Source organism: Pseudomonas fluorescens, from assembly GCF_000802965.1.
Taxonomy (GTDB): domain Bacteria; phylum Pseudomonadota; class Gammaproteobacteria; order Pseudomonadales; family Pseudomonadaceae; genus Aquipseudomonas; species Aquipseudomonas fluorescens_A.
Genome location: NZ_JSAK01000035.1, coordinates 1 through 50,657 on the forward strand (window position 1 = coordinate 1; position 50,657 = coordinate 50,657).

Sequence of the window (50,657 nt, forward strand, 5' to 3'; positions counted from 1 at the left end):
CTACGGATTGTAGTGGTGTTCGGAATTAGAGGATGACCTTGAGCCTGTCAGCTCACATCACATGCGCCCGCTGCAATTCGGTCAACGACAACGCCTTGAGCTGCGCCAGCAACGGGTCGCGTCTATCACGCGGGTGTGCCAGCTGCACTGCCAGTTCCTGACGAATGCTGCTCGGGCGATTGTCCATCACAAGCACGCGATCGCTGAGGTACAGCGCTTCGTCGACATCGTGAGTCACCAATAGCAGGGCAATGGCGTGACGTTCGGCCAGTTGCAGCAGCAGGTCTTGCAGTTTCATGCGGGTGAACGCGTCTACCGCACTGAACGGTTCGTCGAGCAGCAACACTTGCGGTCGGGAGTAGAGGCCGCGGGCGATGGCCACCCGTTGCGCCATGCCGCCGGATAGCGCCTTGGGCAACGCCTGGGCGAAACCGCCGAGGCCGACTTCCTCGATCAACTGCGCGACCCAGGCCTTGTCGTAGTGGTTGTCGGCACTGAAACCGATGTTTTGCTCGACCGTCAGCCACGGCATCAGGCGCGGTTCCTGGAACACGAAATCAACTTCACCGGCGTTGCTGCGTAGTTCACCCTGAAAATCTTTTTCCAGCCCGGCGACGATCCGCAGCAAGGTACTTTTGCCGCAGCCGCTGGGGCCGAGCAGGCTGACGGTTTCCTGAGGCTGCAACTGCAAGTGGACGTTGTGGAGGACCGTTGTCGCGGCAAAGGTTTTGCGCTCGACGTGGATGTCCAGCAGGTGTTCGGTCATGGCTCAATCTCCCGCGCTTTGGCCGTTGAAGGTGTCGCGCCAGGCCAGGAAGCGTTTCTCCAGGCTGGCGAGAATGCCGTCGCTGAGTTTGCCCAGCAGCGCCAGCACGATGATTGCCGCCAGCACGATGTCCGGGCGCGAGGTTTCGCGACCGTCACTGAGCAGATAACCCAGTCCTTTGGTGGCAGCGATCAGTTCGGCGGCCACCAGAAACATCCATGCCAGGCTCATGCCGCTGCGTAATCCGGTGAACAGGCCGGGCAGGGCGGCGGGCAACAGGATCCGTCGCACCAGGCGACGGCGACTGAAACCGTATATCTGCCCGACTTCTATCAGTTTGCGGTCGATGTTGCGGATTGCGGCGACGCCGTTCAGGTACATCGGGAAGAACGCGCCGATGGCGATCAGGACGATTTTCGAAGTCTCGTCGATGCCCAGCCACAGCATCAACAACGGTACCCAGGCCAGGCTCGGAATCGAGCGCAGGCCGGCGAATGTCGGCTCCAGCCAGGCTTCGGCCTCGCGGCTCAAACCGACCCACGCGGCGAACACCAAGGCCAGACTGGCGCCGATGGCGAAGCCCAAGAGTACGCGCAACAGGCTGACGCCGATGTGCTTCCACAACGCACCTTCGGCAAGGTCACGCAGGGTCAGGGCGATTTCGCTGGGGGCGGGCATTTGGTAGGAGGGCAGCCAGCCGATGCGTACGACGAATTCCAATACGAGGATGATCAGCAGTGGTAGCGCCAAGCCCTTGAGGCGCAGGCGCCAGGCGTTGTTCAGGCGTTGCGGTGCAGGTAATGCCACGAGGGCGGGGAGGGTTTTGCTTTTGCTGGTCATGGGGTTTTCTCCAGACATGACAAGAACAAAAGATCGCAGCCTGCGGCAGCTCCGACATTGGGATATGCATTTCCCTGTAGGAGCTGCCGCAGGCTCGGGCCGCGTTCGGACGATCTTTTGCTTTTACTGACGAGCGACGGTTTCCTTGAAGCCTGTGTCGATCAATTGATCGATCACCTGATCGACATTCACCCCACGCCGTACCAGTTCTTCAGAAACCAGAATCGGCGCGGCGGCCTTGGATGCGATGACATCCTTGGCGGTCAATTGCGGACTGCTCAGGTCGGTGCGCGACAGTTGCAGCTTGGCCACTTCCAGTGGCAGGCCGGATTCCGTGGCGAGCAGTTTCGCCAGTTCTTCAGGATTTTTTACCGACCATTCCCGGGCCTGCTCGTAGGCTTTGAGAACGGTGTCGATGGTCTGTGGATGTTCTTTGGCATAGGTGTCGGTGACGCTGACCACGCCATAACTGTTGAAGTTGGTGTTGCGATACAACAGGCGCGAACCGGCCTGGACCTGGCTGGCGGCCATGTGCGGATCGAGTCCGGCCCAGGCGTCGACATCTCCTTTCTCCAGCGCGGTGCGGCCGTCCGGATGTTGCAAGTGCACCAGTTCAACATCGTCTTTGCTCAGGCCGGCCTGTTGCAGGCTGCGCAAGGTGAACAAGTACGGGTCGGTGCCTTTGGTGGCGGCGATTTTCTTGCCCTTGAGGTCGGCGACGGTTTTGATCGGTGAATCCTTGCGCACCACCAGCGCGGTCCATTCGGCGCGGCTATATACGTAAACCGATTTGATCGGGCTGCCGTTGGCGCGACTTAGCACGGCGGCGAGGCTGGCGGAGGAGGCGAAGTCGACGCCACCGCTATTGAGGTATTCCAGCGAGCGGTTGCTGCCCTGGCTCAGCACCCAGCTGACCTTGGTTTGTGGCAAGGCCTTTTCCAGGAAGCCGGAGTGCTTGAGCACCAGGCTGACGGGCGAGTAATAGGCGTAATCCAGATGCAATTCGGCCGGAGGCGCTTCCGCAGCCTGGGCCAAGGGCTGCAGGCTCAGGGCCAGGGCGCAGGCGCTGAGCAGGTACCTGAAATTCGCAAAACGGAAGGTGGGTTTCATGGAACGGGCTCCGGGCAAGGCGGCGAGATTCTTATGTCCAAAAAATTATTTTGTTCGGATGCTTCCTGCATAAAAGGAATATTGCAGGCTCTGTGCCATGTTCTCGAAATCGCGCTGTATCGGGGCTTTCAGGCTCATGAACGCACCGTGGGATGTACCGCATGACGCACTCTGTTGAATGGCTGTTGCTGGGCCAACACTGCGCGTCACGGGACATTAGCTTATGCAGAAATCGAATTTAAAAAGCTTCTTGTAAGAGCGTTATGGTCTATCGCACTCGCCTTCAAGGAGCCCCCCGATGAACCTGTCCCGATTCGTACGCGGTCTGTTGACCAGCGCCCTGTTTGCCGCGCCATTGGCTAACGCCGCCGAGCCCGTCGTCCTGCACGTCGGCGACCAGAATTACTACAACGTGCGTGCTTCGGTGGAGGCGTCGGGCGTGCTGGAAGGGGCGCCGTACACCGTCGACTGGAAGCACTTCCAGGCCGCCGCGCCGCTGGCCGAAGCCTTGAACACCGGTGCGCTGGACCTCGGCTTTCTCGGCGATTCGGGTTTTCTGTTCCTCGCCGCCAAGCAGGCGCCGGTCAAACTGATCGGTGTCTCACGGCAGAACCCGGACACCATCGCCCTGCTGGTGCCCAAGGATTCGCCGGTGAAAACCATCGCTGATCTCAAAGGCAAGAAAGTCGCGTATTGGCCCGGCGCCTGGAGTCAGCAACTGACCTTGCGTGCCCTGGAGAAAGCCGACCTGCCGGAAGACTACGTCGACTTCATCAAGTTGATGCCGATAGATGCCGCTGCCGCGTTGCCTCAAGGCAGCATTGACGCGTTCCCGGTCTGGGAACCGTACATTTCCCAACAGATCCTGTTCTCCGGCGCGCGGCCGATTCTTACCGCGAAAAACCTGATGCCCGGCCTGAGCGCGATTGCCGCGTCGACTCCTTCGATCGACAGCAAGCGCGAGGCCATCGCCGACTTTCTGGGGCGCCTGAAAAAGGCTCGGGCCTGGGTGGATAACCACACCGACGAATACGCCGACCTCTGGGCGAAGAAGGCCAACCTCGATCAGAACGTTTCCCGCCACTGGTTGCGCCAGGCCCACATGTCCGTCGGCCCGGTGGATGCGCAGGCCGCCAAGGATTTGCAAAGCACCGCGGACTTCCTGTTCAAGGTCAAGGCGCTGCCGGCCGAACTGGCCACGGCACCGATCATCGACAACTCCTTTCAGCAGTCTTTTACCCAGTAATCCATAGCGCTGGGCGGCACCGGAACCAAACACTGTCTACCCTGATCCAACCTCGGCCCGCAGCCATCTGCGGGCCGACGATGGATTTACGGGCAAAGGATTTTTGCCATTCGACGTGTTGACCGAATCGGTCTGACTCAAGGCAAAAACATGAAACAGTGGGTCAAGGTTCTAACGGCGTTTGCCATGGCAGCCAGTCTGCTGGGCTGCATCGCTGCGCCCATCGAAATGACGACGCAGACCGAACAGCGTCTGCGCGAGCAACCCCCTATCCGTTTTTTACTGACTTATGACGATGGCCCCAGCGCATCGAGCTTCTGGAACCCCACCGAAACCGTGCTCGACAGCCTGGCACGCAATCCACTGCAACCCGACATCAAAGCCGTGTTCTTCGTGCAGACCCGGGCCTCACGGGCCGGGGGCAGCGAGATAGGGCGGCGGATCATGTACCGCGAACGGGATGCCGGACACATCCTGGGTTTCCATACCGCCACGCCTTCGCACACCAACCATCGTTCCCTCGACCCGCAAGCGCTCGAACAAGCCCTCACCGATGGCAGCGCTGACATCGCCGCGATCACCGGTGCGGCACCGACGCTGCTGCGTCCGCCATTCTGGAACTACGACAAACGCACCTTCGCTGCCTATCAACAGCATGGCCTGCACGTGCTGCTGACTGACCTGAGTGCCAATGACGGCAAGATCTGGGGCTTCAACGCCAGCCCCCGGCGACGGGCGCATTTCCTGCGTTCAATGTCTGAAGTGCGCGAGCGCATTGCGTTGGGCGAGTTGCCGGTGGTGGACGGGGTGATTCCGGTGGTGGTGACCTTCCACGACCTCAATCGCTACACCGCCCGGCATACCCGTGAGTACCTGCAAATCCTTCTCGACAGCGCTCGCGAGACGGGGGTGAAGGTCGCAGAGCAAGCGTTTTACATCGACACCGACGCCCTGCAACGTGCGGCGATGGCGCGTACCGTGCGCGACAGTTCGCAACCGGTGAAATTGCCGGGGTTCTGGAACTGGATATGGAACAGCGACTCACACTGACCCCGTGGCGAGGGAGCTTGCTCCCGCTCGGCTGCGCAGCAGTCGCAATACGGTATTCCTGAATGATCGCGGTGGCAGATGATGGGGCCGCTTCGCAGCCCAGCCGGAGCAAGCTCACTCGCCACAGGGTTTTACTTAACTTCTTGGCAACAGCTCATCAATCATCCGCAAGCAATGATTCAACCCCGGTGACACATCGCCCACCCGTCGGCTGAGGATGATCGGCGAGGTCGCGTTGTCTTCCAGCAACGGGGTGAAGCCGATGTCGTCGCGGTGCAGCAATTGCACCGAGGCCGGCACCAACGTGACCCCGATACCGGCACCCACCAGACCGATCGCCGTTTGCAATTCGTTGGTCCATTGCGCCACATGGATGCTCACGCCATAGGATTCGAACAGCGCGATCACATGGTCGGCGTAGCTCGGGCGCGGGTTGCCGGGGTACAGCACAAAGGGTTCTTTCGCCAGGTCACGCAGGCTGATGGGACCGGCGAGCAACGGGTGACCGGCGGGCAGGGCGGCGACCAGGCGATCTTCGGTCAACACGGTCTGGACGATGGCCGGGTCATCGATGCGGATACGGCCGAAGCCGATGTCGATGCGTCCCGCCTTCAACGCTTGCACCTGTTGCAGCGTGGTCATTTCCGAAAGCCCCAACTCCAGCTCCAAAGGCTCGCCGCTGCGCAAGCGCCGAATCAGTTCCGGTAGCACGCCATATAAAGTCGACGGCGCAAAACCGATGCCCAGCCAGGTCTTTTCGCCTAATCCAATGCGTCGGGTGTTGTCGCAGACCTTGTTCAGTTGTTCGAGCAGGGCGGTGGAGTGTTCATGGAAAAACCGCCCGGCGTCGGTCAGCTTCAGCGGTCGCCCGCGCTCCAGCAGCATCACGCCCAATTCGTCTTCCAGTTGCTGGATCTGCCGGCTCAGGGGCGGTTGGGCGATGTGCAGCAATTCGGCGGCACGGGTGAAGTTGAGGGTTTGAGCCAAAACCTGAAAATAACGCAGGTGACGTAGTTCCATGAGGCCTCCAGTCGCCGATCAGTTGCATACCTTTAAGGTATCAAGTTAGACCAATTCTATATTGGCATCCAGAAAAAAGCCGTACGAGAATCGATTCCAGAACTTCAAGAACCTGACGGGTATCGAAATGCTTGCAACAGCCATTGAGTCGATCGAGACGATCATTGTCGATCTGCCGACCATCCGCCCGCATAAACTGGCCATGCACACCATGCAGAACCAGACCCTGGTGATCATTCGCGTGCGTTGCGCCGATGGCATTGAGGGCATCGGTGAGTCCACCACCATCGGTGGCCTGGCTTACGGCAACGAAAGCCCTGACAGCATCAAGACCAACATCGACACGCACTTCGCGCCACTGTTGATCGGCCAGGACGGCGGCAACGTCAATGCCGCCATGCTGCGCCTGGAGCGCAGCATTCGCGGTAACACTTTCGCCAAGTCCGGCATCGAAACCGCGTTGCTCGACGCCCAGGGCAAACGCCTCGGCCTGCCGGTCAGTGAATTGCTCGGCGGTCGCGTTCGCGATGCGCTGCCAGTAGCCTGGACCCTGGCCAGCGGCGATACCGAGAAAGACATCGCCGAAGCAGAAAAAATGCTCGACCTGCGCCGCCATCGCATCTTCAAGTTGAAAATCGGTGCCGGCGAAGTGAACCGTGACCTGGCCCACGTGATTGCGATCAAGAAAGCCCTGGGTGACCGCGCCAGTGTGCGGGTCGACGTCAATCAGGCCTGGGACGAAGCAGTCGCGCTGCGTGCCTGCCGGATTCTCGGGACCAACGGCATCGACCTGATCGAGCAGCCAATCTCGCGCAACAACCGCGCTGGCATGGCTCGTCTGAACGCGATGAGCCCGGCGCCGATCATGGCCGACGAATCCATCGAATGTGTGGAAGACGCGTTCAACCTGGCTCGCGAAGGCGCGGCTTCGGTGTTCGCCCTGAAGATCGCCAAGAACGGCGGCCCACGCGCCGTGTTGCGCACCGCCTCGATCGCCGAAGCGGCCGGCATCGCCCTGTACGGCGGCACCATGCTCGAAGGTGGCCTGGGCACCATGGCCTCGGCGCATGCCTTCGTTACCCTGAACAAACTGGCGTGGGACACTGAGCTGTTCGGCCCGCTGCTGTTGACCGAAGACATTCTCAGCGAACCGCTGGTGTATCGCGATTTCGAACTGCACGTGCCGAAGACCCCGGGTCTTGGCCTGAGCCTGGATGAAGAACGCCTGGCGTTTTTCCGCCGCGACAAAACATCCACTGCCATTCATCAAGCCTGAGGAGAGCATTATGCTGTTCCACGTAAAGATGACCGTGAATTTGCCGGTCGATATGAATCCTGAAGCGGCCGCAAAGCTCAAGGCTGACGAGAAAGCCCTGGCTTTGCGCCTGCAAGATCAAGGCAAGTGGCGTCACCTGTGGCGCATCGCCGGGCACTACGCCAACTACAGCGTGTTCGACGTCGACAGCGTTCAGGAACTGCACGACCTGCTGATGCAATTGCCGCTGTTTCCGTACATGGCCATCGAGATCGATGCGATGTGCCGGCATCCTTCTTCGATTCGTGACGATGACCGCTGAGCCCAGCCTGCTCAGATCGCTACGCTAATAATTACAAGATGAGGAACCCAACAAAATGAACGTCAAGATTTCCCACACTGCCGAAGTCCAGAAGTTTCTCGAAGAAGCCAGCGGCCTGCACAACGATGCTGGCGATGCGCGGACCAAGGCCCTGATCTACCGCATCCTGCGTGACTCGGTGAACATCATCGAAGACCTCGCCGTGACCCCGGAAGAGTTCTGGAAAGCGGTCAACTACTTGAACGTGCTGGGCGCGCGCCAAGAGGCCGGGCTGGTGGTGGCCGGGCTCGGTCTGGAGCATTACCTTGACTTGCTGATGGATGCCGAAGACGAACAGGCCGGCAAATCCGGCGGCACGCCGCGCACCATCGAAGGCCCGCTGTACGTCGCCGGTGCGCCGCTGTCGCAAGGCGAAGCGCGTCTGGATGACGGCGTCGATCCGGGTGTGACCCTGTTCATGCAAGGTCGTGTGTTCAACACCGCAGGCGAACCTCTGGCCGGTGCCGTGGTGGATGTCTGGCACGCCAATACCGGCGGTACTTACTCGTACTTCGACCCGACCCAATCGGAATTCAACCTGCGTCGCCGCATCGTCACCGACGCCGATGGCCGCTACCGTTTCCGCAGCATCGTGCCGTCGGGCTACGGCTGCCCGCCGGACGGTCCGACCCAGCAACTGCTCGATCAACTGGGCCGTCATGGCCAGCGTCCGGCGCACGTGCACTTCTTCATTTCCGCACAGGATCATCGCCACCTGACGACGCAGATCAACCTCGATGGCGAAAAGTACCTGCATGACGACTTCGCCTACGCCACCCGTGACGAACTGATCGCCAAGATCACCTTCAGCGACGATCAGCAGCGCGCCGCTGCCCATGGTGTGAGCGGTCGTTTTGCCGAAATCGAGTTCGATTTCACCCTGCAATCGTCTGCCCAGCCTGAAGAGCAGCAGCGTCACGAGCGTGTGCGCGCCCTCGAGGACTGATCGCAAAACCCTGTAGGAGCTGCCGAAGGCTGCGATCTTTTGATCTTGTTTTTTGAAGCAAGATCAAAAGATCGCAGCCTTCGGCAGCTCCTACAGGGGATTTGTGTTGTTCGCTGAAGCGCCCACAGGTCAGTGCATTGATACACCGCTGCAAGGACTGCCCTAGAATGTCCCGACGCAACTTATAACAACAATGAGAGTGACCCGATGATGCAAGCGCAACTGTTGAGTCAGCGCAGCAGAGTATTCGACCATGCCGACCCCTACGCGGTGTCTGGCTACGTCAATCAGCACGTCGGCAACCATTGCATCCTGATGCCCCGGGCCGGCCGACCGCTGGCCAGCCTCGATCATCGAAAATTCGCCAGCCTCGACCTGTGTCGTATCAGCTACGGCGCCAGTGTGCGGGTGACCTCCGGCGCGTTGGAGAACATCTACCACCTGCAAGTGCTGCTGCGCGGCAACTGCCTGTGGCGCGGGCATGGCCAGGAACACTACTTCGCCCCCGGCGAACTCCTTCTGATCAATCCCGACGATCCGGTGGACCTGACGTACTCCGCCGATTGCGAAAAATTCATCTTGAAAGTGCCCACCCATTTGCTCCAATCCGTTTGCGACGAACAACGCTGGCATTATCCGGGGCAGGGCGTGCGGTTTCTGGAAAACCGTTATCAACTCGATGAGCTGGAAGGTTTCGTCAACCTGCTGGCGATGATCTGCCAGGAGGCCGAGTCCACCGAACAGATCCCCAGGGTGCAGGAGCATTACACGCAGATCATCGTCAGCAAGATGCTCAGCCTGATGAAGACCAACGTCTGCCGCCTCGAACTGAGCTCGCAGACGGCCACCTTCGAGGCGATTGCCGATTACATCGCCAATAACCTCAAGCAGGACATCGACAGCGAAGAACTCGCGCGCCAGGCGCACATGAGCTTGCGTTCGCTGTATGGCCTGTTCGAGCGCAATGCCGGACTCACGCCAAAAAACTACCTGCGCCAGAAACGCCTGGAACGCATCAACGCCTGCCTCAGCGACCCGACCTGCAACGTGCGCAACGTCACGGAAGTGGCGATGGATTACGGCTTCCTGCACCTGGGGCGGTTCTCCGACAGCTATCGCAAGCAGTTCGGTGAGTTGCCGTCCGATACCCTCAAGCGCCGGCACTGAATCACCACAACCCCTGTAGGAGCCGGCTTGCTGGCGAAGGCGTCAGCCCAGACACATCGCATCGCCTGAATCGCCAGCAAGCCGGCTCCTGCCGTTAGCGGTGTCGCAACGTTCACTTGCACAAAACGGATACAGGTCTGCACCCCGCGGATAGTCCACCCCATTGCCCCGTCCTAGCATGACCCTGCCTGAACAATAACAATGGAGGCGGCGGCCATGACCCTGCGACCCGAATATTTGCATTCCCTGCTTGAAGACGATCCCGAACAAGGCGTCTATCGCTGCAAGCGCGAGATGTTCACCGACCCCCGGTTGTTCGATCTGGAGATGGAACACATCTTCGAAGGCAACTGGTTGTACCTGGCGCACGAAAGCCAGATCCCCAACATCAACGATTTCTACACCACGACCATGGGGCGCCAGTCGATCTTCATCGCGCGCAACAAGGACGGTGTGCTCAACGCCTTCATCAACGCCTGCAGTCATCGCGGCGCGACCCTGTGCCGACACAAGTCCGGCAACAAGAGCTCCTACACCTGCCCGTTCCACGGCTGGACCTTCAACAACTCCGGCAAGCTGCTCAAAGTCAAAGACCCGGCCAATGCCGGCTACCCGGCGAGCTTCAATTGCGAAGGCTCCCACGACCTGACCAAGGTGGCGCGTTTCGAGTCTTATCGCGGTTTCCTGTTTGGCAGTCTCAAGGCTGACGTGGTGCCGTTGGTGGAGCATCTGGGCGAGTCGGCGAAGATCATCGACATGATCGTCGATCAATCGGCTGATGGTCTGGAAGTACTGCGCGGTTCTTCGAGTTACATCTACGAAGGCAACTGGAAACTCACCGCCGAAAACGGCGCGGACGGCTATCACGTCAGCTCGGTGCACTGGAACTACGCGGCCACCCAGAATCAGCGCAAACAGCGCGAAGCCGGTGAAGAAAACCCGACCATGAGCGCCGGCAGTTGGGCCAAGCAGGGCGGTGGTTTCTATTCCTTCGACAAGGGCCACATGCTGCTCTGGACCCGTTGGGCCAATCCCGAGGATCGTCCGCTGTACGAACGTCGCGACGAGCTGGCGCAAGACTTCGGCAAGGCCCGCGCTGACTGGATGATCGAGAATTCGCGCAACCTGTGCCTGTACCCGAACGTGTACCTGATGGACCAGTTCAGCTCGCAGATTCGTATCGCCCGGCCGATCTCGGTCAACCGTACGGAAATCACCATTTACTGCATCGCGCCGAAGGGCGAGAGCGACCACGCCCGGTCGAGCCGGATTCGTCAGTACGAAGACTTCTTCAACGTCAGCGGCATGGCCACGCCGGACGATCTGGAAGAATTCCGCTCGTGCCAGACCAGCTACCAGGGCAGTGTCACCACCTGGAACGACATGTCCCGTGGCGCCGAGCACTGGATCGAAGGCGCCGATGACGCGGCGAAGGAAATCGATCTGCATCCGCTGCTCAGCGGCGTGCGTACCGAAGATGAAGGTTTGTTCGTGCTGCAACACAAGTATTGGCAGCAGACCATGCTCAAAGCCCTGGCGGCCGAGCAGTCGAAACTGATCGCCGTGGAGGACGTGCAATGACCATTTCCTATGAAGCGGTGCGCGATTTCCTCTATCGCGAAGCACGCTACCTCGACGACCGCCAGTGGGACGACTGGCTGGAAATGTATGCCGCCGACGCGACGTACTGGATGCCGTCCTGGGACGACAACGATGAACTGACCGAAGACCCGCAGCGGGAAATCTCGTTGATCTGGTACGGCAACCGCACCGGGCTTGAGGACCGCGTCTTCCGCATCAAGACCGAGCGCTCCAGCGCCAGCGTGCCGGACACCCGCACGTCCCACAACATCAGCAACATCGAGCTACTGGAACAAGCAGACGGACTGTGCAAGGTGCGCTTCAACTGGCACACCCTGAGCTTTCGCTACAAAACCGTCGACAGCTATTTCGGCAGCAGTTTCTACACCCTCGACGTGCGCGGTGAAAACCCGCTGATCAAGGCCAAGAAAGTGATCCTGAAGAACGATTACGTTCGCCAGGTCATCGATGTTTACCATTTGTGAGACTGCCGTCATGACCCATTCCATCGCGTTCAATTTTGAAGACGGCGTCACTCGATTCATCGACGCCAACGTCGGCGAAACCGTGGCCGATGCCGCGTACCGCCAAGGCATCAACATTCCGCTGGACTGCCGCGACGGCGCCTGCGGCACCTGTAAGTGCTTTGCCGAAGCCGGGCAATACGATTTGGGCGAGGAATACATTGAAGACGCCCTCAGCCCTGAAGAGGCCGAACAAGGGTTTGTCCTGACCTGCCAGATGCGCGCCCAGAGCGATTGCGTGGTGCGGGTGCCGACGTCCTCCGAGGTCTGCCGCACCCGTCAGGCCAGCTACGACGCGACCATCAGCGCCGTGCGCCAGTTGTCCGACAGCACCATCGCGCTATCGATCAAGGGTGAGGCGTTGAGCAAACTGGCATTCTTGCCGGGGCAGTACGTGAACCTGGGGATTCCCGGCAGCGAGCAGACCCGCGCCTATTCGTTCAGCTCTTTACAGCGTGACGGCGAAGTCAGTTTTCTGATTCGCAACGTGCCCGGCGGCTTGATGAGCAGCTTCCTCACCGGCATGGCCAAGGCCGGCGACCGCATGAGCCTGGCCGGGCCGTTGGGCAGTTTCTACTTGCGTGATATCCGTAGACCGTTGTTGCTGCTGGCCGGTGGCACGGGACTGGCGCCATTCACGGCGATGCTGGAGAAAATCGCCGAGCAGGGCAGCGAACATCCGCTGCATTTGATCTACGGCGTGACCCACGATTTCGATCTGGTTGAACTCGATCGTCTGGAGGCCTTGGCCGCGCGCATTCCGAACTTCAGCTACAGCGCTTGCGTGGCCAGTCCTGACAGTCAGCACCCACTCAAGGGCTACGTGACCCAGCACATCGAGCCGAAGCATTTGAACGATGGCGACGTCGACGTCTACCTGTGCGGCCCGCCGCCAATGGTCGAGGCGGTCAGCCAGTTCATCCGCGAGCAAGGCATTGCCCCGGCGAATTTCTACTACGAAAAATTTGCCGCCAGCGCGGCCTGACCCTTATTCGCGGTCCCCTGTAGGAGCTGCCGCGGTGTGAGTACGAGGATGACCATGAACAGATTTCACGAAAAAGTCGCGCTGATTACCGGAGCCGCCCAAGGCATCGGGCGGCGCGTTGCCGAGCGCATGGCGGCGGAAGGGGCGAAGCTGATCCTGGTTGATCGCTCCGAACTGGTATTCGAGGTCCAGCAGCAATTGGGGCAGGGCAGTCAGGTCCTGGCGCTGACCGCCGACCTTGAGCAATACGAAGAATGCAGCCGGGTGATGCAAACCGCGGTCGAGCGCTTTGGTCGTCTTGATGTGCTGATCAACAACGTCGGCGGCACGATCTGGACCAAACCGTTTGAGCATTACGAAGCGTCGCAGATCGAATCGGAAGTCCGTCGTTCGCTGTTCCCGACGTTGTGGTGTTGCCATGCCGCGTTGCCGTTCATGCTGGAGCAGGGCAGTGGTGCGATTGTCAACGTATCGTCCATCGCTACCCGCAGCATCAACCGTGTGCCGTATGGCGCGGCGAAGGGCGGGGTCAACGCGTTGACGGCGTGCCTGGCGTTTGAAACTGCCGGACGCGGAGTGCGAGTCAATGCCACAGCGCCCGGTGGCACCGAAGCGCCGCCGCGGGTGATTCCACGCAACAGCACCGAACAGAGCGCGCAGGAGAAGATCTGGTATCAGCAGATCGTCGACCAGACCCTCGACAGCAGCTTGATGAAACGCTACGGCACGCTGGATGAGCAGGCCGGCGCGATTCTGTTTCTGGCCAGCGACGAAGCTTCGTACATCACCGGGATGGTCATGCCGGTGGGCGGTGGCGATCTGGGCTGAAGAGCGATGAATTACAAGCGACGCTGAAACGCTCTGGCGATCCTGAGCGTGGCGTCGCTGGTACTCAGGTTTTGCACGGCATCGAGTGGAAACCAGATGCAGTCGAAGATTTCATTTTGTGGTCGGACTGCATCCAGATTCACGACTGACGCCTCGTAGGCGTGATGGCGAGTCCCGCCCGTTTCCAGTTCCATCAGGTAGAGCATGTCGTCGGCAATGAGTCCGGTTTCTTCCTGGAGCTCGCGGATGGCAGCCTCCGCCGCCGTTTCACCGAGCTCGATCTTTCCGCCGGGCAATGCCCAGCGGCACCTTGGCTTACGCACCAGGAGAATATGGCGGTCTTGTTCGCAAATAACGGTTGCGCGTACTTTCATCGGTGACTTGATTACCGGTTGTCATTAAACAGTCATAAAAATGCAATATTTGCGCCGCACTCATTTTGCCAGTCTTCGGAAGTTGGAGGGCTGGAAGAGTGTAAAAGTGCATTTAAGTGGCGAAATCACGAGACGACGTCTGGTCGGCAACTTGCTGGCAGGTGGGTGTAAGGTAGGCGCGTTGACTCTGGATATCACTGCCTAAATGGAGGGTGACTATGAGCGTTCCGATGTTGAACAGGATGCACATGAATGGTTACGACGTACTCAGCGTGAACAACGGCCCATGGCGTGTCTGCACCAAAGGTGACCGACTCGGGTCATTTGGCAGTCGAGAAGAAGCACTGGCTTTTGCAGCGTCTCTTCCCGGCTACAAATCGCGCTCGAGCGGGCAAACACGCAGCCAGTAAGCAAACTTGCGTAATGTCAAAGCCCCGGCATGCCGGGGCTTTTTATTGTGTCTGGCGGGCTAGTGAGCTTTGTCGCGGCTGATGATCTTTGCTTTCACTTCGTCAGCGTAGCCAGACAGTCGCTGTTCATCGCCCTGGAATAAATCGCACAGTTTCTGGACGGCTTGAGCATCGATATCGTTCCCGGCCAGGCGTAACTGCTCTGCTACGCGCAACAGTTCCACCGCCGACCACCGCAGGTCTGATGCAAGTACTTGCAGATCCCGGCGAAGTTCTTGTTCCGATTCGTTAAGCCACATAACGACCTCCTGAAAGTCTGCGCTAATCAATTTTAGACCCGTTTCTGCGGCGGGGCGTTGAGTTCGTCTGATCGTGCACTGCGTCCTTTGGTCGGGAAGTTTCGTCAATCGACCAAATCCGCTGTCGTACTGAGGAATCGATTTTTCGCCAGGGCGGGATATTTCAAATGACGGCTACCGATGACTTCAGGGCGCAGGCTCATGACTTGAACGCTGATCTGGATGCGGCTACCAGTGAAATGATGAAACTGATCTGCGCGCATCAGCTCAGCGGTCCGGATTGGGATCGGGTCATGCAATGGCAGCATGAGGCTTATGAGCGATGGACGGCGTATCTGAATACGCGGTCCTATCCCGGCCCGGGCGATAACAACACTCACCGCTGATGCATCCATTGGAAGTCAGAGCGGCAGCCAGCTACATTTCACGTTTTCAGGATTAAGGGCGCTTCATGCAGAGTCGGATGTTGTTGGGCGGAATAGGGTTTTTGGCGTTGCTGGCGGGTTGTTCATTGCCCGCGTCAGTGGTGCCAGGCGAGCCGAATGTCAACAAGTACAGCGAAAAGCCACCCAAGGAATTGGCTGAGTGCGTGTTTCCTGCATGGAAAAACGAGATTTCCAACACGACTCAAACGTCGATTTCCAACGGCTACAGAATCACCGCTCCGAGCATCATTACCTCTGACGAGATTCTGGATATCGTGAAGTCGAAGGACGGCAGCCGGGTATCGCTGTATCAAGGGCCGCCCTGGGCGAAATCCGCAGCATTGCGCAAGTCGGTGCGAGACTGCCTGTAGGTTTCAGTCGGAAATCTCGCTCAACGGGATGAGTTGATCATCGCTTGATTGCGCGCTCGCGGTGCCTTTCTTTTCCCTGCGATCATTTAACCAGTTGTCGACCTGAGCATTGAATTGCGCCGGTGCTTTGCGTCCGACCTTGCGGGCGATGTCCAGAATAGTCTGCTGGGCGAGGGCCTCTTCCATGCGTTTCTGCGCAGTCAGCATGGCCGCATGGATCGAGCAGTGTCCCTCCAGCGCCCAAGCAGGCGCCTCACCTTCAAACAACGCGCAACGCCCACGAATGTCCCGGCATTCGAAAATGGACTTGCGCCCGTCGATTGCGTTGACGACATCCAGCAGCGTGACTTCGTCAGCCGGTCGGGCCAGCTTGAACCCTCCGCGCACGCCCTCAGTGGCGACCACCAGTTTGGCCTTGGCCAGTTTGGTGAAGATTTTCGCCAGATAGTCCAGCGGCACGCCTTGCAGCTCAGCCAGGTCACGCACGCTCGCTTCACGCGAATCGCCGCAATTGCCCACCAGGTAAATCAGGCAGTGGAGGCCGTACTCGACGCCTGCGCTGTAAAGTGCCATTTCTATCTCCGACTAATATTGTCGCAAATGTTATCAGCTGACTGTGAGTTAGGCAACGCATGTGGCTGTCCCGTTCATACCGGTTTACATCCAGTCGAAATGCGCTAATCAGCGGGTTAATGGAGACTATCAAAACCATCGATGGCAACCATCGCAAAATACAGGTTGCGGGTTTTAACTCGGATCAATAGAGTCGCCGTTGTCAGGTCGGCAGCAGAATTCTTCATCAGCGTTGACCCATAACAAAATTCACCACTGGTTATCCCCGGAGATAAAAATGAAACAGCACATTCTGGTTATCGGCGCAGGTTTCGGTGGCATGTGGACAGCGTTGAGTGCGACGCGCCTGTTCGACATTCACGATCACAACGGCGTTGAAGTGACTGTTCTGGCGCCTCAGGCGGAACTGCGTGTCCGTCCGCGTTTCTACGAGCCGAACGCCCACCAACTGGCCGCGCCGCTTGGGGATCTGTTCGATGCAGTGGGCGTGAAGTTCATCAAGGGCGCTGCCGAGACCATCGACGTTGAGCGCAAGACCGTCGGTTACATCGATGCTTCGGGTGCCAAACAAGTATGCAGCTACGACAAACTCGTTCTGGCTACCGGCAGCCGCGTCGCACTCCCTGCCACTCCCGGTGTGGCTGAGCATGCCTTTGACGTCGACCAGATCGAACAAGCCGTGCGCCTGGAAAACCACCTGAAGAACCTGGTCAACCAGCCAGAAAGCGCAGCCCGCAACACCGTGGTGGTCGCCGGCGGCGGTTTCACCGGTATCGAAACCGCGACTGAAATGCCAACCCGTCTGCGCGCCATCCTGGGTGATCGTGCGGACATCAATGTGATCATCGTTGATCGCGGCGACAAAATCGGCGGGTCAATGGGCCCTCAGATCGCTGAGAAGATTGTTGAAGCCAGTATCGAAACCGGCGTGAAATGGCACCTGAAGGCATCGGTTGTCGGTGTTGATGAAAACGGTGTGACCCTGTCCGACGGCCAGCGCATCGATGCAAAAACCGTGGTCTGGACCACCGGCGTGCGCGCCAGCTCGCTGACCGAGCAGATCCCCGCAGAACGCGATCACCTTGGCCGCCTGCACGTCGACGCTCATCTGAAAGTGATTGGCCAGGAAGACATCTTCGCCACTGGCGACGTTGCCTACGCCGCTTGCGATGACATCGGTAACCACGCGCTGATGACCTGCCAGCACGCCATCTCGTTGGGCCGTCATGCCGGCAACAACGTGGCCGCGCAGATTCTGGGAGTGGAACCGACGCCGTACAGCCAGCCCAAATACGTGACTTGTCTGGACCTTGGTGCCTGGGGTGCGGTTTACACCGAAGGGTGGGATCGCCAGGTCAAACTGATTGGACAGGAAGGCAAGTCGCTCAAGACCCAAATCAATACCGTCTGGATTTACCCGCCAGCGGCGGATCGTGCAGTTGCATTGGCTGCAGCGGACCCGATGATTCCGGTTGCTTGAGTGGTTGATCGCGCTGTCTGATTGATTGAGTCCCACCCGGGGTTTCCTGGGTGGGATTTTTTTTGGCTTGTACCCAGTCCCTGTAGGAGCCGGCTTGCTGGCGATGGCGGTGGGTCAGGCGCTGCGATGTTGACCGAACTACCGTCATCGCCAGCAAGCCGGCTCCTACAGGTGATAACTCCCAATCCCAAGAACGCATCAAAACATTGCCTGTATGAAATTAATCGTGTAATTTTTCATGAAATTAAAACTATAAAATTTCACGAGTCCTCAATGTTTCAGCAATCCACTCAGCATGTCGCCAGCTATTACGCCCACACCTGTGCCGATCGCCTCGTCAATCGAGCGGCATTGCATGGGGAGCAGGACACCGAAATACTGATCATCGGTGCCGGTTTCAGCGGTTTGCACACGGCATTGCGCCTGGCGCTCGCCGGCAAACGCGTGACGTTGCTGGAAGCCAGTCGGGTGGCCTGGGCCGCTTCCGGGCGCAATGGCGGTCAAGCGATTCTTGGCTGGTCTTGCGATATGCCGCCGTTGGAGGCGGCGCTGGGTTATGAGCGCGCGCGGCGTCTGTGGGACGGCATGCGCTGGGCAGCGCGGGAGCTGCGAGAATTGCCGGCACGCCATGGTTTCGATTGCGACTACCGGGCCGGCCACCTCTGGACGTCGGTGATGCCGCGTCGGGTCAGCCTGTTGACGGAATGGCAACACGAGGCCAGCCACAAATGGGGGCACGATGGATTGCAATTCATCGAGCGCGAGCAACTGCCGGATTGGGTCGCCAGCGATCGCTATCAGGCCGGGTTGTTCGATCCTGAAGGCGGGCACTTGAACCCGCTGAAACTGGCGTTGGGCCTGGCCGCCGCGATTGAGCGGGCCGGCGGGGTGATTCACGAACAAAGCAAAGCGCTGGATTATCGCGAGGACGGTGACGGGTATGTGGTAACCACTGAACACGGTCGCATTCGCGCGGACGTGTTGGTGCTGGCGTGCAACGCTTATCTGGATCGTCTCGACCCTCAATTATCGAGCTGCGTGTTGCCCGTCGGCACCTATCAAGTGGCCACCGCGCCACTTTCGGCAGCGCAGGCGAAAGCGCTGCTGCCGAGCAACGCGTGCGTCACCGACAACCAGTTTGTGCTCGATTATTTCCGCCGCACCCCCGACAACCGGTTGCTGTTTGGCGGTGGCTGCACTTACCTGGGCGGCATGCCGAAAGATATCGCGGGCGCCACCCGGCCATGCCTGGAGCGAGTGTTCCCGCAACTCAAAGGGATCGAGCTGGAGTTCGCCTGGGGTGGTCATATCGACCTGACCCTCAAGCGTACGCCGGACATCGGTCGGCGCGGCGACTTGTACTGGCTGCAGGGCTATTCCGGACACGGCGTACTGCCGACACTGGCCGGGGCGCGGGCGGTTTCCGATGCGATAATGGGCCGGCCGGATGAGTTGGCGTTGTACCAGGGTTTGAACAACGGCAGTTTTCCCGGCGGCAAGTACATGGCAGCGCCGCTGGAAGCGATCGGCAAGGCCTGGTACCGACTGCGCGATAGCATTTGAAAGCGGTAATTTCTGGAAGCCTTTCGATGGACATGCAAGAAGAGATTTCGGCGCTGGCGATCCTGATCCAGGACCTGCGCAAACACAAAAAATACACCCTCAAGGATCTGGCGGACAAAATCGGTCGTTCCGTGGGTTTTCTGTCCCAGGTCGAGCGCGGCTTGTCCCGGCCGACGGTGGCGGACTTGACCGCCATCAGTGAAACCCTGGGCGTGCCGACCACCTATTTCTACAGCCTGCCCAAACCGATGGCCTTGCCCTGGGTGACCCGGCCGGACGAGCGTCGCACGTTGTATTACGCCGACGGCATCACCGACATCCTGGTCTCGCCAAAAATGCGCGCGTCCTTCTCGATGCTGGAAAGCCAACTCGAACCCGGTGCCAGCAGCGGCGACCGCCACATGAAAGACAGCTCGGAGCAGGGCGGCTACGTCCTGGAAGGGGAATTGACGCTGTGGCTGGATAACGACGAGCCAGTGACGTTACACGCCGGCGACAGTTTTCAGTTGGCCAGTCACGCCCATTGCCGCTACGGCAATCTCTCGGACCGACTCACCCGGGTCCTTTGGGTTTACACCTGATAAAACAACAAGGAACAAAATGATGGATGCTGTGTGCTCTGATCTGCTGGCTGAAGTGCGTACGTTTCGTCACCGCCACCCTGATGTGCGTTACGTCGACCTGATTTCCCTGGACATCCCGGGGCATTTCTACGGCAAGCGCTACCCGGTCGAGATGCTCGAAAAAGTGGCCGCCGGCAGCGTGCTCAAACTGCCGCAAAACTGCGTATTGCTCGGCACTCAGGGCGGACTGTTCAAGATCGGCGACTACTGCTTCAACGACGGCGACCCGGATGCGCAACGGCGCCTGGTGCCCGGCACACTGAAGTTGGTCAGCTGGGAAAATCAACCGCTGGGGCAGATGCTGATCACCTCCGACGGCACGGAAAAACCGATCGTTTTCGAACCTCGCGAAGTGTTGGCGCAGGTACTGGAGCGACTCAAACGCAAAGGCATTTCCCCGGTGGTGGCGTTCGAGCTGGAGTTCTATCTGTTCGATCGTCAATTGCGCGATGGCTTGCCGCAGTTCGCCCGCGATCCATTGACCGACGATGCCGATGATCAGCCGAACATGCACATTGAACGACTGTCGCGATTTGCTCCGGTACTCGATGACATGGTCGAGACCGCGCGAGCACAAGGCATCGACGCCACGGTGATTACCGCCGAGCTGGGCCCGGGCCAGTTCGAAATCAATTTCGGTCATCTCGATGACGGCTTGCGCGCGGCCGACTGGGCGGCGCTGTTTTGCCGTAGCACTCGCGGCGTGGCGCTCAAGCACGGTTATCGCGCCAGTTTCATGTCCAAGCCGTATTTGCAGCATCCCGGCAGCGGCATGCATGTGCACGTAAGTCTGTATGACGAGGCGGGCAACAACCTGCTGGCCGCGAACGGACAACGAGCGCTACGCCATGCCGTTGCCGGATGCCTGGACGTGTTGCCGCACTGCATGCCGATTTTTGCCCCGAATCACAACGCACTTCGGCGATTGAGCGCCACAGTGAACGTCGCGTCGCGCGCCAGTTGGGGCTTTGAGGATCGCGATGCGTGTTTGCGAGTGCCGGAGTCGGACGCAAAAAACCTGCGGATCGAACATCGCCTGGCCGGTGCCGATGCCAACCCGTATCTGGTATTGGCGGCGATTCTGGTGGGGTTGGAGCACGGACTGGAAAGCCGTCGCGAGCCGATTGCGCCGCTTAATGAAGACCGCAGCAGCGGTATCGATTTCCCGCTGGAGATGCTGGAGGCGGTGCAAACCATGCAAGGCAAGGCGCAATTGCGTGAAGGTTTGGGCGCTGAGTTTGTCGACGTGTATTGCGAAAACAAGCGTCAGGACCACTTGGCATTCATGCACGACATCAGTGCACGGGAGTATCGCTGGTTCCTGTAGTTAAAGAAGATTCGAGGTTAACCCTAAAAAATATCTGGATATTTAATGGCTTAGAAGCTTTAGTAACTGGCTGGTTAAATAAAATATCTTGTTACAGCGCGAAACATTGCGTAATATCCGCGCCGCGTTCACCACCACGGTTTATGCATTTTTAAGTCCCGGGCGTCCATCAGCTGCCCGGGATTTTTTTTGCCCGCATTTTTTGCGTCCTGCGACCTTCTGGGTCGGATCAGGACTTCGCTTCCTTTGTCCCCAGCACGTCACGGATGTTGTCCACCACATTGCTGTCCTTGATTACATCGTTGAGCCAACCTTCGAGCGGCATGTTGCCCCATTTGATCGCGCGTTCGATCAGGTAAGGGACGGGGCTCTGGGGCTCGGTCTGCTTGAAGAACTGCGCGATTCCCGCCAGCAGGGTGAACGCCTCGTCGCGGGTCTGGGGCGTGGTGCGCAACGGCGTGACGGGGATGTCCTGCTGGGTCTGGGTCATTGCAGCACCTGTGGGTTGTGCGCCAGCGCTTTCGGAGACGGTCGGGGTAGGCGCGACCGGGGTCGGGTTCAGTTCGATACCGCGATCCTTGAGCAGTTTCTCGGCCAGTTGGCCGGCACGGGACAACACGTCATGGAGCCCGGCAAAACTCGGCGCGTCATGGCCGAACAGCCGGTCAGCGGTGCTCTGCAATTGCTGGCAGGCGCTCAGGCTGGCGGCAATTTCGCCGGCTTTGCGGCGCAGGTGATCCGAGTCGGTCAGCACCACCGAGCGCTGGAACACCTCGGCGTTGATCTTGCCTTCGTCGAGGGCGGCGCGCATGGCCTGAGGGCTTTGCAGGGCCAGGTTTTCGACATGCCTGGATTCGTCATAACGAAGCAAACCGTATTGCTGGCCCTGGGTGATGGGCAGACCGCCCACCACATCGGCGAGGGTGGTCTTCATCCACGCCAGACGGGCAGCGCGCTCGTCGACGCCGTCTTCGAGGGATGGAAACAGATCGGCCCAGAAGTTATCCAGAATGCGTTCGGCCAGCGTCAGGCCAAAGGTGATACCGCTGAAATGGTACTGGTGCGCCAGCCCTTCGCTGAGCCAGGCGACAAGCATCAGGTCCTTGCTCTGTCGAGCCAGGCCTTGGGCAGCCAGGGTGATGGTCAGATCCCAGTCAGAGGACTTCAGATCCGTTTGCCAGTCACCCTGGGTCAAATAATCGGGGTCTGCTCGCCGCGCTTCTTTCACCTGATCGAACAAGGCGGAAAAGCTCAAGTCTTCGCCGCTCCCCTCATTGATGGGCGCGGTCAGTTCGGCCAGCGAAAGGTCGTTGAGAAATTCAGACATAGGAAACTCTGATCAAAATAAAAGAACACCGTGCCTGCCCGGCAGGCACGGTGCTGAAAACGAGCCGCCGGGGCGGCCCGTCATTGCCACGGTTTTATGCGAAAACCTTGTTGGCAGTGCGATCCCAACCACCGGTGACGTTGCCGCCGCCCTGGCCATCGGCACGGCTCTGCTGGGTGTAGGTGGTTTTGATGCGGGCAAAGTTGAAGCTGATTTCTTCGATCGGCAGGTCGCCAACCGATTTGTCTTCACCGTTCTGGCTGCCACCGGCGACCGCTTTGACCGAAGACACCACGACTTCTTCCAGGTTGATGGTCAGGTAGGTCACCTTGTCACCACCAGCGCGGTTCACATTCAGTTGGATCTTGGCGATGTGCGTGCCTTTGCAGCAGGCTTCGAACAGCTTGGCAGAAGCCTTGTCCACGGCTTTGCGGATGCTGAAGTCGCTCAGCGCCACACGCTCCGACGAAGCACCGCCCGACGAACTGGCAGTCGCGGAAGTGGCCTGGGTTGCGCCGTACTCGTAGCCCAACACTTCGATCCAATCCTTGTGTTTGTCGTCCAGTACTTCACCTGGAATGCCGTCGATCTGGATGTATGCGTCAAATGCCATTTCTAATTTCTCCTTACCTTCATTTAAAGGGATGTCACCTGCAACCAGATCACAACCCTTCGTTTTAACCTCTTTGAAACAATCAAGAGAGGTGTGTTACGGCAGCCTCGGTCAACGTCGAGATGACCCAGGCACCGGTTTTTCTTGCAACAGGCGCGGCATCCTCAGTTGAGTGCGCGCACTTCGATTTCTACCCGCCGGTTAGGTTCCAGGCAGTGAATCAGCTGAGCCCTTGGCTGCTGCATATCGCACTTGACCAAAGGCTTGTTGCTGCCTTCGCCGACCGCTTCTACCAGCTCGCCGGGAACACCTTTGCCCACCAGATAAGTCTTGATGGTTTGTGCCCGTAGTTTGGAAACCTGCAGGTTGCCCTGTGGATCGCCGAGTTGATCGGCGTGCCCGGCGATGATGATTTTTCCAATGTTGGGCGTGCTGAGCAGCTTGCCGGCAATCGCACTCAGCTGGCCTTGACCTTCATTCTTCAGACTCTGGAAGTCGGCACGGCCAAAGGCGAACAGGGTGTCCGACTCCAGCGTGATGGTTTCGATCGAGCGCAACGACTGCGTGAGCAAACTGTTGATGTAGTTGCGCGAGCTGGAGATCAGGAACGCGTTGTCGAGGATCCGCGGCACGTCCGGCTCGTGAATCTGATCGCTGTAGAAATTGATCTGCCGGCTGGCGAACTCATAGTCCTGATGGGTGGAGGCAACCGCGGTACTGCCGACCTGGCGGGCAATCGCCGGATACCAGTAATCCGGGATTTTCGCTTTCAGGAACGCCGGGTCGGCCTTCTCGCGTTGCGCACGCGACAGCATGACGTAGGTGTCCAGTGTTGCCTTGCCGAACGCGGCAATGGATTGCGCGCGGTTGTCGTTCGGTAACGCCTTGGGCTCGACGCTGTCCACGCCTGTCACCGGCATCAACTCTTTGGCATTGCGCTGATAGACCTTGAGCGTGGTCAGCAGATACAGCGAGCGGGTCAGGTTGTCGGCCGTGGGTTTGAGCATCACGGTTTCCAGCCGATCGAAATACTGGCTGCGCACCATTGGCTCAACCTTATGGCCCTGGTAAAGCCCGAGGCGCATGCGCAGTGGAACGCCTTCGTCGTGGTGCCGGGCGTAGTAATGCGCGGTCCAGAAGCGCAGGCGATCAAGGGTTTGCCAATCGGTGTATTGGCCGGAGGTCGAGCGATCGTCGGCAGCGGCCTGGGTCAGCTCTGCCGAGAGGGTTTGCAGGGTGTTGCGGTTATTGATGTACGACCAGCTCAACAGGCTGCACAGCAGCACCGCGACCAGGCCGGCACCGCCGATCCATGCCGCTTTGCGCCGACGTTCGCGATGGTTGGTGGTGTACAGCGCCACCAGGTGCTGGTCGGGAATGATGACTTTGCGGAACAGACTGTTGATGAACAATGGACGCGGTTGCGCGTGACCGTTGGCGATCTCCCGATCACCTTCCAGGGAAAAACGCTCTGTCACCTGCCGTGCGTGTCCACCCAAATCCGGCTGGTCTGCGTCCAGCGCACTGGTGAAATAGAAGCCGCGCAGCAGTTCCGCACTTTGATAAGGGTTGGCGCGCAACAGCGCATCGACGAACAGTTGCAGCCGTGGTTTGAGCGCCGCCAGTTCCAGCGGGAACCGATACACCGATGAATCCTGTCGGGTGATCTGGATGTCCTGGGTCACCAACTGCTGGCTTGCTACCTGTTGCCAGTAGCCGACCAACTCGTCCATCGCCGCACCGAAGCGCTGCCCCCAATCGGCCTGCTCGTAGCCTTTGTGGGAAAAGGTCTTGCCCATGACGTCGCCGCGCGCGGTTTCATCCAGCTGGCGATAGAAGGGGGCGAAACCCGGGACCAGGTCGCACTTGGTGAACACCAGGTAGACCGGCAGTCGCACTTCCAGCAGGGCATGGGTTTCCTGAATGCGTTCGCGCAGGCGCTTGGCGATACGCTCCTGATCTTCCAGCGAGGATTGCAGAATGTCGTGAATGCTGACGGTGACGATCAGGCCATTGAGTGGCCGGCGCTGGCGATGCTGGCGCAGCAATTGAAGGAAGGCCCGCCATTTGCCGGCCTCTTCCTGGTTGTTCATGTAGCGGCCGGCGGTGTCCAGCAGGACCGCTTCGGAGCTGAAGAACCAGTCGCAGTTGCGCGTGCCACCCAGGCCCGCGACCCGCACACCTTCGCGCTCGGCGTAGGGGAAGTTGAGACCCGACTGGTAGAGCATGGTGCTCTTGCCTGCCGCCGGCTGACCGACCACCAGGTACCAGGGCAGGGCATACAGCGCGTCCTTGGCGTTGCTGCCTCGGGGCTTGTTGCTGTGCAAGCGCTCGATGCTTTGCAGCAGGCGCTCGCGCAGCAGGCTGACCTCTTCGCGATCTGCCGGGCTCGCGTTCAACACGGCTTGATCGGCATCTTCGCGCAGCAATCCTTCGAGGTTGTGATGCCGGGACACGCCTCGATAAAGCAGCAAAACGTAGCCGGCCGACAGCACCAGGAACACGCCAATGCCGCTCAGCAGGCTGTTGAGCGAACTGAAATCAAACGCCCGCCCGATGCCCCACACCACGAAGATCGTGAGGAAAAAGCACACCCCGAGAATGTAGGGTTGATAGCGCAAGAAGTAATACTTGATCTTGTTCATACGGACTTCGAATCCAGGGCATCGACAAAACGGTCGATAACGTCACCCAGAGGGCGGTCGATTTCGGGAAAGGCGTGTGTGCGGTGGTGCTCGTCGAAGGCATCGAAAGAAGCCAGAACGTCGTAGCTTTGCGAACGCTCACTGATCCCCGTCAGCACGCGGTAGGCATCGCAGGTCTGGCGTGAGGCAAAACAGATCAGCCTCGGGCGCATGAAGTCATCGGCCAACAGGTTGACCTGTGGCACCGAGCGTTCAGGCGTCATGTGCGTCAGCCAGGTGACCCACAAATCGGCGGTCGGATTCTTCAGGCCTCTTTCTGCCGGCAAGGGCAGGGCGATGCCGATCGGCGTTGGGTGAGACAGGTGCCGTCTGAGGGCCTGGAGTCGGGTAAGCACGGCGTTGGTGACGAACTCCGGGTAGGCACCTTCGAGCGCGGTACTGATGTCGCGCAGATTGAAATTCACCAGAAACTTGTCATGCACGCGCCGGAACAACTCGAAGTCCTGGCCTTGTAATGGGCGCAGGGCCTTGATGCGTTCGAACAGCACCGAAGTGCTTTCGCCATGGACGGCCATGTGCAGCAGAGGCCTGATCTGCCCGCTGAACAGTTCGCCGAGGGTGAACGGATTGACCAGAGGCTCGGCATCGCTGGCCTTGAGGGTCTGGAAAATGAAAAACGGATAGCGTCGTCCACTCGAATCTTTCGAGCTGATCAGCCCGCCCAGCATCCAGTTACCGCTGCGCGCGCGGTAGCTGAAAAAGCACACCGGCAACGCGTCGAACAGTTCGCGCCAGTCTTCGCGGTGCTGCAAGGCGGCGAGCGCGCCTTGCAGCCAGCCGTCGAACTCGCAGACGTCGTCGCCTGCACCTTGCAGGCTGACGAAGTCCGGGCTCGCGGGGACTTTTCCGAAGCAGCCGATCATTGGCCGTATCCCTGATTCAAGATTCGGCGGATCACAGCGGACGACCTTCTTTGGCGTTGAGCGCACTCAAGGCCTTGACGTTGGCCAGGTCCGTCAGCTTGACGCCACCGTAGTTGCGCACGGCGAGGCTGACCGGGCCGCTGCTGGTGTTCCAGCTGAAACGTTGTTGAATACCGTCCAGATCGCTGACCCGTGCACTGTCGTTCATGCGCAGCAGGCCCCAACGGCCCGGGTAGTCGAACACCGTGACGCGCTCGCCGGTCAGGGTGACCACATCCAGGCGTGCGCCCGGCGTGGTGGTCGTGCCCGGCCACGAGAAGCGGCTCCAGCTGGTCTTGCCGTTACGGTAGTGCTGCACCTGGCCATCGAGGGTGAAGATGATGTCGGTCAGGCTGGCGGAAGGTTCGAGCATGATCTCGAAGCCGTTGTCGCGGTCCGACAGGCTGGCAATCACCTGGCCCAACGAGCTGGCCTTGTCGATGCTGTTGACCATGTTCGGGTTGACCAGCGGCGTGGCCTTGCTGTCGCTGCTCATGCCCAGGCCTTCGCCACCGGACAGGTTGCCGATTTCGTTACGCTTGAAGTTCGGCAGCAGCCCGGATTCCGGGTCGACGAAACGCTGCAAGTCCTTGACCGACGCTTCGTTGCGGCTGCCTGGCGCGATCGGATAACGGTGCGCCATGACCTGTTCCCACGGCTTGGCAATCTGCTGTGCCCAGGCCTTGGCAATCTGTTGGCCGGCAGGGTCACGCAAGGTTTCCCAGGCAAACTGGATCGGCAGGCTGAACAGGCCCTGCAACGCAGTAGACAGGCCACCCTGGCTGGTGTCGACGGTGGTCTCGACATAGTTGCGCACGCTGGTCACTTCGCTCGGCAGCCCTTCAAGGGTTTCGCTGATCAGCTGCTTACTGCTTTTACCGACGTCCTGTGAGCGCTGAATGTTGTTCATCCGCACCTTGAGTTTGCGCAAGGCCGCCAGGTAGCGGTCCATGATCGTACTGTCGGCGCCTTCGGCGTTTTGCACGGCGAACACCCGCGATACCGGCTCGAAGCGCTTCGCCAGGCTGCCGTCGTCAACCGCCGGCAAAGGCGAAATCAGCGAGCTCGGCGATGCATTCTTGCCATCGAAAATGCCGGTGACGCTGCTCCAGAATCCGTCATCGGGCTTGATGCCCGCTTGCAGGGTTTCGCGGGGGGCAGGGACATCCCACTGGGTGTTGTCATTGACCGCCGCCAGGAGGATTTTCACCGGCGAGTTCTGCACGTCGCTAAGCAGCGACAGTTGTTGGGTCGCATTGGCCATGTCAGTGAAATGGCGAACGCCGACGCTGTCGATCAGGGTGTACCAGGCCTGTGTGTAGTCGCGCTTGTAGCGCGTCATGAACTCACGGATGAAATTGGCCTTCTGCACAATGCTGTCGGCGCCTTCGCCGTCGAGCACCCAGTCCGATTCATTTTGCAGGTTGCCCGACACCAGTTTGATCAGCTCCGGCTTGACGAATTGCTCCCAGCCCTGGCGGGTGAAAATCGCGGGGACCGCTTCTGTGCCGTACAGCAACTGACGGCCCGGCAAGGGCACCAGATCGCTCAAGCCGACCGCCGGAAACTGGCGACTCGATTCCAGTTGCAGGCGCAGGTATTCGCGGTCCACCAGCGAGCTGGAAATCATGAACGACTTCAGGCTGTTGCGGGTTTCACTGATCAGCTGTTCGTTGCGCGACAAGGTCGGCGCCTGACCACTCTTGAGCAATTGCACATACACCGGCGCATTGTCCTGGATCACTGCGCTGCTGACCGCGTTGTCGGTGCTGGCGGTGTTGGCCCAGGCCACCGGCAACGCAGCGCTCACGAACTCTGGATCGGGATGGGTCGCAGGTTGGGTCAGCATCAGATAGAGCTTGAGTGCGTTGTACGACTCAATAATTGAAGCGACCTGGCGCTCATCGAGTCGGCCCAACATTTCTTCGGACAGCGAAAGCCCGCCGGTGGTCGCCGACAGTTCAGCGGCATCGCTCGCGGTGGCCGGGTTGCGCAGCGCTGTCAGTGCTTCGCCACGAACCTTGTTTACCGCGCCCCTGGCAGCCCCGTTCAGGCGACCGGCAACATCACCGGTGCTGCGCGGCAGGTTATTCAGGCGGGTCGGCAGTTTCTGCCCCTGCAAACGGGCTTTGGCGGAGCCGGCCTTGGCCGTCGCAGGCGCAAAGTTGTTCTGCGGGTCCATGGTTTTGGCGAACTCATTGAACGCGCGCATCTGCAATTGCAGTTGCAGGGTGATCGGCTCCAGCGCCTGAGTGCGCAGTTGCTGCAAGTAGGCGGTCTGTGCGACGCGATAAACATCGTCACCCCGGTACAAGCCGGCGCCGAGTTGCAGCGGCACGCCTTTGGCGCGGTGCTTCTCGATGGCAGTGAGTTGCTCGCGCAGCAGTTCCAGGCCGTGACCCGAGGCGAGTAACCGCGCACTGTCCGGCGATTGTTGCAGTTCGGTCAGCTGCTCGCGCAGTGTCGCCAGCCACTGGCGGTTGTTCTGGAACGACAGGGCTTGCCAACCAATGAACGCCACACCCGCCAGCAGAGCCAGACCCAGCAGGGCAGGGCTGGCGGACTTGTTCTTGCCGAAACGCGACTGGTAGAGGGTCAAGTCGCGATCGGGGAAAATCACCCGACGGAACGTGTCGGTGATGAAGTAGCTGCGGTCGCTGATTTTCTTGCCGCTGCCTTGTGCCTGATTGTCGTGCTCGGGAGCGGGCTGCAAGGCGAACGATTCGGCCAGGTCATCTTCATACACCTGGCTCAGTTGCTGATCGGTCTGCAAGGCGCTGGTGAAATACAGTCCGCGCAATAGAAGTGGCGCGCCGCTGCGACGGGTCTCGGCGAAGTGTTGGAGAAACTGTTCCAGCACGCCCGACAACTCGGCGAAATAGTTCGGGAAGTTCAGCAATGCACTGTTGGCATCGGCACCCAATGCAATCATCTGCGCGTCGACGTGACGACGGATGTGGCCGTGCAGGTTGGCCAGCTTGGCGTCCAGCACGGGACGCAGGCCCTGATTACGGATCTCGGACAAACCGAAGGTCATGCCCAGCGGTTGCTGGCGCTCGTTCAGGTCCAGGCCTTCGAACGCCTGGCTGAAGCCCGGCAGTTGGTCGGTCTTGCTCAGCATCAGGTAAATCGGCGGGTTGGCCTCCAGGCAATCGTTGTATTCCTCTATGCGCGAGACCAGTTGCGCGGCGAGTTCATTACGCTCGGCAGCGCTGCAGGCCAGCAGTTCCGGCAGGCTGACCACCAACACCAGGCCATTGACCGCGGCCTTGCTGCGCTGCTTTTTCAGCATGCGCAGGAAGGCGGCGAATTCGCTGGCCGACGGGTCGTCGCGCAGGTAACGGCCGGCCGTGTCGATCATCACGGCCTCGGGGCTGAAATACCAATCGCAATGCTGGGTACCGCTTTCGGTGTCGTTGGCGCTGCTGGCAATGTTTGCGGACAGCCCTGAGCGGGTCAGCAACGAGGTCTTGCCCGCGGCCGACATGCCGATGACTAGATACCACGGCAAATCGTAAAGTGCCGACGAACCGCCGCCACCGGCCGAGCGATCGGCGCGCAGCATGGCGATGGCGTGCTTGAGCCGCTCACGCAGCACTTGCTGGTCGCGGAACTCACCGGCGCCATTGAGCGAGCGATCAACTTCGATCTGTACCAGGTTTTCAAGGTTGTGTTCAGCCCGGATACGCTTGTACTGACGCAGCACAATGATCAGCAGGTAGAAGGCGCTGACGATCGCCATCGTCTCCAGTGCATAACCGCGCAGCCAACTCACGCGCGGGGCCGCGAACCAACTGACCGCCAGGCTTGCCAGCCACAGGACGGGGATGAGGAACCAAAAGCTTTTCAACAAACGCAATAATGTTTTCATGTCTTCCTGACTCGGTTACCTGACCTGTATTCAGGCACTGAACAGCTGGCTGATTTGTTCGGACAACGCGGCTACGTCCTTGCCCAGCAACCAGTCCAGCGTCAGGTAAACACCCACGCAGACCAGCGCAATCAGCGCGAGGTAGAGCCAGAGGGGGACTTCATGGCGCAGCATCTGCGAGACCTGGTCTGGCAGTGCCCAGTCGGGCGAGAGTGCCTTGGGTGTCTTGCGAAAACGCGCGATGTCCTGGCCCAGGGTATTGGCCAGGTAACGCAGCTGGTCTTTTTGCCCAAGGCTGAATTTGCCTTCGAAACCCAACGCCAGGCACAGGTGGTAAACCTCAAGCACATCGAGGTTCTGTTTCACATCGCCACGCAACGAATCGATCTTTTCGAAAAAGCCTTCGCCGGCCAGGTGCACGCCGAAATAGCGGAACTGCAAGGGCTGCAATTCAAAGTGGCGGCGCAACTCGTTGTCCCCGGAGCGCAACACGCTTTCATCGAGGAACGCACACAGGGCGTACTGGGTGTCCTTCACCTGTTCAACACTGTAATTGGCGCTGCGGGCATCGCTTTCCAGTGCCTTGAAGAAGGTGTCGACGCTCGCTTCAAAGGCGCTGACCGAGGTTACTTGGCGGCCCTTGCGCACGATCAGCGCCATGCTGATGAAGTCCTGCACCAGGTCTTTTAGCGTCGGTTTTTCACGGGCAGCCGCAACGGCGCCTTGCAGTACGGCTTCGGTCATTTGAGTACCGCCATCAGTTCAAGCTTGAGGTTGGTGAACGCACTGGGCGCATAGAAAGAAATGGCCTGGGCACTCATCATTCGTTCGTAGACCCGGCCGTGGGGCTCGATGGAGAAGTAGTGATTGTCCAGTCGCACCGGAATCGCATTGGGCAGGCGGGTCGAGTGATTGAGCGTGACGCCCGGCATGGCGCTGTTGACCACCACTTCGATGTCCTCCGGCGAGCCGACCTTGAACGCCCGCGGCACCAGCTCCAGCAGGCTTGCGCCCGGCATGTCGGCGTGCACGGAAATGTAGAAATCCGCCTCCGCCAGACGTGGATCGTGCAACTGCCCTTGCCAATACGAAGGTTTGGTTTGCGTCAGGTTGATCACCACGCACTGGTTCGGCACCACGTTGTCGAGCAGCACGCGAATCATCTCGTCGAGCTTGACCAGCGAGGCGGCCGGGTCGTGGTGGTCGTACTCGGGGATGTCGTTGAGTTGGGTGTCCAGCGAAAACGTCAGCAGCCCGCCGGCAAGTTCTGCCAGGAACAGATACAAACGCTCGGGGTGCAAACGCGGGTGCGCGAGCAGGTGCGCCAGGCTCGGATGGGCACGGTTCACCGTGTTCAACAGCCAGAACAGGGTCACGTCGCTCGAACCGAACTCGGCGATCTGATCCGCACGCTCGCGACGACGGCCGGACAGCGCCTTGCTTTTCGATTGCAAGGCACCGAGCAAACGCTTGCCCAGCCCGATCAGGGTGTCATGGGTGCCCAGGTGCAGCGTCGGGTGCACGAAATGCCCGTCGAGGTTGAAACCGCCGATGTTGTTGCGCGACAGCCGGGCAATCGGGCACCAGGTGTAGCCATCCAGATTGTCGCCGTCGATCAGCATCACCACGTTCAGACGCAGGCTGGTGATTTCGTTTTCCAGGTCGCCTTCGTTGAGGTCCGGCAAGGTGTCGAACTGCTTGCGAAAACGTCGGCCGGTCTTTTGCTCCTGGCCGTCTTCGACGTAATTCAGGCCGAAGGGCTCAGGCAGTTTCAGCGCGGCGTAGACCTTCAGGTCGTTGCCTTTGAGCAGGTCCTTCAAGTCGCGGGCCGCCGGCAGCGGATCATGCTGCGGCGCGTCGAACAGGCTGCCGTCGGGAAACACCAGTTTCAGTCGCTTGAGCTGCAGGGAACCGGTGGCGAGGGCTTCCTCGTCCACTTCCAGCAACTGCACGCCCCAGTGAAAGGGTGTGTTGCGCAGCGTCGCCTGCGCCAGCTGATGCTGGTGGAACTCATCCTGATACTGGAAATGTTGTGGCAAAAGGAACATGCCTTCGGACCACATCACCCGGCTTTGCTTACTCATTGAGCGCCTTCCAATAATGAATTCAATTTTGAGTCCAGCGCTTTTTGCGCGGAGCCGGCGGCCTGGTCCTGAGCCTTTTCAATCACGACGTCCTGAACCCGTAGGATCAGCGTTGGCTGGGCCGGTTGCTCGGGCAGGGCGGAGGCTTTGGCGAGCTGCTCTTCGGTCTTGGGTTTGTTCAGCACGTCGACGCCGCTGACGGCGGACACCGTGTTGTTGTCCACCAGCACCCGCAGGCCATCGGATGAGAACCAGATGCCGTCCTTGCGCAGGGAGTTGGCGTCAAACGCGACCTTCCAGCGGCTGTTCTCGTCAGTGCGGAAAAAAGCCGCGACGCCGACATAACCTGCGGCCTTGTTCAGCGGCCATTTGTCGACCTGGCCCATGCCCGGCAACAAGGTGATTTCGCGGTTTTCGATCAAGGTATTGCCGAGGGCCTTTTGCGGGTCGTCCCACAGCGAGTCGGCATCCACCGATGCAAAGCGTTCCAGCGATGTCAGCTGGTACACGCGAAGCACCACCGAAAGCGGTTTGCCGGACGCGTCGGGATTGAGCTGGTTGCCGCCGTCGGACGTCAGGATGACCTTCTCGTTATCCTCGAACAGCATGTCGCCGGCCCAGGTATTGTCGACCCGCTTGCCGACTCGGTCGGTGACGCCACAGGCGCTCAGTACCGCCATCATCGCCACCGCCGTCAGGCATTTGGCCAACGCCGTTTTTTCGGGACGCTTCCCTGAATATCTCTTGTCCATGACCACTACCTGTAAATGCCCGCTCAGATCAGGCGATAGGCGAAATCGCCATCGCTGCCCAACTCGATGTTCAAACTCTGAATCGGTTTGTCCTGCGCCATGCGCTCCAGCACCCGTTGCGCCAGTTCCGGCATCAGGGTCTTGGACAAAATGTTGTCGATGTTGCGGGCGCCGCTGTCGACCTCGGTGCAGCGCGAGGCGATGGCTTTGACCAGCGCCTCGTCATAGCTGAGGACGGCCTGATGGTTGCGCTCGAAACGCTGGCGAATGCGCTCCAGCTTGAGCGCGACGATGCGCTCCAGGATCGCGTCCTTGACCGGGTAGTACGGGACGATGGTCAGGCGGCCGAGGAAGGCTGGCTTGAACACCTGATTCAACTCGTCACGCAGCCCTTCGACGATCGCTTCCGGTGTCGGTTGCGGCTGTGCATTGAGGCACCACTGCATGATGCGGTCGGTACCGGTGTTGGACGTGAGGATGATCACGGTATTGCGGAAGTTGATCTCGCGACCTTCGCCGTCATCCAGCACGCCTTTGTCGAACACCTGGAAAAACAGTTCGAGCACGTCCGGGTGGGCCTTTTCCACCTCATCGAGCAGCACCACGCTGTACGGCTTGCGTCGCACGGCTTCGGTCAACACGCCGCCCTCGCCATAACCGACGTAACCCGGTGGCGAGCCCTTGAGGCTGGAGACCGTGTGGGCTTCCTGGTACTCGGACATGTTGATGGTGATGACGTTGCGTTCGCCGCCGTACAGGGTGTCGGCCAGCGCCAGTGCGGTTTCGGTCTTGCCGACGCCACTTGGGCCAAGCAACAGGAACACGCCGATCGGTTTGTTCGGGTCTTCCATGCGCGCGCGGGAAATCTTGATGCGCTTGCCGATTTCGTGCAGCGCGTGGTCCTGGCCGAGCACGCGTTCACCCAGCAGTGCAGGCAGGCGCTGCACGGTTTCGATTTCGTCACGCAGCATCTTGCCTAGGGGAATGCCGGTCCATCCGGAGATCACTTCACCGATGGTGCCGCCATCGACCAGGGCATGCACCAGCGGTTGCTCGCCCTGGACGCTGGCCAGTTCGGCGCGTACGGCGGCAATCTCGATCGCATCGGGTGATTGATTTTCCGGGTGGCTGAGGGCACCCAGTTGCTCCACCAGTTGCAACTCGCGTTGCCATTGTTGCTCGAGGGCGTCGCGGGTTTGCTGTTCGCTCAGCAACTCGGCGTTGAGGGTGGTCAGGCGTCGGGCATGGTCGCTGCCTTTGGCGGCTTCCTGCTGCAGTACCGAGATTTCCGCCTGCAAGTTGTCGATCTGACGCTTGCAATCTTCCAGCGGCCCCGGCTGCGCCGATTGCCCCAAGGCAACCCGGGCGCAAGCGGTGTCCAGCACGCTGACGGCTTTGTCCGGCAACTGGCGCCCAGTGATGTAGCGATTGGACAGGCGCACGGCCTGCACCAGCGCTTCGTCCATCACCGTGACTTTGTGGTGTTCCTGCATCTTGGCCAGCAGGCCACGCAGCATGTGGATCGCCTTGTCTTCGTCCGGCTCTTCGACCTTCACCACCTGGAAACGGCGGGCCAGGGCGGCATCCTTCTCGAAGTACTTCTTGTACTCGGCCCAGGTGGTCGCCGCGATGGTGCGCAGTTCGCCGCGAGCCAAGGCTGGCTTGAGCAGGTTGGCGGCATCGTTCTGCCCGGCCTGGCCGCCCGAACCGATCAGGGTGTGCGCTTCGTCGATAAACAGGATGATCGGGTGCAGGCTGCGTTTGGTTTCTTCGATGACTGACTTGAGGCGGTTTTCGAACTCGCCTTTCACCCCGGCACCGGCCTGCAACAAGCCCAGGTCCAGGGTGTGGATGGCCACGCCTTTGAGCACTGACGGCACGTCACCTTGAATGATGCGCAGCGCCAGGCCTTCGACCACGGCGGTTTTGCCGACGCCGGCTTCACCGGTGAGGATCGGGTTGTTCTGGCGGCGGCGGGTGAGGATGTCGACCATCTGCCGCACCTCGAACTCGCGACCGAGCACCGGGTCGATCCGGCCTTCGCGCGCACTTTGCGTGAGGTTGATGGTGTATTGATCGAGGGCCGGGGTTTTGCCGTTGCCTTTCACCGGGTTGGCGCTGGAGCCGCCGGAAGTGTCCAGCGGCTTGGCTTGCTTCGACTCGGCACTGCCTTCTACCAACGCGTTGAGGTTTACGCGCAAGTCGTCAGCGTTGATCTTCTCCAGCTCGGCCGCACCCGCGATCACCACACGGCGCAGCTCATCGTCATCGAGCAAGGCTTGCAACAGATGACCGGTACGGATCTGCGCCTGGCCGAACTCGATGGAGGCCAGCACCCACGCCTGCTCGATCATGCGAGTCAGGTGCGGGGACAGCGCCGGGGTGCGGGTATTGCCTTTCTTGAAGGTCCCCAGTGCCGTCACCAATTGCGCCTGCAAGCGATCAGGCACCACGTCGTAATGGCGCAGGATGGCCGGCAGGTCGTTGTCGTTGCTGTCGAGCAACTGCAACAACAGGTGCTCGACTTCGACATCGTAGTGGTGTTCCGACAGACAAAGCGCCGCGGCGCTTTCGGTGGCGGTGCGGCTGGTGTCGTTCAGCTTGGCGAACAGGGACTTCAGGTTCACAGGGAGACCCCATCAAAAGGAATGTGGAAGAGCGCGCAACGGGTGGGTTCCACGTCGACGCCTGGTCGTTTGAGCCAACCGAGCCGGCCCAGCGAAACGTTGCCCTGGCGACCGAGGCGGGCGACGGGTACGGCTTGGGGTTTGAGCTTGGGCGCCAGCTGGAAGTCGAGCTCGGCACCGACATAGAAACGCACCAGTTCCAGCAGTTTCTGGTAGTCGTCGGCGCCCGGTTGCAGGCGTTGATAGTCGGCCAGCTCCAGTGGGCCCGTTTCGATGCGCACGCAGGATTGGTAATCCCAGACCCGGTTGCCGGCGACGGCGCTTTGCCCGAGCACGGCGTTCTTGCGACCCAGTTGCGTGCATTGGCTGGCATCGAGTTTCAGCCAGCGCCCGGCAAACGGCTTGACCTTGAACGGCAGCGAAAAATAGAAGCTGAGCATCACTTCCAGGTTCAACGCATTGCGTGGCTTCTGGGCGAACAGGCCGGAGAAATAGCTGAACAATTCGCGGCGCAGGGGCGAGCCTTGTTTGTCGAATTTCTGCTTTTGCGCCTCGGGGCCGAAACCCACCAGGTTGAGCAGGTAACGGTCGAAATCCGAGCTGCCGTTGCGCTCGTACTCGATGTAAAACTTGTACTTTTGCCAGGCCTCGTAGAACAGCGTGGTCATGCGGTGCGAAAAGATGTCGAGGAAGGCGTGCGCCGCGTCATCCCGGTACTGGATGTGTCGCTCGATCAACAGCTCGGTGTACGGGCGCGGCAAGACACCTGACGGCCCCACCAGACCCATGAACGTGACTTGCACCTCGGACAGCGGCAGGCCGGCCACGGACACCTTGCCTTCGCGCTCGAACTGCAAGTCGCTGACTTCACTGGCCGGGAAGTTGAGCGACAGCTGCGAGCGAAAACGCAGAGGGTCTTCGTGCGGTCGGGTTTCCAGGTCCATGCGCCCGGTTCTGCTGTAATGCAGGCGAAGCAAGCGCACCAATTGGAAAAACTCGAATCGGTGCGGCTCAGCCCGTGCCTGGTCAATCAGACCAGAGGTTGATCGCCGGTTCGCGGTGGCCATTGGACGACTCTCTTTTCGCGCTGCAAGGTGCGAAGGGTTAATTGGGTAAAGCTGTTCATGGAGCAGTACTGACCAAAGAAGTGATCGAGCACCATGCCGAACAAAAACACACCGCTGCCGGTGTATTGGCTTTCATCGAAATTGAGGGTGATGCCGACGCCGCGCACGAAGTTCGGCCGCGGGTGACCGATGCGTGCAACCACCGGTTCGCTGCTCACCGAGACGATGCCGTTGATCTGTTTGCGGATGGCCGACACATTGCGGTAGTTGTAGAGCGACAACAGCTCCAGCAGCACTTCGCGACCACGGGAGACCAGCGACATGTGGTTCAGCGACAGGTGCGAAATCAGCCGCCAGATCACCCCGTTGCCCAACGGCACGCGGGCGGTGGCGGTGGGTTTGCGCAGGCAGCGGATATCCTTGATCACCGAGTTGCCGGGAATATTGAAATCGCCGCGCTCGCCCCCGAACGGCAGCATCAGCGGCAAGTCACGGTTGCTGCAGGTCAGGCGGATGCTCAACGTATCGTTGTTGGCCTCCAGCAAACCCAGTTCGCGATCCACCACCCGGATAAACACGTTCGAGCCATCGCGCTGGCCGGTTTGCACCGCACGGCGCCGGGCAATCCAGAAACTTTGGCCGGGGCCTTGATCGCCCCGGGGTTCGAAAAACGGATGGCAAGTGCCGACCTGATCGATACCACCGACCTTGCGCACGCGCCGCACGCGATCAATCGACACCACTTCCGCCGAACTTTGCAGGCGCACATCCGGCGTCACTGCGTATTCGTGCTGGGCGTGAGTCAACTTGACCGGCTCGGCCTGCTGGCGGAACAGGTTGATGATCGGCGTGCAATTTAGTTTGAAGTTATTGCGCCCGATATTCTGTGTCAGGCGCGCCAGGCGATCGCTGAGGTCGTAGTCGGAAAAGTAGAAATTGACCTCGACTTTCTCGATCTCCTTGCCCGCCAGAATGCGCGCGAAACCGGACAGGTCAAAGAACATGAACTTGTCGGGGAAGGTGAAGTATTCGTGCAGCAAGCGGTAACCGAGGAACGAACGTTCCGAGTAGTCCACCAGGCCTTCGTCCAGGCTGTAACCGACGGCTTTCAATGCGCCGGCGGGCAAGGCGACCTCGCGGGTGCGTCCCTGATCTTCGAAGGTCAACGTGGCCTTGGCCAGGTTGTTGAACAGCAGTTCGTACAGTTGCAGCATCAACGTGCTTTCGCCGTCGAGGAAAAACCGCAGGCTGTCGAGCTCCATCTTGCCGAACATCACATCGGACGTCGCCGCCAGGCCGATGCGCAAGCGCGCGACCAGGTCAGCGCTGTGGCCGTTGAATGCCGAGCGTTCCATCTCGATGAACGACGCCTGTTGCACCGCCACCGGCCACAGTTCGACCGGGTAGCAGGTGCGGAATTTACACACCACGCCATCAATCGGATTGGCACTGAGCTCGGTATGCCGGGGGACGCGGAAGGCTTCGGTGACTTTTTCCTGCTTGCCCAGGTTGAACTCGACGATCGACATCGACGGGGTAGGGCGCAGGTAATGCGGGTACAGCACTTCGAGAAACGACTCGACGATTTCCGGCAACTCGTCGTCGAGTTTTTTGTGCACCCGCGCAGAGAGGAACGAGAACGCTTCGATCAAGCGCTCGGTATGCGGGTCTTCGCAGTTATCGCCCTCTATGAGCAACCGCGAAGCAATTTTCGGATACTGGCTCGCAAACTCCTGGCCCAAAAAGCGCAGGTGCGACAGTTCCTTTTCGTAATAGGGCAGCAGATCGTCGAGCATCAGTTGAGGTTCTGCACTTTGTATTCCTGGGTGTTGACCTGCAGCACGGCGTCGAAGGACACCTGCCGGGTGACGTCTTGCAGACGCAAGACCGCATCCACGCGAAAGGTCAGCATGCGTTGGCCGGTCTGTTGCGCGAGCAGTTGGACTTTGACGCTGCGAAAACGCCGGTCGCCGACCGTAATTGCCTTCTCCAGTTGCCGCTGGATCAACAGGCGATCCTTCGGATCAAGCACGCTGCGGCTGGTGAAATCCGGCATGCCATAGTCGAGGATGCTACCGCTCAGGTTGACGAAACCGTCCAGCTCGTTGGCGACCAGGGACTGGCGAGTGTTGACCAGGATTTCAAGGTCGCGAACGATGCTGGCCTTGTAATCGGCCAGCGAACACAAGCGTTGCGATGACGCTTCGATGGATTGATGCGGACGATCGTCCAGCAATCGGTCCAGCAGCGATGGCAACAGCTTGTGTTGACTGGTCATGGTGCCTTCCTGGCAAAGTGTTCGATCAGCCGCGGGTTGATTGCGGCAATTCAGCGACCAGACGCAACGAAGCGGTCAGTTCGTCCAGTTGATAGTGCGGGCGCAGGTACGTCACAGCCTTGTAGACGCCTGGTTTGCCTGGCACCTCGAACACCTCGGCACGCGCCTCGCGCAACGGGAACTTGGCCTTGGCTTCCTGGCTCGCGGTGTCGTCCAGCAGCACGTAGCTCGACAGCCACTTGTTGAGGAACAGCTCGACGTCTTTGCGCGAGGCGAAGCTGCCGATCTTGTCGCGCATGATCGCCTTCATGTAGTGCGCGATGCGCGATGTGGCGAAGATGTACTGCAACTGCGCGGAAAGGCGGGCGTTGGCGTTGGCAATGTCGGTGTTGTACTGCTTCTGTTTCTGCGTCGACTGGGTGCCGAAGAACGCGGCGTAGTCGGTGCCTTTGCAGTGCACCAGCGGAATGAAACCGAGGTCCGACAGCTCTTTCTCACGGCGGTCGGTGATGGCGATTTCAGTCGGGCACTTGAGGGCGATTTCGCCGTCGTCGGTCTTGAATGTGTGGGTCGGCAAGCCTTCAACCAGGCCACCACCTTCGACACCCCGGATTGCCACGCACCAGCCGTAACGGGAAAACGCATCGGTGACCCGGGTGCCCAGCGCGTAGGCGGCGTTCATCCACAGGTATTTGTTGTGGTCGCGGCCATCGACGCTTTCGACAAAGTTGAATTCCTCGACCGGCGTGGTATCCGGGCCATACGGCAGGCGACCCAGCACGTGGGGTAGGGTCAGGCCGACATAGCGCGAGTCTTCGGAGGCGCGGAACGACTTCCACTTGGCGTATTCAACGGTGTCGAAAATCTTCGCCAGATCCCGTGGGCCGGACATGTCGGTAAACGAATCCCAGCCAAACAGCTCAGGCGAGGCCGCCGAGATGAACGGTGCATGGGCGGCCGCCGCGACGTGGGAAATCTCTTCGAGCAGGTACATGTCTTCCGGGCTGCGGTTGAACTCGTAGTCCCCCAGCAGCATGCCGAACGGTGCTCCACCGAAAGTGCCGTACTCTTCTTCGTAGATCTTCTTGAACAGCGCGCTCTGGTCGAATTCGGAGGCGGCCTTGAGGTCGCGCACCAGGTCTTTTTTCGACGCATTGAGCAAGTGAATCTTCAGCGTGGTGCTGGTTTCAGTCTGGTCGACCTGATACTTCAGGCCGCGCCAGGACGCTTCCAGCTGCTGGAATTCACTGGCGTGCATGATCTCGTTCATCTGCTCGGAGAGCATCGCGTCGATCTCGGCGATGCGTGCATCGAGCACAGCGATCAGGTCCTTGCTCGGCGTCATTTCGCCTTCAAGGATCTGGTTGACCAACTCGCCGATCAGGTCGCGGGTGCGGGTGCGCTCGGTCTCGGAACGGGCCACGCGGCTTTGCGAAATGATGCTGTCGAGCAGCGAGGATTGCGCGGTGAAGTTTTCCACTTCAACCAGTTCGCTGTCCTGTTGAGTCACGGTTTGCTTGTCGTTCATCGTCAGGCTCCTACGCTTTGCCGTCGGTGGCTGGAATGGCGGCTTCGCGACCGAATTCCTTGCCCAGGGTTTTCAACTTCTCGGTGTTCTGCAACACGTCCATGAGCAGCTCTTCGAGCTTGTCGTTGCCGCCCATCTTGTTGCGCAGGTCTGCCAGCTTGTTGCGCACTTCCAGCAGCTTGCGCAGCGGCTCGACCTGCTTGACCACGTTCTGCGGTTCGAAGTCTTCGAGGGCGTTGAAGTTGAGCTCGACACCCAGTTGCGTGCCGTTTTTTGCCAGGGTGTTGTCGACGCGGTAGGTCAGGCGCGGCTTGATGCCCTTGAGCACGCCGTTGAAGTTGTCGCGGTCGATGAAAATGAACTTGCGGTCCTTGAGCTTCGGCAGCGGCTCCAGCGGGTTGCCGGAGAAATCGCCCAGCACACCGACGACAAAGGGCAGCTCTTTCTTTTCCTGAGCGTCACCGATATCCACGTCGTAGGTGATATGGACCCGAGGCGCGCGAACGCGGTCGAGTTTGTGCTGGGTACTTTCCTTCTTCGCCATCGTGATCTCCTGTGCGAACAATTCGCTGCAAGTCGTTTGCGTGTCGGTTCAATGGGTGGCCGAGCGCGTTACGTTCCTTCGATCGTCAGCAGCAGGCGCTGACGGATTTCATCGTTCATGTCCATGATGTTTTCAAAGCCCACCAACTCTTCGAAGCTGGTGTTGCCGGCGATCTGGGTGCTGCTGCGGATCACCGCCTCGTCGGGCAATTGCGAACGAACCGGCGAGCTGATGACGCAAAAGGGCAGGTCGCCGAAGTCCTTCAAGCGTTCGAAACTGACGGGGAAGCGCAGGCCTTCGAGCAGGCGGCTGATGCCGGGCGACTTGCTCAGGCAATAGAACAGCACCAGGTAATGCACCACGAAGCGGTACAGCTCGGCGCTGCTGCGATTGGGGTCTTTGATGACGGTACGGAAGCGCGCCAGGTCGAACGAACTGAACCCGACCACCCAGCGCACGGGGCTGGTGATGCGGATGGTTTGACCGCTTTGGGACAGCACCTTGTCGTACTCCAGCGCATACAGCTGAGGAGTGGTGCTAAGCAGGTTGAGCGGCACTTCGAGTTCATTGACCAGTTGGAACGGAGCGCCCGAACCGATGCGGTCGTAGAGCTCCTTGAGCTCCTTGAAATGGTGTTGGGTCTCGCGCCCGCTGCTGCGTTGCGCACCCTGCAGGTACTCACCGAAAAACGTCTGCGGACGAATCAGCAAAGCCAGGGTCGCCAGATAATCCGAGGCCTGCGCCTTCAGCGCATCGGAAATGGCCCGGGTCTGGCTTCGCAGCTTGATCAATGCTTCAACATCAAAAAACGCTTGAGTCATCGGTACATCGTCCTTGAACACTCCACGCCTTCCTGGATCAAAACCGGAGCATGTCGAGTGACTTGATTCTCAAATGGGCATCTGCCCACGGGAGGTTAATTACTGGTAATCGTCATCAGAGAAACACACTGCCAGGAATAACCGGGAGTGTGATGCTGGCAAATGAATATCGAGTTGCCAGTAACGCCGTGTATGGCAACGCGTCGTATCGAAAAGTTCATTCGAGAACGGATTTTTTCTCGTTTTTGTTACACGCCGCAATGATGTCGGCTTGCCATTACTTGTGGGATGTGTCTGTCGGATAGTTCCGAAACCCAGTTAATTCAATGGTTTCAGGCACGCCGAGGATCCAATTTTTAAATGAAAATAATTTGAAAAAGGTGAACCGGTTCACCCAGATCCGGATTGACTGGTGTTTACGGATTTATTGCAGTGCAAGTGTAATATTAATCGGGAGGGGATGATGGCATTGGCGCGTGGCGGGAATACCGTAGGCGTTCTTTTCGCGGATTTTGTCAGACTGTTCCGGACGACCGAGCCATCTGGGCTTTCAGTCGGAGTAGCGTCGGGGATTCTCCGCCTGTCAGTTCGATTTTAAACTCGGCAAAAGCCAACTCAAGTTCTGCGTATTGCTGCAAGCCGTCTTCGGTGAACAGAAAGCGACCAGGAATATCTCGCCACTCCAGAGGCGTGCGGATTTGATCACGTTCAGCCCGGTCCATCAGGGGCGCCAACTCTTGATCCAGTTTGGCTATAGCAGGGTCCACTGCCTTCAATGCATCGATGGCCGACCGTAGCTTCAGGGCTGTTTCTTTCAGTTTTTCGATATCCATGGGGACGGATTTTTGTGGGTTTTATTACTTGCCACAATGATGTCTGCTTGCCACTACTTGTGGGATGTATCTCTCAGATAGTTCTGAAGCTCAACCAGTTCAATGGTTTCGGCAGGTGATGGATTCCTGAATATAAAATAGCGGCTTGACACTGTGTGTTGCATAGGTGTCTCCTTTCGCACATGCCCGGATGACGAATTAAGAAAATGTGACGTAGTTCTGTTTTTTTGAATTTCTTCGGCACCTTTTCGGCAAAAGGATTGTCGCAGCCACGGGTCATTGTCCGTCGTTGGTGATTCGGGAAGACAACTCGCAACAGCGGTTTTTTTGTGGTGGTTGATGAGGTTATGCCCTTTGAATGGCGCATGACTCATGGAAGGTGGGTCGGTTGTTGCGCGGAGCCGGTTTTGCCGAAGATCTAGCCGGTAAGGCGGTATCAGGAGAAAGGAACATGGATGAAAGATTTTTACCCTGCACAGTGGCTAACCCTAATGGATCGCGCCAACAAGCCGGATTGATGGGTAGTGGTAATCTTCCCTTTCCCAGCGAAATTGCCTCGCGGGCATTTCCCGCGCCGCCAAATTTTGCCGGTTACTATGCGACCAATGATTACAATGCGGCGATGTTTTTGGCCCATGAACTGGCCTCGCCAGACTCCGATATGTCGCCGACGGAAGCGCAAGGATCCTTGCAGTTACTGCGTTCGCTAATCAGGAATTTGTCTTCGGCGCCGGATGTTTCAATCGAAGCATTGAAAGATTTACAGAATGCCGCCATGGCTATCCCGGAAGTTGGGCCCCTGATGTTTTCTTCGGCCAACTTGCCTGGCACGTTGGTCGGTGTCGGTACAACCGTCGCTGCGTTATCCAAGTCCAAATCGGTTGTAGACCTGCTGGATCTCTCTCCAGCCGATAAGAAAAAATTGATCAAGTGGGCCAATAATCGTGGAAAAGCGAACTCAACCTCGGCTAATAAAACTTTCAGAGGCAAGATAAAACTGATTCGGGTTGCAGGTCAGCTGCACTTCGAGGTGCCCATTACTGCCCAGGCGCAAAGTTACAAGGTGCTCGGTCAGGTAGGGGCCCAAGTCGCTCATCTTCCGGCTTATGGAACCAGAGGGGCACTTAATCAGCGGGCAATGCTTCACGCGGAAGGGGCGACCCGAGGCCTGAAGTTTATGTCGGGTAATACGGTAGGGTTTGCGTTGGCGATTGGTCCGCAGGCTTATATGGACTACACCAGTTCGACATCGATGGACGAGTTCTATACGAAATCTTATGAAAACCAACCTACTAACGTCGCCGCGTTTGCGGGGAGTTTGATTTTTTCAGCTATTGCGGGTTCGTTGGGCGCGCCGTTGGTGATAGTTTTTGTAGTCGGTATGGTGGCTGGTACTGCCGTTCAATCGTTTATGGGTCATAGTGGTTTAGATAAAGAAATTGCGGACCGCCTTAAAAATTGAGAGTGCCAAATGTTTGATCCCGATGCATACATGATTAAGAAACTTCCGTGGCTCGTGTTTTCTGCGGTGGCATTTACCGGAATTTTTAAAATTTCTGGGTTGCCGTACTACTGGTATATGTATTTTTCGCTTGTTTTTTTGATGCTGGGTGCAACTTTGTATTTGGCCTATCGATGTGAGCGTTATACAAGTTTTGTGTTGGTAACGCTTTGTGCAGGGCTGTATTCGCTTATGTATCTTCTGTCTAGCTTAAGTTACTTGCTTTTAAAGAAGGATTCAGAGGTTGGGGCGATGGGTGCAGTCATTGCCGGGGCAGGTCCTATGCTGATAGTGGTGGCCGCGTTTTTGCTGATTTATTTTACGAAATCTCCATTTTTACCTTTCAAAATTGAGGATGGAAAAGTCGCTGCAGAAGATTTCAAAGCGAAGGATTTTGGTTTTCTTGGTGGTGTGCTAATAGGCGGCGCCACTCTGCTCGGTAGTCTTTTTATTAAATCTGTTGGCTCGTTTAGTGGTGGGACGGTTTCCATATTAATAGGCACGTGTGTGTGCGTGTATTTGCTGGTAAGGCTGCGTCACGTCATCCGCGGTATCCGCACACTTCGTCTGCGAGAGCGTGGCATGCCTGTTCCGTATACCTTCATGAGAATCGACGAAATACGCGAAGCCCGCGGTCGCTGGTGGCTGGGTCGATTGTTCAAATGGATGGGTTCCCGGCGTCAGTCGACAGGTTCCTGACAGCGCCAAATGGTATTGCGGCAGTAGCCCGAATATAGATTTCCAGGAGTTGCACATGACAATGGATCTTTCATCCCTGTTTACCGCGCAGAACCGGCGCCTGTTTAAACTGACCATGCCGCTCAAAAGTGGCCAGGAACTCCTGCTTGAATCGTTCGTCGGGCACGAAGGTTTGTCGATGGAATTCGGCTTCCAGCTTGACCTGCTGTCCGATGATGCCGGCGTAAAACTCAAGACCGCCATGGGGCAGTCGGCGACCATCGAGATCGAACTGGCTACCGGCGCAAGTCGCTACATCAACGGGCATGTTTTACGTTTCGGCAGTAATGGCAGTGACGGCGGGATGTGTCGTTATTCGGCACTGATTGGCTCCTGGCTCAGTTTGCTTGAGCAACGGTACGACTCGCAGATATTCCAGGACCAAACAGTCGAGCAAGTGATAACCAAGGTCTTCAGTCGTTATGAAGGGCTGGCCAAGTTCGAGTTCCGCATCAACCGCACGCTCAAACCTCACAGTTACATCACTCAGTATCGAGAAAGTGACCGGCATTTCGTGATGCGTTTGCTGGAACACGAAGGGCTGTTCTTTTACTTCGAGCACACCGCCGATAGTCACACGTTGATCATCATGGATGATTCAACGCAGTTGCCCGCTCTACCAGAGCAGCCCCAAGTGCGTTTTCATACGGCGTCCATTACCGAAACAGCGGATTCGATCACCCACTGGAATGCGGTGCGGGAGTTGCAGTCGAGCAAAATTGCAGTTCAGACCTTTGATTACCGCCAGCCGCAAAACCGTCTTCCAGTCAGTATGAACAGCCTCAATCAGCAGGGCGATGTTCCGGCATACGAGATTTACGATTTCATGGGGCAATACACCCACGGAACGTACGACGACGGCGAAGTGCTGGTGCGCAATCGCATTGAAGCGTTGGAACTCAGGGGTAAGGCGTTTTCCGGTTCGAGTAATTGTCGAGCGATGCGTCCTGGCTACACGTTCGACCTCGTACAACATTACGAGCACGACAATGGCTCTGTCGAAGATCGACAGTTTCTGCTGATGAACATCACCCATCGAGGCAGCAATAATTACCTGTCGGGTGGCCAGGCCGGTTACGCAAACAGCATTGTTTGCGTGCGCAAGAAAATTAAATTCCGCCCTCAACTGGAAACTCTGACCCCCACCATATCCGGGCCGCAAACCGCGATCGTCGTCGGCCCACCGGGTGAAGAAATCTACACCGACGAACTCGGCCGGATAAAAGTGCAGTTTCACTGGGACCGCTATGGCGAGTTCAACGACAAGAGTTCCTGCTGGGTCCGAGTCGCCCAGTCCGGTGCCAGCGGCGGTTTTGGCAGTGTCTTGATCCCTCGCGTCGGAGATGAGGTGGTCGTTGCGTTCCTCGATGGCGATCCCGACCGTCCGTTGATCATGGGCAGCCTCTACAACAGCCAGAACACGCCGCCATGGTCGTTGCCGGCCAACAAGACCCAAAGCGGTTTCCTGACCCGCTCGATGAAGGGTGACGGCGGAACGGCGAACTTCTTCCGCTTCGAAGACAAGTCCGGCGCCGAGCAGATCATCATGCATGCCGAGCGCAACATGGACACCGAGATCGAGGTCGACGAGACCCACAGTGTCGGTAGCAACCGCACGATCACAGTCGGTGGCACGCACACCGAAACGATCAAGAAAGACACGGTGATGAATGTCCAGGAAGGCTCGCTGACTATTCAGGTCGACAACCAGTTCATTCAGGTCAACGCCAAGCAACACATCATTCTTCAGGTAGGGGATAGCAGCATCACCCTCACGCCGGACGGCATCGAGATCAAAGGCAAGGCGATCACCACTACGAGTACCGGCACAACCCAGATCACCGGCTCCGAGGTCAGGGTCAATGACTGAGGTAGCGGCGCCATGATCAGAACCAGCCTCTACGATCGCATTTCCGAAAAGCGTATTGCCCAGGAAGAAGCTGCGCGCGCCGAACAACACAACGCGCCGGTCATCGAGCCCGAGCCGGAACCCGAGCCCGAGCCGGTGGTGGCGCTGCAAGACACGCCCAGCAGTTTCAACTTCGCGGGTTTCAATCTGGCATTCCCGACGGGTTTCCATTTCCGTGAGATCCAGACCACCGTCGAGCATGAAGGCGAGCCGGTCAGCCTGACGATCAAGCGTCGTGATGTGCTGCAGGGGCAGACGCTGGAGCAACTTTTCGAGGCTGCGGTGCAGGCGTTTCGCAAGGATCATCCGGACGTTCGCATCATCCGTCTGCGCGATGTCAGCGTGGCCGGCAGTGCGGCGAAGTCGGCGGATCTGCATTTCAAGAGCGGCCATGCCGATCGCCATGCACGTCTGGTGGGAGCGCTTGTGCCGGTCGTCGGGCGTGATGAGGTGCAATGGCTGAGTATCGCTTGCGAGATTGATCCGGCCCGGCCCGCGCTCAGTCTCTGGCTGGTTGATTTTGACGGCATGCTCGATGGCCTCGCGGCCCGCTGAAATGCCCATTTTTGAATTCAGGAATTTACATCACATGGATTATGAGTTGCAGGAAGGCAGCATCGCGTTGCCACAGGGTTTCCAGGATCGAACCGTTAACATGTTTGTGCTGGGGGCAAGTATTCCCGCGCCGTTGAGCATCACCATTTCCCGGGACACATTGCTGCCCGGCGAAGCGCTCAAAGCCTACGTCGATCGTCAGATCAAAATGCTGGCGTCCAAGCTGCGCGGCTACACGTTACTGGGCAAAAAAGCCGTAGTGCTGTCGACCACTGCGCCGATCGACGGTGTTCAAATCGATGCGTATTACATGACTGATGGCCGACCTTTCTACCAGCGTCAGGCAGCGTTTCTGATTGCCCCTGAACGCGCGATCATTTTTTCCACCACCGCCCAGGCTGACTTCAGCAGCGAGCAGAACCAGAACTGGATGGACCTGCTGGCGAGCTTTCAGCCGCGCCAGCCCGGGGACTCCAAGACCGACTCCAGCGCTCAGGAGTAACGGTCATGTTTGAAGCCGCAAGGTTTGGCGATGAACTGTCGCACACCAGTGCGTTGGGCGGGTTTCTCATTGGCGCAGCGCTTGGCATAGCACTGGTTGCCACGGTGGCGATCGCGACGTTCACCTGTGGGTTTGGCGTGGGCTTGTTGGCGGGTTTACTTGCAGGCGTCGGAGGTAGCCTGCTCACCGTAGCCGGGGAAAAGATCGGCAGTATGTTCTCCTCGCCCGCGGGGACCATCGTCACAGCGTCGCCCAACGTGTTCATCAACAGTCGCAAGGCAGCCCATGTCGAAAAGAGCACGGGCGCCTGTGACAAGCATCCCGGCCCGGTAAAGGTGGCGGAGGGTTCGACCAACGTCTTCATCAATGGCACAGCGGCTGCCCGCAAGGGCGACAAAATGACCTGTGGCGCGACACTCTCAAGCGGGTCGGACAATGTCTTCATTGGTGGCGGAACCTATCGCTACCTGCCAGTGGACGATGAGATTCCAGGTTGGCTGCGAACGACAGTGGACATCCTCATGGCGGTCGCCGGTGCAGCGGGCGGTATCGCCCATGTGCTCAAGATGGGGACTCAGGCCGGTATGAAAGCCGCAATGCCCTGCGCCTTAAGGTTCACCGCCGGCTTCGTCACCGGTGAGGTTGCTGCGCGATACGTCGCGGTACCGGTCATTGAACGAGCGATGGGTGGTATGGTCGGCAACCCTGTCGACGCCACCACCGGGCGCAAGGTCATCACCGACGAAACCGACTTCAGCCTCCCGGGCCTGATGCCCATTCAATGGTCGCGTTTCTATGCCAGCGACCTTGGCGTCGACAGCGTGCTTGGCAAGGGTTGGGTCTTGCCCTGGGAACAGAGCCTGCGTCGCAGTGGTGCTTTCGTTTATCTCACCGACAATCAGGGCCGCAGCGTTCCGTTCGTGGACGTGCAGCCCGGGGAGCGCATCTACAACCCCCATGAGCAGGTGCATCTGGTCTGCACCGAAGGTGGCCATTACCTGCTGCAAACCCTCGACAACACCTTCTTCTATTTCGGCGAAGTCGCGGACGACAACATCCCCGTGCCGCTGCAACGCATCGAAAATGCCCTGGGTCACTTCCTGCATTTCACCCGCACCGCCGAGGGCACGCTCACCGACATCAGCGCTACCGGTGGTGTGCGGGTGCACCTGCATTACGACCACCCGCTGGGTCGCATGACCGATGTCAAGCGCGTGGTCGACAACGAGGCCGTCGAAACGCTGGTGCAGTACCGCTACGACGACCACGGCCAACTCAATGAAGTAATCAATCGCAACGGCGATTCAATACGCCGTTTCAGCTACGTCGACAGCGTGATGGCCAGCCACAGCAATGCCTTGGGCCTGACCTGCAACTACCGCTGGGAACACCTCGACGGCCAGCAGCGTGTAGTGGAGCACTGGACCAGCGATGGCGAACGTTACCAGTTCCGCTACGACATAAAGGCCCGTACCACGTGGATCACCGATGTGCTCGGGCGTGAAGCCGAGATTCATTACAACGCCGATCATCGCGTCACTTCCAGCCGTGACTTCGGGGGCGAGCACTACGTTATCGACATTGATGACAGCGGCAACATGACGGGCCTGACATTGCCTGATGGCAACCGGCTCACCCTCAAGTACGACGAATACTCACGCCTGCTCGAAGAGACCGATCCGCTCGGGCGCGCGATCAAGTACCGCTATCACCACCTGACTACGCTGGTCACGCAGGTGGACTACCCGGACGGCAGCACTTGGCAAGCCCGCTACGACGACAAGGGTAACCTCATCGCCGAAATCGATGCCCTCGGTCACACCACTGAATACCTGAACGGCGATGATGGCCTGCCGCACACCATCATCGATGCGACCCGCAAATCCAAATACCTGTGGTGGAACACTCTGGCCCAGGTCGAGCGCTTCCAGGATTGCTCGGGTAAAACCACCACCTATCGCTTCGACGAACGCCAACACCTGGTTGCCGTCACTGACGCGTTGGGGCAGACCACCACACTGGAACGCAAACCCGACGGCGAAGTGCTGCGCATCCAGCACCCGGACGGCAGCGCCGAATCGTTCACCTACAACGCCCTCGGCCAGGTACTGACGCACACCGACGGCAAAGGCCAGACCACGCGCCTGCTGCGCACCGCCCGCGGGCTGCCGAGCAGTCGCCAGGACGCCAAGGGTCAGCGCATCCGCTACGAATACGACCCGGCGATTCGCCTGACCGCACTGATCAACGAAAACAACGCGGCGTACCAGTTTGCCTACGATGCGTCTGACCGGTTGATCGAAGAAAAACGCATCGACAACCTGGCGCGGCGCTTCAGTTACAACCTGGGGGGGTATCTGACCCAGGTTGACGAAA

General features: G+C 59.0%; 46 protein-coding genes. 23 read left to right on the top strand and 23 right to left on the bottom strand.

Annotation, left to right across the window (positions count from 1 at the left end):
* Positions 1–52 precede the first annotated feature (52 nt).
* The 3 genes from NL64_RS26135 to NL64_RS26145 all read right to left on the bottom strand — a co-directional run bounded on the left by NL64_RS26135 (position 53) and on the right by NL64_RS26145 (position 2,716).
* Positions 53–766, bottom strand: a complete 714-nt coding sequence (locus NL64_RS26135; RefSeq protein ID WP_034150955.1) for an ABC transporter ATP-binding protein — start codon at positions 764–766, stop codon at positions 53–55.
* A 3-nt stretch (positions 767–769) separates the two neighbouring features.
* Positions 770–1,606 (bottom strand): ABC transporter permease, encoded by an 837-nt coding sequence (locus NL64_RS26140; protein ID WP_034150956.1) that lies wholly within the window; start codon positions 1,604–1,606, stop codon positions 770–772.
* Between the two features lie 123 nt (positions 1,607–1,729).
* Positions 1,730–2,716 (bottom strand): aliphatic sulfonate ABC transporter substrate-binding protein, encoded by a 987-nt coding sequence (locus tag NL64_RS26145; RefSeq protein ID WP_034150957.1) that lies wholly within the window; start codon positions 2,714–2,716, stop codon positions 1,730–1,732.
* Positions 2,717–3,014: 298 nt separating this feature from the next.
* Here NL64_RS26145 and NL64_RS26150 point away from each other — a divergent pair, with 298 nt between their 5' ends.
* Both NL64_RS26150 and NL64_RS26155 read left to right on the top strand, forming a co-directional pair.
* Positions 3,015–3,962 (top strand): ABC transporter substrate-binding protein, encoded by a 948-nt coding sequence (locus tag NL64_RS26150; RefSeq protein WP_034150958.1) that lies wholly within the window; start codon positions 3,015–3,017, stop codon positions 3,960–3,962.
* A 150-nt stretch (positions 3,963–4,112) separates the two neighbouring features.
* Entirely contained in the window at positions 4,113–5,012 is a 900-nt protein-coding gene (locus NL64_RS26155; RefSeq protein WP_034150959.1) for a polysaccharide deacetylase family protein, read from the top strand.
* A 135-nt stretch (positions 5,013–5,147) separates the two neighbouring features.
* Here NL64_RS26155 and NL64_RS26160 read toward each other — a convergent pair whose 3' ends face one another.
* Positions 5,148–6,032, bottom strand: coding sequence for a LysR family transcriptional regulator (locus NL64_RS26160; RefSeq protein WP_034150960.1), 885 nt, complete (start codon positions 6,030–6,032; stop codon positions 5,148–5,150).
* A gap of 127 nt (positions 6,033–6,159) precedes the next feature.
* On the opposite strand from NL64_RS26160, the gene NL64_RS26165 reads away from it, so the two are divergent.
* The 8 genes from NL64_RS26165 (at position 6,160) to NL64_RS26200 (ending at position 13,679) form a co-directional block, all read left to right on the top strand.
* A complete protein-coding gene (locus NL64_RS26165) occupies positions 6,160–7,308 on the top strand; it encodes a muconate cycloisomerase family protein (protein WP_034150961.1) in 1,149 nt (382 codons plus the stop codon).
* A 10-nt stretch (positions 7,309–7,318) separates the two neighbouring features.
* Positions 7,319–7,609 carry a muconolactone Delta-isomerase gene (gene catC, locus NL64_RS26170; protein WP_034150962.1) on the top strand — a complete coding sequence of 97 codons (291 nt, stop codon included), beginning with the start codon at positions 7,319–7,321 and terminating at the stop codon, positions 7,607–7,609.
* A gap of 55 nt (positions 7,610–7,664) precedes the next feature.
* A complete protein-coding gene (gene catA / locus NL64_RS26175) occupies positions 7,665–8,594 on the top strand; it encodes a catechol 1,2-dioxygenase (protein ID WP_034150963.1) in 930 nt (309 codons plus the stop codon).
* Between the two features lie 207 nt (positions 8,595–8,801).
* The gene (locus tag NL64_RS26180) at positions 8,802–9,761 is read left to right on the top strand and encodes an AraC family transcriptional regulator (protein WP_034150964.1); all 960 of its coding nucleotides are present in this window, start codon (positions 8,802–8,804) and stop codon (positions 9,759–9,761) included.
* Between the two features lie 216 nt (positions 9,762–9,977).
* On the top strand, positions 9,978–11,342 hold the full coding sequence (gene benA, locus NL64_RS26185; RefSeq protein WP_034150965.1) for a benzoate 1,2-dioxygenase large subunit: 1,365 nt from the start codon (positions 9,978–9,980) through the stop codon (positions 11,340–11,342).
* Positions 11,339–11,827 carry a benzoate 1,2-dioxygenase small subunit gene (benB, locus tag NL64_RS26190; protein ID WP_034150966.1) on the top strand — a complete coding sequence of 163 codons (489 nt, stop codon included), beginning with the start codon at positions 11,339–11,341 and terminating at the stop codon, positions 11,825–11,827. Before benA ends, benB begins: the two co-directional genes overlap by 4 nt.
* Positions 11,828–11,837: 10 nt before the next feature.
* Complete coding sequence (benC, locus tag NL64_RS26195; RefSeq protein ID WP_034150967.1) at positions 11,838–12,851, top strand: benzoate 1,2-dioxygenase electron transfer component BenC; 1,014 nt, start codon at positions 11,838–11,840, stop codon at positions 12,849–12,851.
* A 54-nt stretch (positions 12,852–12,905) separates the two neighbouring features.
* Complete coding sequence (locus NL64_RS26200) at positions 12,906–13,679, top strand: 1,6-dihydroxycyclohexa-2,4-diene-1-carboxylate dehydrogenase (RefSeq protein WP_034150997.1); 774 nt, start codon at positions 12,906–12,908, stop codon at positions 13,677–13,679.
* 11 nt (positions 13,680–13,690) lie between these two features.
* On the opposite strand, the gene NL64_RS26205 is transcribed toward NL64_RS26200, so the two are convergent.
* On the bottom strand, positions 13,691–14,053 hold the full coding sequence (locus NL64_RS26205; protein WP_034150968.1) for an NUDIX hydrolase: 363 nt from the start codon (positions 14,051–14,053) through the stop codon (positions 13,691–13,693).
* A gap of 218 nt (positions 14,054–14,271) precedes the next feature.
* Between NL64_RS26205 and NL64_RS30725 the strand changes: the two genes are divergently transcribed.
* Positions 14,272–14,463 carry an SPOR domain-containing protein gene (locus NL64_RS30725; RefSeq protein WP_034150969.1) on the top strand — a complete coding sequence of 64 codons (192 nt, stop codon included), beginning with the start codon at positions 14,272–14,274 and terminating at the stop codon, positions 14,461–14,463.
* A gap of 59 nt (positions 14,464–14,522) precedes the next feature.
* Here NL64_RS30725 and NL64_RS26215 read toward each other — a convergent pair whose 3' ends face one another.
* Entirely contained in the window at positions 14,523–14,762 is a 240-nt protein-coding gene (locus NL64_RS26215) for a hypothetical protein (RefSeq protein ID WP_034150970.1), read from the bottom strand.
* Between the two features lie 167 nt (positions 14,763–14,929).
* Between NL64_RS26215 and NL64_RS26220 the strand changes: the two genes are divergently transcribed.
* Positions 14,930–15,148 carry a hypothetical protein gene (locus tag NL64_RS26220; RefSeq protein ID WP_034150971.1) on the top strand — a complete coding sequence of 73 codons (219 nt, stop codon included), beginning with the start codon at positions 14,930–14,932 and terminating at the stop codon, positions 15,146–15,148.
* Between the two features lie 65 nt (positions 15,149–15,213).
* Positions 15,214–15,558 (top strand): hypothetical protein, encoded by a 345-nt coding sequence (locus NL64_RS26225; protein WP_034150972.1) that lies wholly within the window; start codon positions 15,214–15,216, stop codon positions 15,556–15,558.
* 3 nt (positions 15,559–15,561) lie between these two features.
* On the opposite strand, the gene NL64_RS26230 is transcribed toward NL64_RS26225, so the two are convergent.
* Positions 15,562–16,131 (bottom strand): RrF2 family transcriptional regulator, encoded by a 570-nt coding sequence (locus NL64_RS26230; protein WP_034150973.1) that lies wholly within the window; start codon positions 16,129–16,131, stop codon positions 15,562–15,564.
* A gap of 277 nt (positions 16,132–16,408) precedes the next feature.
* Between NL64_RS26230 and NL64_RS26235 the strand changes: the two genes are divergently transcribed.
* The 4 genes from NL64_RS26235 to NL64_RS26250 all read left to right on the top strand — a co-directional run bounded on the left by NL64_RS26235 (position 16,409) and on the right by NL64_RS26250 (position 21,124).
* On the top strand, positions 16,409–17,611 hold the full coding sequence (locus NL64_RS26235; protein ID WP_034150974.1) for an NAD(P)/FAD-dependent oxidoreductase: 1,203 nt from the start codon (positions 16,409–16,411) through the stop codon (positions 17,609–17,611).
* A gap of 273 nt (positions 17,612–17,884) precedes the next feature.
* Positions 17,885–19,174, top strand: a complete 1,290-nt coding sequence (locus NL64_RS26240; RefSeq protein WP_034150975.1) for an NAD(P)/FAD-dependent oxidoreductase — start codon at positions 17,885–17,887, stop codon at positions 19,172–19,174.
* Positions 19,175–19,200: 26 nt separating this feature from the next.
* Complete coding sequence (locus NL64_RS26245) at positions 19,201–19,755, top strand: helix-turn-helix domain-containing protein (protein ID WP_034150976.1); 555 nt, start codon at positions 19,201–19,203, stop codon at positions 19,753–19,755.
* A 22-nt stretch (positions 19,756–19,777) separates the two neighbouring features.
* Complete coding sequence (locus NL64_RS26250) at positions 19,778–21,124, top strand: glutamine synthetase family protein (RefSeq protein WP_034150977.1); 1,347 nt, start codon at positions 19,778–19,780, stop codon at positions 21,122–21,124.
* Between the two features lie 229 nt (positions 21,125–21,353).
* On the opposite strand, the gene tssA is transcribed toward NL64_RS26250, so the two are convergent.
* The 16 genes from tssA to NL64_RS26330 form a co-directional block, all read right to left on the bottom strand.
* A complete protein-coding gene (gene tssA, locus NL64_RS26255; protein WP_034150978.1) occupies positions 21,354–22,451 on the bottom strand; it encodes a type VI secretion system protein TssA in 1,098 nt (365 codons plus the stop codon).
* 94 nt (positions 22,452–22,545) lie between these two features.
* Positions 22,546–23,064 carry an Hcp family type VI secretion system effector gene (locus NL64_RS26260; RefSeq protein WP_034150979.1) on the bottom strand — a complete coding sequence of 173 codons (519 nt, stop codon included), beginning with the start codon at positions 23,062–23,064 and terminating at the stop codon, positions 22,546–22,548.
* Between the two features lie 164 nt (positions 23,065–23,228).
* Positions 23,229–25,709, bottom strand: coding sequence for a type VI secretion system membrane subunit TssM (gene tssM, locus NL64_RS26265; protein ID WP_034150980.1), 2,481 nt, complete (start codon positions 25,707–25,709; stop codon positions 23,229–23,231).
* Positions 25,706–26,632 carry a type VI secretion system-associated protein TagF gene (gene tagF / locus NL64_RS26270; RefSeq protein WP_034150981.1) on the bottom strand — a complete coding sequence of 309 codons (927 nt, stop codon included), beginning with the start codon at positions 26,630–26,632 and terminating at the stop codon, positions 25,706–25,708. Before tagF ends, tssM begins: the two co-directional genes overlap by 4 nt.
* A gap of 31 nt (positions 26,633–26,663) precedes the next feature.
* Complete coding sequence (locus NL64_RS26275) at positions 26,664–30,542, bottom strand: type VI secretion protein IcmF/TssM N-terminal domain-containing protein (RefSeq protein WP_034150982.1); 3,879 nt, start codon at positions 30,540–30,542, stop codon at positions 26,664–26,666.
* Between the two features lie 30 nt (positions 30,543–30,572).
* A complete protein-coding gene (icmH, locus tag NL64_RS26280; RefSeq protein WP_034150983.1) occupies positions 30,573–31,286 on the bottom strand; it encodes a type IVB secretion system protein IcmH/DotU in 714 nt (237 codons plus the stop codon).
* Positions 31,283–32,626, bottom strand: a complete 1,344-nt coding sequence (tssK, locus tag NL64_RS26285; protein ID WP_034150984.1) for a type VI secretion system baseplate subunit TssK — start codon at positions 32,624–32,626, stop codon at positions 31,283–31,285. The genes icmH and tssK overlap by 4 nt, the downstream gene beginning before the upstream one ends.
* Complete coding sequence (gene tssJ, locus NL64_RS26290) at positions 32,623–33,378, bottom strand: type VI secretion system lipoprotein TssJ (RefSeq protein ID WP_080758139.1); 756 nt, start codon at positions 33,376–33,378, stop codon at positions 32,623–32,625. The genes tssK and tssJ overlap by 4 nt, the downstream gene beginning before the upstream one ends.
* Before the next feature lie 23 nt (positions 33,379–33,401).
* Complete coding sequence (tssH, locus tag NL64_RS26295) at positions 33,402–36,005, bottom strand: type VI secretion system ATPase TssH (RefSeq protein ID WP_034150985.1); 2,604 nt, start codon at positions 36,003–36,005, stop codon at positions 33,402–33,404.
* Positions 36,002–37,072 carry a type VI secretion system baseplate subunit TssG gene (gene tssG, locus NL64_RS26300; RefSeq protein ID WP_034150986.1) on the bottom strand — a complete coding sequence of 357 codons (1,071 nt, stop codon included), beginning with the start codon at positions 37,070–37,072 and terminating at the stop codon, positions 36,002–36,004. Before tssG ends, tssH begins: the two co-directional genes overlap by 4 nt.
* Positions 37,036–38,868, bottom strand: coding sequence for a type VI secretion system baseplate subunit TssF (gene tssF, locus NL64_RS26305; protein ID WP_034150987.1), 1,833 nt, complete (start codon positions 38,866–38,868; stop codon positions 37,036–37,038). Before tssF ends, tssG begins: the two co-directional genes overlap by 37 nt.
* The gene (tssE, locus tag NL64_RS26310) at positions 38,868–39,350 is read right to left on the bottom strand and encodes a type VI secretion system baseplate subunit TssE (protein ID WP_034150988.1); all 483 of its coding nucleotides are present in this window, start codon (positions 39,348–39,350) and stop codon (positions 38,868–38,870) included. The genes tssF and tssE overlap by 1 nt, the downstream gene beginning before the upstream one ends.
* 25 nt (positions 39,351–39,375) lie before the next feature.
* A complete protein-coding gene (gene tssC / locus NL64_RS26315) occupies positions 39,376–40,878 on the bottom strand; it encodes a type VI secretion system contractile sheath large subunit (protein ID WP_034150989.1) in 1,503 nt (500 codons plus the stop codon).
* A 10-nt stretch (positions 40,879–40,888) separates the two neighbouring features.
* Positions 40,889–41,422 (bottom strand): type VI secretion system contractile sheath small subunit, encoded by a 534-nt coding sequence (gene tssB, locus NL64_RS26320; protein ID WP_034150990.1) that lies wholly within the window; start codon positions 41,420–41,422, stop codon positions 40,889–40,891.
* A gap of 68 nt (positions 41,423–41,490) precedes the next feature.
* A complete protein-coding gene (locus NL64_RS26325; protein ID WP_034150999.1) occupies positions 41,491–42,243 on the bottom strand; it encodes a hypothetical protein in 753 nt (250 codons plus the stop codon).
* Positions 42,244–42,758: 515 nt separating this feature from the next.
* Positions 42,759–43,076, bottom strand: a complete 318-nt coding sequence (locus NL64_RS26330) for a hypothetical protein (protein ID WP_034150991.1) — start codon at positions 43,074–43,076, stop codon at positions 42,759–42,761.
* 451 nt (positions 43,077–43,527) lie between these two features.
* Between NL64_RS26330 and NL64_RS26335 the strand changes: the two genes are divergently transcribed.
* The 6 genes from NL64_RS26335 to NL64_RS26360 all read left to right on the top strand — a co-directional run.
* Positions 43,528–44,538 (top strand): hypothetical protein, encoded by a 1,011-nt coding sequence (locus NL64_RS26335; RefSeq protein ID WP_034150992.1) that lies wholly within the window; start codon positions 43,528–43,530, stop codon positions 44,536–44,538.
* 9 nt (positions 44,539–44,547) lie between these two features.
* A complete protein-coding gene (locus NL64_RS26340; protein ID WP_052321312.1) occupies positions 44,548–45,276 on the top strand; it encodes a hypothetical protein in 729 nt (242 codons plus the stop codon).
* Positions 45,277–45,331: 55 nt separating this feature from the next.
* Positions 45,332–47,185 (top strand): type VI secretion system tip protein TssI/VgrG, encoded by a 1,854-nt coding sequence (gene tssI / locus NL64_RS26345; RefSeq protein ID WP_034150993.1) that lies wholly within the window; start codon positions 45,332–45,334, stop codon positions 47,183–47,185.
* Positions 47,186–47,197: 12 nt separating this feature from the next.
* Complete coding sequence (locus NL64_RS26350; RefSeq protein ID WP_034150994.1) at positions 47,198–47,779, top strand: hypothetical protein; 582 nt, start codon at positions 47,198–47,200, stop codon at positions 47,777–47,779.
* Between the two features lie 34 nt (positions 47,780–47,813).
* On the top strand, positions 47,814–48,281 hold the full coding sequence (locus tag NL64_RS26355; RefSeq protein ID WP_034150995.1) for a DcrB-related protein: 468 nt from the start codon (positions 47,814–47,816) through the stop codon (positions 48,279–48,281).
* A 5-nt stretch (positions 48,282–48,286) separates the two neighbouring features.
* Positions 48,287–50,657: DUF6531 domain-containing protein (locus NL64_RS26360; RefSeq protein ID WP_034150996.1), on the top strand; the 2,371-nt coding region annotated here is incomplete at its 3' end.

Coding starts and splice junctions, on each gene's coding strand:
- NL64_RS26135 (WP_034150955.1), bottom strand. CDS start 766: ATGACCGAACACCTGCTGGACATCCACGTCGAGCGCAAAACCTTTGCC.
- NL64_RS26140 (WP_034150956.1), bottom strand. CDS start 1,606: ATGACCAGCAAAAGCAAAACCCTCCCCGCCCTCGTGGCATTACCTGCA.
- NL64_RS26145 (WP_034150957.1), bottom strand. CDS start 2,716: ATGAAACCCACCTTCCGTTTTGCGAATTTCAGGTACCTGCTCAGCGCC.
- NL64_RS26150 (WP_034150958.1), top strand. CDS start 3,015: ATGAACCTGTCCCGATTCGTACGCGGTCTGTTGACCAGCGCCCTGTTT.
- NL64_RS26155 (WP_034150959.1), top strand. CDS start 4,113: ATGAAACAGTGGGTCAAGGTTCTAACGGCGTTTGCCATGGCAGCCAGT.
- NL64_RS26160 (WP_034150960.1), bottom strand. CDS start 6,032: ATGGAACTACGTCACCTGCGTTATTTTCAGGTTTTGGCTCAAACCCTC.
- NL64_RS26165 (WP_034150961.1), top strand. CDS start 6,160: ATGCTTGCAACAGCCATTGAGTCGATCGAGACGATCATTGTCGATCTG.
- catC (WP_034150962.1), top strand. CDS start 7,319: ATGCTGTTCCACGTAAAGATGACCGTGAATTTGCCGGTCGATATGAAT.
- catA (WP_034150963.1), top strand. CDS start 7,665: ATGAACGTCAAGATTTCCCACACTGCCGAAGTCCAGAAGTTTCTCGAA.
- NL64_RS26180 (WP_034150964.1), top strand. CDS start 8,802: ATGATGCAAGCGCAACTGTTGAGTCAGCGCAGCAGAGTATTCGACCAT.
- benA (WP_034150965.1), top strand. CDS start 9,978: ATGACCCTGCGACCCGAATATTTGCATTCCCTGCTTGAAGACGATCCC.
- benB (WP_034150966.1), top strand. CDS start 11,339: ATGACCATTTCCTATGAAGCGGTGCGCGATTTCCTCTATCGCGAAGCA.
- benC (WP_034150967.1), top strand. CDS start 11,838: ATGACCCATTCCATCGCGTTCAATTTTGAAGACGGCGTCACTCGATTC.
- NL64_RS26200 (WP_034150997.1), top strand. CDS start 12,906: ATGAACAGATTTCACGAAAAAGTCGCGCTGATTACCGGAGCCGCCCAA.
- NL64_RS26205 (WP_034150968.1), bottom strand. CDS start 14,053: ATGAAAGTACGCGCAACCGTTATTTGCGAACAAGACCGCCATATTCTC.
- NL64_RS30725 (WP_034150969.1), top strand. CDS start 14,272: ATGAGCGTTCCGATGTTGAACAGGATGCACATGAATGGTTACGACGTA.
- NL64_RS26215 (WP_034150970.1), bottom strand. CDS start 14,762: ATGTGGCTTAACGAATCGGAACAAGAACTTCGCCGGGATCTGCAAGTA.
- NL64_RS26220 (WP_034150971.1), top strand. CDS start 14,930: ATGACGGCTACCGATGACTTCAGGGCGCAGGCTCATGACTTGAACGCT.
- NL64_RS26225 (WP_034150972.1), top strand. CDS start 15,214: ATGCAGAGTCGGATGTTGTTGGGCGGAATAGGGTTTTTGGCGTTGCTG.
- NL64_RS26230 (WP_034150973.1), bottom strand. CDS start 16,131: ATGGCACTTTACAGCGCAGGCGTCGAGTACGGCCTCCACTGCCTGATT.
- NL64_RS26235 (WP_034150974.1), top strand. CDS start 16,409: ATGAAACAGCACATTCTGGTTATCGGCGCAGGTTTCGGTGGCATGTGG.
- NL64_RS26240 (WP_034150975.1), top strand. CDS start 17,885: ATGTTTCAGCAATCCACTCAGCATGTCGCCAGCTATTACGCCCACACC.
- NL64_RS26245 (WP_034150976.1), top strand. CDS start 19,201: ATGGACATGCAAGAAGAGATTTCGGCGCTGGCGATCCTGATCCAGGAC.
- NL64_RS26250 (WP_034150977.1), top strand. CDS start 19,778: ATGGATGCTGTGTGCTCTGATCTGCTGGCTGAAGTGCGTACGTTTCGT.
- tssA (WP_034150978.1), bottom strand. CDS start 22,451: ATGTCTGAATTTCTCAACGACCTTTCGCTGGCCGAACTGACCGCGCCC.
- NL64_RS26260 (WP_034150979.1), bottom strand. CDS start 23,064: ATGGCATTTGACGCATACATCCAGATCGACGGCATTCCAGGTGAAGTA.
- tssM (WP_034150980.1), bottom strand. CDS start 25,709: ATGAACAAGATCAAGTATTACTTCTTGCGCTATCAACCCTACATTCTC.
- tagF (WP_034150981.1), bottom strand. CDS start 26,632: ATGATCGGCTGCTTCGGAAAAGTCCCCGCGAGCCCGGACTTCGTCAGC.
- NL64_RS26275 (WP_034150982.1), bottom strand. CDS start 30,542: ATGAAAACATTATTGCGTTTGTTGAAAAGCTTTTGGTTCCTCATCCCC.
- icmH (WP_034150983.1), bottom strand. CDS start 31,286: ATGACCGAAGCCGTACTGCAAGGCGCCGTTGCGGCTGCCCGTGAAAAA.
- tssK (WP_034150984.1), bottom strand. CDS start 32,626: ATGAGTAAGCAAAGCCGGGTGATGTGGTCCGAAGGCATGTTCCTTTTG.
- tssJ (WP_080758139.1), bottom strand. CDS start 33,378: ATGGACAAGAGATATTCAGGGAAGCGTCCCGAAAAAACGGCGTTGGCC.
- tssG (WP_034150986.1), bottom strand. CDS start 37,072: ATGGCCACCGCGAACCGGCGATCAACCTCTGGTCTGATTGACCAGGCA.
- tssF (WP_034150987.1), bottom strand. CDS start 38,868: ATGCTCGACGATCTGCTGCCCTATTACGAAAAGGAACTGTCGCACCTG.
- tssE (WP_034150988.1), bottom strand. CDS start 39,350: ATGACCAGTCAACACAAGCTGTTGCCATCGCTGCTGGACCGATTGCTG.
- tssC (WP_034150989.1), bottom strand. CDS start 40,878: ATGAACGACAAGCAAACCGTGACTCAACAGGACAGCGAACTGGTTGAA.
- tssB (WP_034150990.1), bottom strand. CDS start 41,422: ATGGCGAAGAAGGAAAGTACCCAGCACAAACTCGACCGCGTTCGCGCG.
- NL64_RS26325 (WP_034150999.1), bottom strand. CDS start 42,243: ATGACTCAAGCGTTTTTTGATGTTGAAGCATTGATCAAGCTGCGAAGC.
- NL64_RS26330 (WP_034150991.1), bottom strand. CDS start 43,076: ATGGATATCGAAAAACTGAAAGAAACAGCCCTGAAGCTACGGTCGGCC.
- NL64_RS26335 (WP_034150992.1), top strand. CDS start 43,528: ATGGATGAAAGATTTTTACCCTGCACAGTGGCTAACCCTAATGGATCG.
- NL64_RS26340 (WP_052321312.1), top strand. CDS start 44,548: ATGTTTGATCCCGATGCATACATGATTAAGAAACTTCCGTGGCTCGTG.
- tssI (WP_034150993.1), top strand. CDS start 45,332: ATGACAATGGATCTTTCATCCCTGTTTACCGCGCAGAACCGGCGCCTG.
- NL64_RS26350 (WP_034150994.1), top strand. CDS start 47,198: ATGATCAGAACCAGCCTCTACGATCGCATTTCCGAAAAGCGTATTGCC.
- NL64_RS26355 (WP_034150995.1), top strand. CDS start 47,814: ATGGATTATGAGTTGCAGGAAGGCAGCATCGCGTTGCCACAGGGTTTC.